This is a genomic window from Acinetobacter silvestris (assembly GCF_002135235.1).
Lineage (GTDB): Bacteria > Pseudomonadota > Gammaproteobacteria > Pseudomonadales > Moraxellaceae > Acinetobacter > Acinetobacter silvestris.
Genome location: NZ_NEGB01000013.1, coordinates 1 through 52,585, shown reverse-complemented (window position 1 = coordinate 52,585; position 52,585 = coordinate 1). Strand labels below are relative to the sequence as shown.

Annotated in this window: 47 protein-coding genes and 3 pseudogenes; 20 read left to right on the top strand and 30 right to left on the bottom strand. The window is 36.0% G+C overall.

Translation table 11 applies throughout. From position 1 onward, the window contains the following. Positions 1-856 precede the first annotated feature (856 nt). Positions 857-2,026, top strand: coding sequence for a replication initiation protein (locus B9T28_RS14550; protein ID WP_086204698.1), 1,170 nt, complete (start codon positions 857-859; stop codon positions 2,024-2,026). Between the two features lie 56 nt (positions 2,027-2,082). Here the strand turns inward: B9T28_RS14550 and B9T28_RS14545 are convergent. The 3 genes and pseudogenes from B9T28_RS14545 to B9T28_RS14535 form a co-directional block, all read right to left on the bottom strand. Next, positions 2,083-2,766, bottom strand: a pseudogene (locus tag B9T28_RS14545) (IS5 family transposase). A 265-nt stretch (positions 2,767-3,031) separates the two neighbouring features. Continuing rightward, on the bottom strand, positions 3,032-5,914 hold the full coding sequence (locus B9T28_RS14540) for a relaxase/mobilization nuclease domain-containing protein (protein ID WP_086204697.1): 2,883 nt from the start codon (positions 5,912-5,914) through the stop codon (positions 3,032-3,034). After that, entirely contained in the window at positions 5,911-6,234 is a 324-nt protein-coding gene (locus B9T28_RS14535) for a hypothetical protein (protein WP_086204696.1), read from the bottom strand. Before B9T28_RS14535 ends, B9T28_RS14540 begins: the two co-directional genes overlap by 4 nt. Positions 6,235-6,507: 273 nt before the next feature. On the opposite strand from B9T28_RS14535, the gene B9T28_RS14530 reads away from it, so the two are divergent. Further along, positions 6,508-6,882: a hypothetical protein gene (locus tag B9T28_RS14530; RefSeq protein WP_086204695.1), complete on the top strand. Its 375-nt coding sequence runs from the start codon at positions 6,508-6,510 to the stop codon at positions 6,880-6,882. A gap of 397 nt (positions 6,883-7,279) precedes the next feature. Further along, a pseudogene (locus B9T28_RS14525) lies at positions 7,280-7,472 on the top strand (IS3 family transposase); the annotation flags it as partial. A gap of 13 nt (positions 7,473-7,485) precedes the next feature. Here the strand turns inward: B9T28_RS14525 and B9T28_RS14520 are convergent. Together B9T28_RS14520 and B9T28_RS14510 are read right to left on the bottom strand one after the other, a co-directional pair. Beyond that, a complete protein-coding gene (locus B9T28_RS14520) occupies positions 7,486-7,875 on the bottom strand; it encodes a hypothetical protein (protein WP_086204700.1) in 390 nt (129 codons plus the stop codon). Positions 7,876-8,145: 270 nt separating this feature from the next. Next, a complete protein-coding gene (locus B9T28_RS14510; RefSeq protein ID WP_086204693.1) occupies positions 8,146-8,472 on the bottom strand; it encodes a hypothetical protein in 327 nt (108 codons plus the stop codon). A 306-nt stretch (positions 8,473-8,778) separates the two neighbouring features. Between B9T28_RS14510 and B9T28_RS14505 the strand changes: the two genes are divergently transcribed. Continuing rightward, positions 8,779-9,102 (top strand): helix-turn-helix domain-containing protein, encoded by a 324-nt coding sequence (locus tag B9T28_RS14505; RefSeq protein WP_086204692.1) that lies wholly within the window; start codon positions 8,779-8,781, stop codon positions 9,100-9,102. 246 nt (positions 9,103-9,348) lie between these two features. Here B9T28_RS14505 and B9T28_RS14500 read toward each other — a convergent pair whose 3' ends face one another. The 3 genes from B9T28_RS14500 to B9T28_RS14490 form a co-directional block, all read right to left on the bottom strand. Then, positions 9,349-9,609 carry a helix-turn-helix domain-containing protein gene (locus tag B9T28_RS14500; protein WP_086204691.1) on the bottom strand — a complete coding sequence of 87 codons (261 nt, stop codon included), beginning with the start codon at positions 9,607-9,609 and terminating at the stop codon, positions 9,349-9,351. Between the two features lie 287 nt (positions 9,610-9,896). Beyond that, positions 9,897-10,235, bottom strand: coding sequence for an antitoxin Xre/MbcA/ParS toxin-binding domain-containing protein (locus B9T28_RS14495; protein WP_434057142.1), 339 nt, complete (start codon positions 10,233-10,235; stop codon positions 9,897-9,899). A gap of 191 nt (positions 10,236-10,426) precedes the next feature. Next, positions 10,427-10,684, bottom strand: coding sequence for a helix-turn-helix domain-containing protein (locus tag B9T28_RS14490; protein ID WP_086204689.1), 258 nt, complete (start codon positions 10,682-10,684; stop codon positions 10,427-10,429). Between the two features lie 143 nt (positions 10,685-10,827). Here B9T28_RS14490 and B9T28_RS14485 point away from each other — a divergent pair, with 143 nt between their 5' ends. The 7 genes from B9T28_RS14485 to B9T28_RS14455 all read left to right on the top strand — a co-directional run bounded on the left by B9T28_RS14485 (position 10,828) and on the right by B9T28_RS14455 (position 17,475). Further along, the gene (locus tag B9T28_RS14485; protein WP_086204688.1) at positions 10,828-11,271 is read left to right on the top strand and encodes a hypothetical protein; all 444 of its coding nucleotides are present in this window, start codon (positions 10,828-10,830) and stop codon (positions 11,269-11,271) included. Positions 11,272-11,394: 123 nt separating this feature from the next. Further along, entirely contained in the window at positions 11,395-12,024 is a 630-nt protein-coding gene (locus tag B9T28_RS14480; RefSeq protein WP_086204687.1) for a hypothetical protein, read from the top strand. After that, positions 12,002-12,631, top strand: a complete 630-nt coding sequence (locus B9T28_RS14475; RefSeq protein WP_143222623.1) for a hypothetical protein — start codon at positions 12,002-12,004, stop codon at positions 12,629-12,631. The genes B9T28_RS14480 and B9T28_RS14475 overlap by 23 nt, the downstream gene beginning before the upstream one ends. 275 nt (positions 12,632-12,906) lie before the next feature. Continuing rightward, positions 12,907-13,092, top strand: coding sequence for a hypothetical protein (locus B9T28_RS14470; RefSeq protein WP_086204685.1), 186 nt, complete (start codon positions 12,907-12,909; stop codon positions 13,090-13,092). Positions 13,093-13,094: 2 nt separating this feature from the next. After that, the gene (locus B9T28_RS14465; protein WP_086204684.1) at positions 13,095-13,742 is read left to right on the top strand and encodes a Fic/DOC family protein; all 648 of its coding nucleotides are present in this window, start codon (positions 13,095-13,097) and stop codon (positions 13,740-13,742) included. A 609-nt stretch (positions 13,743-14,351) separates the two neighbouring features. Further along, positions 14,352-16,064 carry a hypothetical protein gene (locus B9T28_RS14460; RefSeq protein ID WP_086204683.1) on the top strand — a complete coding sequence of 571 codons (1,713 nt, stop codon included), beginning with the start codon at positions 14,352-14,354 and terminating at the stop codon, positions 16,062-16,064. 835 nt (positions 16,065-16,899) lie between these two features. Continuing rightward, positions 16,900-17,475: a recombinase family protein gene (locus B9T28_RS14455; RefSeq protein WP_213032980.1), complete on the top strand. Its 576-nt coding sequence runs from the start codon at positions 16,900-16,902 to the stop codon at positions 17,473-17,475. A gap of 217 nt (positions 17,476-17,692) precedes the next feature. Here the strand turns inward: B9T28_RS14455 and B9T28_RS14450 are convergent, their stop codons facing one another. The 6 genes from B9T28_RS14450 to mhpT form a co-directional block, all read right to left on the bottom strand. Beyond that, the gene (locus B9T28_RS14450; RefSeq protein WP_086204681.1) at positions 17,693-19,018 is read right to left on the bottom strand and encodes a flavin monoamine oxidase family protein; all 1,326 of its coding nucleotides are present in this window, start codon (positions 19,016-19,018) and stop codon (positions 17,693-17,695) included. Positions 19,019-19,125: 107 nt separating this feature from the next. Beyond that, entirely contained in the window at positions 19,126-20,877 is a 1,752-nt protein-coding gene (locus B9T28_RS14445) for an amidohydrolase (RefSeq protein WP_086204680.1), read from the bottom strand. An 83-nt stretch (positions 20,878-20,960) separates the two neighbouring features. Beyond that, positions 20,961-21,329, bottom strand: a complete 369-nt coding sequence (locus B9T28_RS14440; protein ID WP_086204679.1) for a YcgJ family protein — start codon at positions 21,327-21,329, stop codon at positions 20,961-20,963. 177 nt (positions 21,330-21,506) lie between these two features. Further along, positions 21,507-22,091, bottom strand: coding sequence for a TetR family transcriptional regulator (locus B9T28_RS14435; protein ID WP_086204678.1), 585 nt, complete (start codon positions 22,089-22,091; stop codon positions 21,507-21,509). Positions 22,092-22,350: 259 nt separating this feature from the next. Beyond that, positions 22,351-22,797, bottom strand: a complete 447-nt coding sequence (locus B9T28_RS14430) for a MarR family winged helix-turn-helix transcriptional regulator (protein ID WP_086204677.1) — start codon at positions 22,795-22,797, stop codon at positions 22,351-22,353. 61 nt (positions 22,798-22,858) lie between these two features. Beyond that, complete coding sequence (gene mhpT, locus B9T28_RS14425) at positions 22,859-24,079, bottom strand: 3-(3-hydroxy-phenyl)propionate transporter MhpT (RefSeq protein WP_086204676.1); 1,221 nt, start codon at positions 24,077-24,079, stop codon at positions 22,859-22,861. Positions 24,080-24,343: 264 nt separating this feature from the next. Here mhpT and B9T28_RS14420 point away from each other — a divergent pair, with 264 nt between their 5' ends. The 6 genes from B9T28_RS14420 (at position 24,344) to B9T28_RS14395 (ending at position 31,616) form a co-directional block, all read left to right on the top strand. Beyond that, positions 24,344-25,177: a p-hydroxycinnamoyl CoA hydratase/lyase gene (locus B9T28_RS14420; protein WP_086204675.1), complete on the top strand. Its 834-nt coding sequence runs from the start codon at positions 24,344-24,346 to the stop codon at positions 25,175-25,177. 36 nt (positions 25,178-25,213) lie between these two features. Next, entirely contained in the window at positions 25,214-26,665 is a 1,452-nt protein-coding gene (locus tag B9T28_RS14415; RefSeq protein WP_086204674.1) for an aldehyde dehydrogenase, read from the top strand. An 84-nt stretch (positions 26,666-26,749) separates the two neighbouring features. Continuing rightward, complete coding sequence (locus tag B9T28_RS14410) at positions 26,750-28,633, top strand: feruloyl-CoA synthase (protein ID WP_171263535.1); 1,884 nt, start codon at positions 26,750-26,752, stop codon at positions 28,631-28,633. Positions 28,634-28,722: 89 nt separating this feature from the next. Beyond that, the gene (locus tag B9T28_RS14405) at positions 28,723-29,862 is read left to right on the top strand and encodes an acyl-CoA dehydrogenase family protein (RefSeq protein ID WP_086204673.1); all 1,140 of its coding nucleotides are present in this window, start codon (positions 28,723-28,725) and stop codon (positions 29,860-29,862) included. Positions 29,863-29,930: 68 nt separating this feature from the next. Continuing rightward, positions 29,931-31,181, top strand: a complete 1,251-nt coding sequence (locus B9T28_RS14400; RefSeq protein WP_086204672.1) for an OprD family outer membrane porin — start codon at positions 29,931-29,933, stop codon at positions 31,179-31,181. 54 nt (positions 31,182-31,235) lie between these two features. After that, positions 31,236-31,616, top strand: coding sequence for a PaaI family thioesterase (locus B9T28_RS14395; protein WP_086204671.1), 381 nt, complete (start codon positions 31,236-31,238; stop codon positions 31,614-31,616). 165 nt (positions 31,617-31,781) lie between these two features. On the opposite strand, the gene B9T28_RS14390 is transcribed toward B9T28_RS14395, so the two are convergent. Next, on the bottom strand, positions 31,782-32,375 hold the full coding sequence (locus B9T28_RS14390; protein WP_086204670.1) for a TetR family transcriptional regulator: 594 nt from the start codon (positions 32,373-32,375) through the stop codon (positions 31,782-31,784). Between the two features lie 117 nt (positions 32,376-32,492). Here B9T28_RS14390 and B9T28_RS14385 point away from each other — a divergent pair, with 117 nt between their 5' ends. Further along, positions 32,493-33,977 (top strand): SmvA family efflux MFS transporter, encoded by a 1,485-nt coding sequence (locus B9T28_RS14385; protein WP_086204669.1) that lies wholly within the window; start codon positions 32,493-32,495, stop codon positions 33,975-33,977. Positions 33,978-34,071: 94 nt separating this feature from the next. Here B9T28_RS14385 and B9T28_RS14380 read toward each other — a convergent pair whose 3' ends face one another. The 3 genes from B9T28_RS14380 to pobA form a co-directional block, all read right to left on the bottom strand. Beyond that, on the bottom strand, positions 34,072-35,823 hold the full coding sequence (locus B9T28_RS14380; RefSeq protein WP_434057143.1) for an amidohydrolase: 1,752 nt from the start codon (positions 35,821-35,823) through the stop codon (positions 34,072-34,074). Between the two features lie 62 nt (positions 35,824-35,885). Then, on the bottom strand, positions 35,886-36,776 hold the full coding sequence (locus B9T28_RS14375; RefSeq protein WP_143222622.1) for a hypothetical protein: 891 nt from the start codon (positions 36,774-36,776) through the stop codon (positions 35,886-35,888). Between the two features lie 109 nt (positions 36,777-36,885). Beyond that, on the bottom strand, positions 36,886-38,091 hold the full coding sequence (gene pobA / locus B9T28_RS14370) for a 4-hydroxybenzoate 3-monooxygenase (protein WP_086204666.1): 1,206 nt from the start codon (positions 38,089-38,091) through the stop codon (positions 36,886-36,888). A gap of 135 nt (positions 38,092-38,226) precedes the next feature. Here pobA and B9T28_RS14365 point away from each other — a divergent pair, with 135 nt between their 5' ends. Next, on the top strand, positions 38,227-39,033 hold the full coding sequence (locus B9T28_RS14365) for an IclR family transcriptional regulator domain-containing protein (RefSeq protein WP_086204665.1): 807 nt from the start codon (positions 38,227-38,229) through the stop codon (positions 39,031-39,033). Between the two features lie 346 nt (positions 39,034-39,379). On the opposite strand, the gene pcaG is transcribed toward B9T28_RS14365, so the two are convergent. The 9 genes from pcaG to B9T28_RS14320 form a co-directional block, all read right to left on the bottom strand. Further along, a complete protein-coding gene (gene pcaG, locus B9T28_RS14360; RefSeq protein ID WP_086204664.1) occupies positions 39,380-40,009 on the bottom strand; it encodes a protocatechuate 3,4-dioxygenase subunit alpha in 630 nt (209 codons plus the stop codon). Between the two features lie 17 nt (positions 40,010-40,026). Then, a complete protein-coding gene (gene pcaH, locus B9T28_RS14355) occupies positions 40,027-40,752 on the bottom strand; it encodes a protocatechuate 3,4-dioxygenase subunit beta (RefSeq protein ID WP_086204663.1) in 726 nt (241 codons plus the stop codon). 21 nt (positions 40,753-40,773) lie between these two features. After that, positions 40,774-41,181 (bottom strand): 4-carboxymuconolactone decarboxylase, encoded by a 408-nt coding sequence (gene pcaC / locus B9T28_RS14350; protein ID WP_086204662.1) that lies wholly within the window; start codon positions 41,179-41,181, stop codon positions 40,774-40,776. Between the two features lie 12 nt (positions 41,182-41,193). After that, positions 41,194-42,549 carry a 4-hydroxybenzoate transporter PcaK gene (gene pcaK, locus B9T28_RS14345; RefSeq protein WP_086204661.1) on the bottom strand — a complete coding sequence of 452 codons (1,356 nt, stop codon included), beginning with the start codon at positions 42,547-42,549 and terminating at the stop codon, positions 41,194-41,196. 42 nt (positions 42,550-42,591) lie between these two features. Beyond that, positions 42,592-43,380, bottom strand: coding sequence for a 3-oxoadipate enol-lactonase (gene pcaD / locus B9T28_RS14340; protein WP_086204660.1), 789 nt, complete (start codon positions 43,378-43,380; stop codon positions 42,592-42,594). Beyond that, complete coding sequence (gene pcaB, locus B9T28_RS14335; protein ID WP_086204659.1) at positions 43,377-44,732, bottom strand: 3-carboxy-cis,cis-muconate cycloisomerase; 1,356 nt, start codon at positions 44,730-44,732, stop codon at positions 43,377-43,379. Before pcaB ends, pcaD begins: the two co-directional genes overlap by 4 nt. 16 nt (positions 44,733-44,748) lie before the next feature. After that, entirely contained in the window at positions 44,749-45,951 is a 1,203-nt protein-coding gene (gene pcaF / locus B9T28_RS14330) for a 3-oxoadipyl-CoA thiolase (protein WP_086204658.1), read from the bottom strand. Between the two features lie 135 nt (positions 45,952-46,086). Continuing rightward, positions 46,087-46,737, bottom strand: coding sequence for a 3-oxoacid CoA-transferase subunit B (locus B9T28_RS14325; protein ID WP_086202735.1), 651 nt, complete (start codon positions 46,735-46,737; stop codon positions 46,087-46,089). Positions 46,738-46,753: 16 nt separating this feature from the next. Beyond that, complete coding sequence (locus B9T28_RS14320; protein ID WP_086204657.1) at positions 46,754-47,440, bottom strand: 3-oxoacid CoA-transferase subunit A; 687 nt, start codon at positions 47,438-47,440, stop codon at positions 46,754-46,756. A gap of 291 nt (positions 47,441-47,731) precedes the next feature. On the opposite strand from B9T28_RS14320, the gene pcaU reads away from it, so the two are divergent. Further along, on the top strand, positions 47,732-48,556 hold the full coding sequence (gene pcaU / locus B9T28_RS14315) for an IclR family transcriptional regulator PcaU (protein ID WP_086204656.1): 825 nt from the start codon (positions 47,732-47,734) through the stop codon (positions 48,554-48,556). 458 nt (positions 48,557-49,014) lie between these two features. Here the strand turns inward: pcaU and B9T28_RS14310 are convergent. From B9T28_RS14310 to B9T28_RS14300, 3 genes and pseudogenes are all read right to left on the bottom strand, one after another. Next, positions 49,015-50,204: pseudogene (locus B9T28_RS14310) on the bottom strand (DUF1302 domain-containing protein); the annotation flags it as partial. Between the two features lie 403 nt (positions 50,205-50,607). Beyond that, the gene (locus tag B9T28_RS14305; RefSeq protein ID WP_086204655.1) at positions 50,608-51,522 is read right to left on the bottom strand and encodes a ParB/RepB/Spo0J family partition protein; all 915 of its coding nucleotides are present in this window, start codon (positions 51,520-51,522) and stop codon (positions 50,608-50,610) included. A 16-nt stretch (positions 51,523-51,538) separates the two neighbouring features. Beyond that, positions 51,539-52,324 (bottom strand): ParA family protein, encoded by a 786-nt coding sequence (locus B9T28_RS14300; protein ID WP_086204654.1) that lies wholly within the window; start codon positions 52,322-52,324, stop codon positions 51,539-51,541. Positions 52,325-52,585 lie beyond the last annotated feature (261 nt).

Below are 52,585 nucleotides of genomic sequence, written 5' to 3'. Positions count from 1 at the left end.
AAGTTGCTACACTTTATTTGATTTATATTTAAATTTCTATATAAAGGTCGGTTATAAACAAATTTTATCTTTATTTTAAAATATAGCTAGCTAATTTATAATTAGTATTAATTAATATAATTAAGTAATTATAATTAAGACACTATTTTATTTATAAAAATCAATAAATTATAATTTTAAAAGTGGAAGATCTGTCACTGAAAAGTGGAAGGTCTGTCACTGAAAAGTGGAAGGTCTGTCACTGAAAAGTGGAGGGTCTGTCACTGAAAAGTGGAAGGTCTGTCACTGAAAAGTGGAAGGTCTGTCACTATGGTGGAAGCTTTGTCATTCAGTTTTAAATATACTCTTATAAATCAATAAATATATATATATAACAATATTTTATGTTGTTAGTAAGTCTTGGTTTAAATGAAATAAGGTGGAAGCTTTGTCACTATATAATTATTAACTGTGGATAATACATAGCTTTTCATTATAAATTACTAAAAAATGTCTCTTTTTGCACTTGATGATCATTAAAGGTGGAAGATTTGTCACTGAAAAGTGGAAAAAATGATAAATTTTTCACTTATAACAGTGTTTTTTGGCCACAAAAAATAAAATGGGCTCAAGCTTCGCAAGCTAAAGCACATAAAAGTGGAAGGTTTGTCATCAAAAGGTGGAGGAGTATTTTTTAATTCCACTTATTGGGTGAATAACAAACTAAAATGGAAAAGATGATGACATGCTTTCCACTCTTAGTTTTGAGTTAAGTCACGCATGGGCTAATGCTATTTAGATATTGTTAAAGTGTAGTTCTTGAAAAAAATTCCACTTTTGTGTATAAAATGTAGAAAATCACTTTTATTTTTCACTTATGGATAGTTTGAACGAAAAAGAGGAGATCGATTATCTACCATATTGTATTGGTAATATTCGACAAAATGGAGTGGTTAGCACAAGTAACCGTTTAATTCGACCAATTGAATTGTCATCAAATGAATATAAAGCATTACTCTATGCGATGGCAGTTGCAAATTATGGTGAAAAAAATAACCAAGATCATGAAATAACTGAGCAAACTTATATTTATTTGCATAAAGATGATTTAGGCGAATTGTTAGGTTTAGATAAAAAAAATTCTATTAATGTCGCGATTGATCGTATTTATAAAGAATTATCGTCTAGAGTTGCTCACTTTGTGATTGAAGAGCCTTTAGAAGATGGAAAACGAAAAGTAAAGAAAGTACATTCAGTAGTTCCAATTATTCGCGAACTGCGCTGGGAAGATGATGCGAAGAATGCTTTACAGATCCGTTTTACTAGTGAAGTACTTCCGTATTTTACACGCCTAGCAAATGGTAATTTTACTACTTATCAATTAAAGGATTTATTTGCTTTAGACTCAGTCACCAGTATGAGTCTGTATTCCTACATTATTAAAAATGAGTTTAAGTATGTGAATCAGGATTCATATGAAGTCGAACTGTCTTTAGAAAATATAAAAGCTTTAATTGACATAGGTGACAAAAAGTATGATCGATGGGTCGATTTTAGACGGTATGTGTTAGATAAAATTATTGAAGAAATTAATGGGAAAACTAGTCTAAAGTTAGAATATGAAACGCTTAAGAAAGGCCGTCCTGTTGTAGGTATCCGATTTAAAATAACCAATGGGAAAATCGAGCCAGTTTCCCTAGCTGTTAACGAAAGGGATCAAATTTATCTAGATGTATACTTTGATGATAATGCCATAGTGAAGGAACTGGGGGCAAAATTCGATATGACCGTACGTTCTTGGTATACCTATGCAACTGACCCGAATTATCAGCAATTAACTAAATGGTTAAAGCCAGAAGGTTGTTTGACCGACTCTCAAGCTAATGTCATTGTGAACGATATTATGTTCCAAATGGATTTTGCTACAGTGGGTTCTTCTATGAATGACTTCAAAAAGGAAATGAAGTTCAAGTTAAAAAGCAATGCCAGTTTTGTTCAAGAGAATCGTGATCGGTTGAATGAAATATTTGGCAAAGAGATTATTTAAAAGTGTAGTAACTTGCTACATTATTTTAAATAAAATGCCTTAATTAGGGCGTGTCCTCATTTGGCTTTGCACCAAATAAATACGCAGGCTATACGAATCATAGACTGATAATTGCGTGCTAGTTTATTAAATCGAGTTGCAATAGCACGGAAACGTTTCAATCTCGCAAAGGAATTTTCAACTAAATGTCTTAATTTATATAGATATTTATCAAATTCCTTATTCGACCTTTTACTATTTGATCTCATTGGAATAATGGGGATCATATTCTTGTTCTTGGCATTATGATATGTTCAGCATCATACCCCTTATCAGCAATAAGATAGGTTGCCTCGCCTACAGCATCAATTAGTTGTTTTGCAACTTGACTGTCGTGGACGTCACCCCTAGTGATTTTAAAATCAATCGATAATCCATTCGCGTCGGTTGAAGATGTATTTTTGTTGTTCGTCTATCGCGTGATTGTCCAATTTTTCGTTCAAAAACATGCCGAGCTCTACTTGCATGCTGATACGCGCGTATGTACTTCAATCAATGAATACCCATTCCTGACCCAGAAAACGCCTCGTAATCTAAAAGAAATTATCCCATAAGCCCTTACTTGCAAGCGATTGTAAGCAGTTTACAAGGGGGCAGTTATTGAAGATATCACGCCATGTTGCACCTATGCGTAGTATCCATAAGATGGCTTCCATGATATTTCTACTATTTTTTGAACAGTAACAACAGTGTAACTGCATAGTATCTTGAATTTACTGCCAGATATCATTGGTGAGAAGAGTGCGTGTCATTGAAAAATATAGAAATGAAAATAGCTTGAAGGAGGATTTTAATCGAATTACTCAAATGAAGATGCTCCCTAGTAATACAAAATGTTGATCTACTTAAAATTGATTTTCTGAAACCTTTTCTTAAATATTTTTATGAGTTAGCCTAAGCATAATTCTTAGGCTATTTTTATAAACCATAATTCAAATTACATAAAAATTTGATTAAGAAAATTTCTTAAAAACCTGATCTGTAATCGTAACTATTTTTTGGCGTAGACGCTTTACGACTGCTACTTGCTGTCACAGATTGATTGTTATAGAAATTATCAGCTTTTCCTTCATTATTTACTATATTAGGATCCTTAGGTTCCAAATTTAATTCTTTCGTTGGCGATTTTGGTTCAGCCCTGTCATTTTTAGTAGCCGAATCACCCACTGGATTATTTTCAATTGAATCATTCACTCTTTGTTGAAGGGGCGTGTCAAATATAATTTTGATATTTTCTTTATGAGCAATTTCTTGGACTTGTCTTTTAAACTCATCTGTTCCGTCAACTAAAACAACACCAAATTTATCTCTCGCAAGCAATAAAGCATCACGGATATGCTCATGTTGATGACTAACAACTACAATTTCTGATGTATTTTTCGTTTCAAAAAAAGCAATTTTTTTCTGGTCTAGATAAAATTTTTGTCCAAACTTATATTCGACAGTATATTTTTCTCTTGGGAAACACATTTTTCGATTTTGTTGAGAGGGCATTGAAATTTGTTTTTCAGATTTGAAAGTATTTAAAAGTTCTGCTTCTTGTTTCTTTTTTAACTGGATTCTTCGACTATATTCAAAATATTGCTGCATTTGTAAAAAATCAAGTTCAGCTAAATTTTCAGCGTGTTGAAAAGTTTTATTGGCTTCATTTTTGGGGATAAGTGTCAGTTCCGATAAGGAAATGGAGGATACCGTTTCACTACGATATTTTTGCTTTTCATCAAGAATAGGCGGGGCTGTCTGCAAACTAAAATACAATTGCCAGGTCTGTTCAATTTCAGTTGAGTTGAAATATTGTTTATTCAATTTTATGGGCTGGATATAGACAAGATTGCGAACTCTTTGTAGCAGAATAGTCTGATTTTCTACACTTAAATCTAGTATGTCATTTTGATCAACACAATTTCTTAATATTGATTGCAGTTGATTCATATGTACACCACAGCAATTGAGCAACAAACATGTTTTTATTAGAGCAGTACTTTGCACGTTGCTTGTCGATCTAAATTGTTCAAACAAAAATGTAAAACAAGATTCGATCTCTTGTTGAGATAACTTTGTAAAACTTGGTAATACTCTCTCTTGGTTCGTATCGACAATGTTTTTGTTTTCTTTTAAATCACTTAAAGTGGTGTAGCATAATGCTTTAAATTCAGATGAGCCGCGTAGAGATGCTTTTTCACTCACACCGAGCACTTTGATGCATTGTTGTAGTCGACTGATTGAATAATTGCTAAAGACCAAGACCCCATATTGATTCTGTATTGCGATCGGCTCATTCGGTTGATGTTGATCGAAGAGGATTCTTGCTGTTTTAATATTAGGGTTATATTGTCGAATAAAATTTTTAGATTGACGTTGATCAAATAAAAATTGTTGTTGCATCAGTAAGTGATTCAACACTGGAATATGCTTTAAAAAATCTGCATAAGAGGTGATTTTCGATGAATCAAAGCTTGAAGAATATGGAACGTTTTTTTGCAGTGTTTGAGATGTTTTTTGACTTAAGTTTGCATGTTGAGCGTTATAGTTTTTTCTTTGCAATACTCTGGAATTCATTTGATCAGCGTGATGCTGGTAATGCAGCAGGGTGAAAATGACATCAGATGATTGTTCTGGAAATTGTTGTTGTAAATTTTTTAAAAAATGCTGTTTATTGTGTTTATAGATTTCATTTTCAAAAGAAACTTCTAGGTATTCATCTCTACGTTTTGTACTGATAGAGTCCTTCTCTGATTTCATCTCTAGATAAATATCATGCAGATCTTTAACTAAAAAATCTTCATTTTTAAATAAATGATAAGAATGTACAGTGGTTTCTGCTGATTGAGCGTGCTGAACAGTGTCGCTTAATTTGATCAGAGGAATTATTTTGTGATCGACATCATGATGAGTAAAATCCCCCCATTGTTTTTCTAAGTTTTTCAGAGTGACTTGTTTATTACAAAATAAAGAGGCTTTAAAGGTGAGTGTTTGTTTTTCACTTGTCTGAATTTTAAAAATACTACCACTGCGTTTTTTCTCATAAAGAATGCCATGTTGAGCTAATCCTTGGTGCCAACTTCCCCAATTTTCAGCACTGCTCATTACTTGCTGAATATCACGTTCAATATAGTATTGATAGTTTATTTCCTCTGAAATTTCATGACTCATTCGACTTTTTTGCTGATGTCGATGTTCTAGATCTCGAATTTTTGAATCAATTTTTTCAGCATCGGGCTGAGGTACATAATCTGGATTTTTTTCACACTGTCCAGTCTCATGCTTATAGATAAACAGTGGATTAGGCTCTGATACCCATCTCTGTTTCGCTTCAATTTCTGCTACTGCCCGATGAACTGCGTTAAGAATCCAACCACCTCCTAGATCGATGACCTTATTTTCATTGTGCTTATTTTTTTTGAATGGATGAACTTTATTGATGATCAAATGAAAGTGCACATTGTCTGTATCCAGGTGCATTGCATATTGCATTTGCAACTCTTCTGCACCGAGATGTTTTGCTAAAATATCAATTTGTTCTTCAAGCTGTTCAGTGGTTGGAACTTCAAATTTTTTAAAACTTCCGACCATGTGTACGATTGGGTCAATCACGCGAGAGTTCAAACTGGCCGTTTGTGACATTTCAATTTTTTGATAATGCGGATCATCATCTAAAAAGTTTCTAGAGTTTGAATAGACACATTTTTCAGAGAGTAAGTCTTGATCAAAACTAGGATGAAGCTGATGAATATAGTCAGATAAATGTTGAGAACGTGTTTGCTTTGGATGGTGAATATAATCAGATAGTCCAGTGACGCGATCTTCTACTGAAGACCCGATCGTGTTGGGAATGACTTTAATAATCATGATTTATCCAATTCATCATTGAGTCTGCGCACAGTTAATTTGATCTCTGTGATGAGCTGATTTATTTCTCTCACGTCATGATCAATAATTTGCGTATCTTTCAGTTGTTCAAAGATTTTTGTGAGCATGAATCCTAAGAGGCGAACATTATGAATATCGTTTGACGGTATAAAACTTAAGGCTGATGTACTTAAAAGCTTATGTCTGAGGTAATCCGATTGCTTCATTGATGCCTGTTTACAAGCGGTCTGAATTTGATTGAATTCATCCTTAGTAAGATGAATCAGCATTTGTTTATCAAGAGAATCTTTTTTATTCATTTTTTTCTACTGTATGCAAATTGAGACCGAGCATAGCGAGCTCGATATTTGTACTTTGGACAAAAGATATCTTTTGTCCCATCCTGTATTTTTTGAAAATGATCTAATTGTCTAAATATGATAGAGATCATGTTATTTTTTTCACTTTTTTATTATCGCAAAAGATTACATTTTTCAGTCATTTAAAAATCAAAAAAGGGTCATGTTTTGCCATTTCTATCAGCATAGATATTTCGAATAATGATCTTGTAAATTTATTTTTAAGGAAGGTATATGATGCAAGATCAGAATGTTTTAGCACTTGATATTGAAAAGTCTGATGATAAAAATCTTAAAAGCTCAACAGATCATTCTTTTGACGCTGCCCCAGAAAATGATTCTAAGGACTCAAAGTTTGTTGAAAAAAATCAAAAAATATATAGCGAAAATGATTCTAAAAAATTTGAAGACATTCTTCTTCGTCATATTCAAAAAATGAATGAAACAACGATCACGCGAAATCAATTACTTACTCAGCATAGGCAAACTTTACTCCAGCTTTTTGGTCTTGGTGCAACGGTACAAGAAATATTGCATTTTCTAGAAGAAAACAATTTTACTGGAATTACTGCAGAAAATTTAACAGCTTTTTTAAAGAAGAAAAAATAAATTATGGTGTGAAGTTCTTAGGAACTGTTGATATTTTCTGTGCAAAAAAATAGCGAGAAAATAAAATTTAATCGCCAAACCAAATTCACTTCTCGCTATAACCAGCACGAGTAATCTTTAAAACCCTGCACATCGTTTTAATCTTAAATTGATGACTGTATTTAAGGATAATACTGATACTTTACTCGGGCAAGCTGGCAAATACCTTGCTGTCCCATAGTTTGATTTAAATAAAAAAAGCCTGAGTCTAAAGTAGTTAAAATATAAGTGCGAACCAAGAGAAAGAGACATATTAAAAAAAGCCGCGGTGTACTTCGCAAGCCAGTCCAGGTGAGGTATGCCTTTATTCAGGACAATCAGCGTATATGGCCGATCCATCGTTTGTGTTCAACTTTGGATGAGTCGCAGAGGAAATTGTCATGATAATGATGTTGCTGAGAGCTTCTTTCAGTTGTTAAAGCGAGAAAGAATCAAGAAGAAAATATATACATCAAGAACTGAAGCCAAGGTCTGATATCTTTGAATATATTGAGATGTTCTATAATTCAAAACGCAGACATGGTTCCAATGGTCAGCGTTCTCCTTTAGATTAGAAAAGGCCCATCAAAAGATGGTTATTCTAGAATTTTGGTGGCTATTTAGAGATTCTACAGTCTTGAGTACGGAAAGCAGCCCACTCATACTTTCCAGTTGTTCTATAGGAATTCCACTTGTTAATAGATTAGGAGAGTTGAGAAAATGGTGCATCCACTCGATATCACCACCATTCAGATTATAGATAGCCTTGTAAATCCGAATGATGATTAATGCTATTTCTCCTTGTTTAGAATTAGGATCTAGAATTAGGGTTGCTTCAGATAAATTCATATCAACGCATTCAAGATGCAGAATTTTTAAAAATTGCTCTGGCTTTAGTCCAAGATGTTCAGCAGCTTTCCATGAAGCTTTGGCCAAAACTCTAGATTGATTTATAGATTGTGAAAGTGGACTCATAAGCATGCCCTTAATAATGGATAAACAAGCAATTGATCAAAAAAAATATCAAAAATACAATGGTTGCTCTCCTGATAATTATCTTGGAATACAAGTAATAGAAATAATTAAAGTGATGGTTTTTGCAGATGTCCGCAAGACTGAGTCTGGGTTTTTGCTAAGTTTCTCATTTTCTTGCAGCCTTCGTTGCTATAGAACATCATTTATAACCATGAATTAAGTCCGCACTAATTTTGATGTAAGGACTTAATTATGATTAAGATCTTTCTGTTACATAGGAGGATAGTAAGGCGTGTTCGTCAGATTCTTATAGAAATTCGTTAAAAGTTGATCATATATATTCTGTAAACTAATTAAAGATACTTGTTGAAACCCATATTCTTCAAAAAATTGATGATCAACAAAATATGCTACTGCTTCATGTGTCGTGAGATGGTGAGCAACATTAAGTTGTTTGCAAAAGCCTGGTTCAAATAGTAATTGTAGGTCCGTCGTTTCGATAATTTTAGAAGCAACTATTTTTGAGATGGTACGTACATTAAGATTACGGATTTCAGATCTAATTGATTTAAGAACGACATGAGAGGAATTATTCATAGTTAAGCCTTTAAGTGAATAGATTTTTCTTAAAAGAAAAATTTACTTAAATTATTTGTTATGAAAGAATGCAAAGGTAAAACGTCGAAATTTTACAATCTTTCATTTCCTTGATTTGGAATGAAAAGCATGAGTGGCCTATTGTCTAGATAAGTCACTCATGCATATACAATATTGATCATCTAATTTTCCTTCTGAGTTTTTAAAAGATGTTTTTTGTCGAAATAGACAATAAAATGTTATCAATATTTATACATAAACTTGTCTATTTGGTCAAGTTATTATTGTCGACTATGGTTTTTTATTATGATGCTTGAAATGGATGCGGATTTGTTTTGTCTAAGACTAAAAGAAATCCGAAAAATGAGAAAAATGACACAGCAAGAAGTGGCTGAAAAATCAGGCATTCCATCTACATCAATTGCACATATTGAGGCAGGTTCTCGTAAACCATCATTAGAAAATTTTTATAAGTTAGTTGTTGTACTGAATATATCTGCTGATTATTTATTGGGATGTATGGATCAACACACTCATTCAGGAAGTGATCCAATTACGAGGTCTATTCAAGCATTACCTGAATCAGAAAGACTGATGATTGAAAAATTTATCTTATCGTTGCAAAACTAAAATTTTATATCAAAGCTATGTCGCCCGACCTCTTCTTAAGATCAACATGACAATGGTCAGGGTGGGTAATTCCTACTATCCTTAGAAATGTAGTAGTATTTGGTGGTTTTAGCTTCAAACCAGTCATGCTATGAACCATAATTTGAATCAGCTGAGCGAAGCACTCACGGATGTAGAGAGGCTGATTATATTATGTATACGTTATGGGTTGGTCGATAGCAAAAGTGAATATATAACTCATGTTTTTTACTCTTCATCTTCTGCAAATAGTGCTTTAATTTCATCCCAATGTGGGAATACAAGCCTTTTCTTATGAACTTCGAATTGTAAGCCAACACCATCAATAATACGTTCGAATATGTCAAATGAGCCTGTGAATCGACCATTTTCCATCTCAGAGATTGTCGTTTTATTAACAGTTGTCTTTTCTGAAAGTGTCTTCTGTGTATAGCCCAGAGATTTTCTTGCTAAACGTATCTCTATACCTATTTCTCTTCTAGAAGCCATATGAGTTTGTAGTTCCTAAAATTTGTTAGCTATATAGCAAATATTTAGCTTATTTTACCTAATGTTAGCTATATAGCAAACTTTTTATTATGATTCTTGAATAGCAATTGAAGTTATAACATTCAATTTTTCTCTAACCAGCTTAAAAGAATTTATATCTATGGCTGTTTTCAATAAATTTACAGAATTAGGTAGGCCATATACTTTAAGAAGATGCATTTTTATATCTTGAATTATTTGACGAAGCTATAACTTTTAATTTTTTGTGCAATAAAGCCTTATACATATTAGTGTTTAGTTTGAAGACCTTCTACAAATTGTAAAACAGTGGCTAATCCCTGAATATTTTGAATCTGTTCGACCGGAATGCCACCAGTTACTTTATTTGGCGATTTCATAAAATGTTGCGTCATTGAAGTATCACCACCTGAAAGGGCATCTAGGGAAACTGTGATGCGTATGAGCATTAGAGCAATTTCTTTTTGTAGTGAAGAAAACTTACAGTCATCTAGATGGGTTATCGTCAAATCTAGATCAAGAAGCACAGCAAGTTGATCCGATGTAAGACCAAGATGCTCCGCTGCAGATAAAACAGCTTTTGTTAATACAGTTTCGGTTTTAGTCATTTGTTCTATTGTCCGAATTATAAAGTGCGCTTTAGGTTCTACTTTATATCATTTGCACTGATGGTGCTGAACCTGACTTTGAGCATGGTATTCGTGTCTGACAATATCAAAAGGTTGCTAAAATCAGTACAGGAATTGTTCCCTCAATGATCAATTATAGAGGGGCCGTCCACAAGTTTAATAAATGAATTTTAAATTTTATTTCTTAATGATCTTAGCTGGGTGACGACTTGATTTACATCCAGTTCTAAAGCTTCACAATAATGTATAAATTCAAAAATATCTAATTTTCGATCCCCTGTTTCAACTTTTCCAATAAAAGAATAAATAACCCCTAAGCGCTCTGCAAGTGCCCTTTGAGAAAGTCCAAGCTGGTTCCTCTTCTGAATAAATAATTGGCGTAGCCACACATACTCATTAGAGTGAATAGATAAAGTAATGTTTTTCATTGCACCTATAATAGGTGCATGCTACCATGCACCTGTTTTGGGTGCGGTGCTTGATAATATACTGATAATTTGATGTTTTTACATTTAAATCGTGTTGATTGAAGGCAAGGGGATACTCAAAATTAAAAAAATAGAGGGTTTTAATGAAATTTTATAAGTTGATATTAGCGGTTTCGGTTCCTTTCATTCTATCTGCATGTGAGTCGATACCAAATAATGTGCAGACATTGGGTATAACACTGAATAATGGTATTAAAAGTATCAATGAAGTGCTTGGCGCTACAGGGTCAACAAGCAACACATCTACAGGACAAACTAAAACAGCAAGCCAGTCAGCAATGTTAACCAAAGAACAATGCCAAAATTCAAAAGGCAAGACCAAAGTTCAAATCGAAAAAATGGCTCATGAGACACTGACAGATGCGCGGGCAGATATGCTTAACTCAATTGCAGTGACTTATAACTTTCAGATTAGTGATCAAGTTAGCCGTTATGGTTTTGATTCCAGATTTAAAGCGATTTGTTCACTTACTTTTGAGGGCAACCAATCATCTTCTAAAGTATTACATTGGAGTATTGTGGGCTAATTTTGATTTTAGACCCATCCATTCTAAGTAATCATCCAAATCAAAGAATGATGAATATATTTTTAATAAAAAATGACGGAATAGAACAAAGTCTACTCTTAACCAAATTATGTAGAGGTAAAAATGGGGTTTAAGAATTTATTACTTATACCTGGTGTAGCTATGGCGCTATATTTCAGTGGTATCGCTTATGCGGGAATAGCGCCTGAAGTAAAGCCTAGTAAAAACAAGAACAGTAGTTTGAAAAAAATGGTGTCTAAAAAGTGTTTAGATAAGCTAATGATCAGTGATGATGGGAATATGAGCCTCCCTCCTGAGTGCAATTTTTCGTTCAGTGAGTTATATGCTCATGACCAACTCTTCAGGGATAGAGTCGCCAAAGCATTTAAAGCTTCTCCATTTGATGGACGTTTCTTTGATATAGAATCTTCCGCTGAGATCTCTGAACCACCAGGCGACAATGATGATCTTTGGTCTGTTCTACTTGAAACTGTATCTAGAGAAAAGGATATACAAGCACTCGTATTTGCCGTTCCTTACTATAATGAACTTACTGTAATAATTATGGATAGAGGGCTTGGTAATAAGAAATGCAGTTATGGTGTGTATGGAGATACGACGAAGAAAATAAACCAAAGTTTAGACTTAGCTCATCTACATATTTTAAATTATAGAGGAGCATTTAAGGGTTGTAAATTAGTGACCAAAATACCAAATCTTTCAGGCTATGATGGCCTTGCCAATCAATCGTAAATTTCTTTACTACTTTAACAATTTTTTAAAAGTTTATGTTATGTCTTGTGTAAAAAAAACGGTTTTAATAAAGCAGCCTTGGTCTACTATGCAGTGTTTACTTGGCTATTTTATATTTTTTCTGATTACGTTATTTACTTTCAAAATTTATACTGGAATGAAGGCGGATATCTTATTTTATTTTTTGGCTTTCCTCTATTTAATCATTTCATTTTTAATTTATTATCCATTTCGAAGGATATATATCAGTAATATACTGCCTAAAAAACTACACAAGCAAAAATTAAGCTATTTGCAGGCAGAAGGGTTTAATGAAAGCTATTCAGCGACAGGCGTAGTGATTGATACCGTACAGCGAAAAATTGCTTTCACAACCCAAACTTTAGCAGATATTATAATTTTTGATCTTAGCGATATCCGAAGCTGGAATATTGAAACGCAAAAAAATACAATTCGGCGTTCTGATGGTAGTGAGATTTCACGTGATCACTATTCTATCGTAGTGAATACGAATAATGCTGATCAGCCAATGTTTAAGTTCTTTGCATCGAATTCTCATGATGCGCAAGCATGGATATCAAGGTTTAGTGCGATTATTAATGGATGAAAAAGGGACCAATTGATTTAACTTTTTATGTTATTTGAAATTATTTTCCAAGCCGTAGATTATCGGATAAGTCGGCCCTAATCCTTGTTTATGGCCTACCAGTCCTGTTGCTAGTAGGACACTTTTACTTTGGAGAAACCGGACATTTCTATTTGGGGCTTACAAAGCTATTTCGGTATAAGAGATTTTATGTTAAATAAAGGTATCTACTTTCTTTTTTAAAGAAAAATGTTATATCCTTAAAGATAGCCTGATTTATCTGAAGTGAGAGTTTTATGAAAAAAGTTATTGGTATGCAAAACAGCCGTACTCAAGCTTTTCAAACCGTAAAAGCTTCATTTGCAGTGGATAATTTAGTTGTAGAAAATAAAGGCTTACAACCAATAAAAGAATATGTTAATGGTTCTAAGACATTTGAACAGGCTAGAAATACATTAGTTGAACTGTACCGTGTCCGATAGAAATGTTCTTTAATGATGAGCTGCATTATTATTTAACAGAAGAAGATTTTTATGATGATCCATTTTGTGATGAAAATGGAGTACTGATAAACAATCTAGGTATTTCCAATACAAAAGATCTGAATGAGGCAGAGAAAGCTTTAAGTGCCTTACAAAATACTAGGTTACAAGAAGACATACATATTTTTCTAGGTGATTTTGACTTAGAACATTTAAAAAATATACATCATCAATTATTTATAGATATTTATCCATGGGCAGGCCAATTAAGACTCGTGAATACCTATAAAGGTGAATGTATCTTTCTCCGATACAGCAATATAGCTCCTTTATCTGAGCTACTATTTTCATGCTTAAATTATAATTTTGAATATTTAATTGATAATAAAGAAAATATAGATTTAATTTGTAGTTTTTTGGCCAGATTTTTTGTCGTTTTGAACTACATTCATTCATTTAGAGAAGGTAATGGCCGTTCACAACGTTTCATGTTAGGTCAGATATTATTTAAGTTAGGTTATAGAATTGATTGGACTACTGTTAGTTCGGATGCTATGAATCAAGCCGTTATTTCTGGATGGAAGGAAGGTAATTTCAAATTAACTGAAAAAATGATTAAACTAAATATTGAAAAATTAGAATCGAATTGAACAATATATATTTGCTATATAGTTTAACCATATTTCAAGCATACAATATCAGCATTAGCTATGTAATTTATTCTTGATGGTCTACTTGGAACAGGAATGACTGGTAGGCTGCGAATAGGTGGCGGAATTATCCAGTAATTTTCAGTCAGGATTCCTGAGCTTTGTCTTATGCGTGTTCATTCAGCTTTTTCTTTAGCACATTTATTTATTGATTACTTCTCTACAAATTTTTTAGCATTATTGATAAATTTCCTTCACTTTTCTAAAGCTCCTTTTGGAGCAGTAACGTCACGCGACACATAAGTTGTCATGCACCTTTTCATAAATTCAAAGGCTTAGCAATTTTTGCGACACATAATGACATTGTATCGCGACACAACTAGTGACATTTTAAAAGAAAAACGACACATCTCGTGTTATTTTGATAAAAGATACTTCAAGTATATTTATATACTAGAGGTTAAATTAACTTGAGGTTTCAAGAGTATCCTTATATTTCTAATATTGTGCATTGATAGCTGTTCTTGTATTTCGTTCTGCTAAAGAAAAAATTTATGTGGTATCTTAAAGTCGTTATATTTAGCTGATAGTTAGTATAAAAGGTTTTTAATGTTACAGATTTGTTCTGGGAAATTATTCAGTAAAGGCGTGAAGTATCGAAATAATCTTAAAGGTGTTATTTATACAAATTTAAGAATAACTAGAGACAAAAGACTAGATACTGCTGTAGGTTCTTTATGGATGACAAATAACGCAAACTACTCGAATGCAATTTTATTTGAATTTGAAGAGCTAATTGAAGACATACATGGTGAGCCTAATAAAAAACTTTCTGGTGAAATGATATCTCATGGAATTGATAACCTGATACTTGATTTTTCATCAATTTTATCTTTTTTCATGAATTGCACTGCATCACCCAGCCATTCTATTACAGAGAGGTTGCTTAGTGATCAAATTGGAGTTTCAACTCACAAAATACCTAAACAAGTTATAAACAGAGTATTTGATCAAGCAATTTACTGCCAAGAGAATGACGAGGAGCTTTTTAAAGCTTTTGTTAAGCAATTGATTGGACTGAAAAGAAAAACGTTCTTGGCTGTAATGCGTGCTATTCAAACTTATGTTACAGGCATGCAGCGTGTAGCGGATGATTTGGAATTATCTTATACCCTAATAGTTGCGTCTCTCGAATCGCTTGCTCAAAATTTTGATGGCTATAAATCGACTTGGGATCACTATGATTCAAAAAAGAAAAAGGCTATTGATGAAGCTCTATGCGATGCAGATGAGGAAGTATCAAACAAGGTTAAGAATGCAGTTTTAGAAGGCGAACATACAGCATTAGGAAGCCGATTTAGAAGATTTACAATTGAAAATATTGCACCTTCTTATTTTAGGGAAGAAGCCAAATCCGTTAAAAGTCCAATATCAAGATTTGATTTGGATGTAGCTCTTAAAAATGCATATTTAGCAAGATCCAAATATGTTCATCAATTAAATAAATTACCAAAAAGACTAACCTTCGGAGGGTTTTCTAACGAAACTTGTTTTATAGATAATAAAGCATGGTTCACCTTACAAGGATTATCAAGACTTGCAAGGCATGTGATTATTCAATTTATAATGAAGCAGGATACAGTTGAAAATGAGCCATACGATTACACAGATGAGCAACCTAATAAGATAACACTACCAATGAGTCCAGTATATTTTCTTCATCTTATTAACTTAAGTGATGGGATGGCAGGAAAAATATTTGAAGGCCTTCTTCTTCAATTTGAGCAAGGTCTTATGCGAACTCCTAATATAGAAATTTCTAACTTGAGTCACATAATTGAGCATTTACAGAAAGGTTTTAATAATTTAAATAAGAAAGACAGAGAAATTTATTTAGCTATTTTTATTATGTACACTTCGATAGATCCAGAATCTGTCAATCGCGAAGATTTTATACATAAATACTCTAGCATTATTGAAAAGCCAAGTTCAGCTTCATTAGTCATTCATTGTTTATGTATAATGTCGCCAAATTGGAGCTTGTCAACACATTATGAATGTCTGCTGAATTACTTTAAAGAAAGAGATCACAAAACAAACTTCCGTGCGCCTAAATCTATTGAGTCGCTTATTATATTGCAGTTGGCTGAACTGTATCGTCAATCCAATGATAATGCTAAAGTATTGCAACTGCTTGAGATGGCGGTGGAGAATTACCCAGATTATGAAAATCTTCAGCAATTTGAAATTAACTATAAAGCGGAAGCTTGCAAAATAAATAACTTTGAAATTTTATTTCCAGAGAAAGATAATACACCTTAATGATAAATTGGCTAGCGTTTAATAGATTCACATGATGAATAGTCACTAATTCTTTAGAAATCTTTTAAATTTTATCTGTAGATAAAAAACCGACATTAATAGCAGTTTTTTTATGGCCTTTTTATGAATCTCGACAAAATACTGAAATGTGAGCATAGTTTTCCGATTGAATGGCTAGGGGAGTTGTAATGTGATTTTCTGGTTGTTGGCTATGGCTTCGTCTATTGCCCTTTTTCGCCTGTAGTCGAGTTCCTTTTTTGGTGTTCATCCTGAGCTGTTTAGCTATATTGAAAGTACATTTAAGCATTATATTTTTTAGCTCCAAATATACGTTTATCTGCTGTTATTTTCTGGCAATCATATAGAGATAACTTTTGGTCTGAAGAAATCAAATTAAAATCTCAAAAATTAGAAGAAGAACGAAAGGAGAAATTTCAAAAGGTTTCATTGAAGACAAAAGTTGAATCTCCTGTTGCTACTTCTTATTTTGACACATAACTTTATTTAATTAGTGGTTTAATCGCCTGAATAATTGTTACTCAGCATACATTAACTTGAAGTGATTGTTTTCTAATTCTAATTTTTGCAAAAGCTGAAGCACATCTTCAGTGACGCTGAAATGCTTATTTTTCGACAAACAATATGTCGAATGTAATCAATAAAATCCTTGACTCTAATTATGTAATTTTAGAGTACACCCTAAAGTTACCTTCTGAAAGCTCATGAAATTATGTATCATTTAAATGGTTTTTAATCATAAGTAACATGTAACTTTAGTATTAAAGGTTTATAATTTACGAAATTGTTCATTTTTATCCAATTGGGGCGTGAAAAAGTGAAAGGCCAAAAAGTAGGGTATGTCCGAGTCAGTTCTGTCGAGCAAAACACTGGACGTCAACTTGAGGGAATTGAAGTCGACCGGATTTTTGTTGACCGTGCTTCAGGTAAAAATACTGACCGACCGAAATTTCAGGAAATGTTGAACTATGTCCGGGAAGGGGACAGGGTGATTGTCCATTCCATGGATCGTTTTGCACGAAGCCTAAAAGATTTGGTCACTGAAGTGGATAAACTTGTCAAACGAGGGATCGCCATCCAGTTTATAAAAGAAAATATTACTTTTACGGCCGAATCCACCCCGATGGATAATTTGATGCTGCAATTGATGGGTGCTTTTGCACAATTCGAACGTGAGATTATTTTAGAGCGGCAAAAGGAAGGAATTAAACTCGCCTCTGCTCAAGGGAAGTACAAAGGTCGGGTACATAAATTGAAGCCTGAACAGGCTGAAGCTTTACGACAAGCATGGAAAGAGGGGACGTATCCTTCAAAGATGGCATTAGGCAAGGCATTTGGAATTAGTCGTCAGGCGGTATACCGTTATTTAAAAGCCGGTGAAAAACTCAATTAAAATTGGCGACTATATTTAGTTTAACTTATCAAAATCGTGAAAAATTGTTTAAGTTTTAAACGTGGAACACGACTATTCACGTAAAAAGCCCAATCGGGGTGGATTGGGCTTTTACAGATACGATAACACTATGAATTAAAAAGAATAAATTCAAGCATTTCATATAAGGTGTATTATGTTAATTTTAGAAAATCTTAACTATAAGTAAGGTATAAAATTACAACATAAGTTTCACAGCATCTAAACCTGATGTATAAGCGCCATGCACAGTACCAGCACCAAATTGCGCTAAATGTTCACCTGCAAAAAAGATCCGATCGAAGATAGGCTGTTTTAAAATTTCAATATCATCATTAGTTTGTCCAATCGCTTGATAACTAAATGAGCCTTCAGCAAAACAATCCTTACTCCATTCAGTTTTCAACATCTGACTAGGTTGGGGAATGTCATCAAAAATAAGTTTCAGTGATGGTTCAATCTGCTGCCAAATTTCCTGATAACTCAAATCTTCCATCCATGTTGCAGATTTTCCACCAAATAAAAATAATAATGTGGGGCGTTGATAAACCTGACTCATATCCAAAAAGTTCAACCAACGCTGACCATTATGCAGATTGATATTATTGTTAAATTTTTCCTGCTTTGATTGCCAGAAAGCATGATCAAAATGCACAAATAATTTATTAAACACCCCATAACCGATTTTTTGGATGGCCTGCTTTTTTTGGGTAGGTAAGTCGGGGATAAACTGAATATGCTGCTTTTTCAGCACACCCAATGGCACCGCAATAACGATTTGGCTGGCTAAAAAACATTCACCTTTTTCTGTGAAAACTTGGATCAGTTCCTGAGTAGAGTCAATAGATTGCACCACTTGATTGGTCAGGATAGTGATATCTTGGGATAAGGTTTCAACCACTTGAACATAGCCTTGTGGAAAGACCACTTCATCTCCAGCAAAAAATCCTTCATTTTTCCAAAACTCAGCAGATAAATCTGTTAAATCACTCGCACAGGGGTCTTCAGCCAGTAATTTGAAAAAATCGAATAGGATTTTTTTAAGCTTCAATTGTTCAGTTGGATTTAATTGCAACTGGCTGTGCATAAATTCTTGGAACGCTGCCGCATGAAGCCATGTTTCTAAGGCTGCTAAAGCATGCGAATAATGCTCAGTCGGATTGATCGTTTTAAATTGAGTGAATAAGTAATCTAAACTTTGTTCAAAAATATTCTGTTCTTTTGAGCTAAATCGTTGCCCATTTTCATGATAATAAATCGCTTCATTATAATTAAATACAGTGGTTTCTATCTGATTGTGCTGCACAATTGACCAGATCGGATTGTTTTCAATCCCATGAATCCATGATGCCCCTAAATCATAAACATGTTGTCCTACTTTTTGACTGAAAATACGACCACCGAGTCGGTCTCGTGCCTCAAGCACAATAACTTTTTTACCTGCCTTTTGTAATTCACTAGCAGCAGCTAAACCGGCTATACCCGCGCCAATGACAACAATAGGTGCTTCTTTATTTTGATTCATAGTCATAACTTATAGATATTTAAAAGATAAGAAGTAAAAATAGAATATTTAAATTAAGACGCGGATTTTAAAATCATCCGCGCTTATACAGTTTTAAATTGAATGATCTAACGTTGATATATTTTTTTACCGTTAAAGATTGTCCATACCACTTTTGTTTCTGCTAATTGCTCAGGTGGTACGGTAAAAATATCCCGATCAAGTACGATCATGTCCGCTTTTTTACCAGCTTCCAATGTACCAATCTCTTTTTCTCGTCCTAAAGCCTTAGCTGCATTAATTGTATAGGCTTTAAAAGCAGTCTCACGATCAATTGCTTCACTTGGATTTAAATAACTGCCACCTTCAGCAGTACGTGTCATACCAATAGCCATTGCAATAAATGGATTAGGCGTTGATACAGGAGCATCACTCGCTCCTGCAAGTATTGCTCCATGCTTGACCAATGAGCCCGCTGGGTACATTCCCTCATAAGAAGTTTGACTGATATATGGTTTAACTAAAGTTTTATTAAATCCATCTTCATAAGCCCATGCCAATTGCATAGAAGCAATCACATCATTTTGTTTAAATCGACCATAATCCTTTGGGTCGACCAATTGAAGATGAGTAATCGTATGAGCAACATGGCTCTGACGTTTAGACCGTGCATATTCAATAGCATTCAATGACTCATTCACTGCTTTATCGCCAATTGCATGAATATGAACGAGCATATTTCGTTGATCGGCTTCGTCAACTAATATTTTAAATACTTGAGGGTCAAACAATAATTGACCACTTTTTTTACTATTGGAATACTGTCCTATCAAAGCAGCTGATTGTGCAGGATATTCCAAAATCCCATCTGCAAATACTTTCATACCAGTTAACTTAAAGTTTTCAATATTATTATATTTCTGGTTAATGACTTGCAGTGTATCCAATACTTTTGCAGTACTTTTTGAGTTAATGATATGCAACCCCGAAACACGTGCAGTCAACTCTCCTTTTTCAGAAAGCTCTTTATACATCGGAATAACACCAACGGTATTTTCAGTATTTTTAATATTAAAAATACCCTGTAAAGGACTTGCATTAGAAGCAATGTCTAACCAGCCTGTAATACCTAGCTGATTCAATTCCTGTACTGCTTTTTTAGATCCTTTATACATTAAATCATGTGGTACGGAAGGAATTTTTTCACTGACAATATCCCAGCCTGAGTCAACTAAAAATCCAGTCGGTTCAAATTTTTGATTATGTCGAATATTTTGTTGATCTTCTGCTGTTAATTGACGAACAAATTTTTTGTCTACACCAGCCTTCTTCAGTAAGGCTTTATTTGCCCATGCTGTATGGTGATCACTCCCAACCAATGCTACAGGCTGATTTTTCCATTCGTTGTGATTAAAAACTGCTGACAATTGCTCTTCTAGTTCCCAATACTCAGAAGACAAACCATTTAAAACCAATACATCGCCATATACGGCAGTGCCGTCTTTTTGTGTGACTTTTAATTTTTCTACTACAGCAGGAACACTGATTTCTCCTTCATCCATAGTTGCCATTACTGACTCAACACCTGAAATCAAAGCATGAATATGCGTATCAATTAAGCCCGGCATTAACACTTTTTGTTGTAGATCGACTATCTGTGTATCTGCATCGGCGAGTTTTCTGATTTCGGCATTATTTCCTACTTTTAGGATCGTACCATCATCCGAAACCGCAATTGCTTGTTGTAAAGAAGCATTATCTTTAGCCGTATAAATTTTACCATTTACATAAATGCTTTCGACTCCATTTTTTGCCCAAGAGGTACTAACTAAAAAGGGGCACAGACTTGCTACTAAAAGCGTATTTTTAAAATTAAACATAACTTAAATATCCTTTACTAATTCAACATCACAAAATTTCACAACAAATCGGTGAATAAATAATGCAATGATCTATTGATTTTTTACTGGCCAAATAATGCTTTTGTATAGTTTTCTGCAACATCACTACGTTTACCATCACCATTAAAATAACGATCTACATGGCATTTTCGAGTTTGAGTGTCACAAAAAATACCATTGGCAAAGGTAAATTGAGTATGATCAAACTCACCTTGTGAGAACACTTTATCTACTTGAACCTGCCCGAGATATTTTTGGGTGAGTTCTTTAGAAATTCCTTCAGCATTTGCACAAACATACTGATCACAAAGAACCTGTGGTGTTGGCTGTTTCAAATCAATACCTTGTATAGGTTGCTTTGAGCTTATCTCTGTCGCTTGGCAACCCATTAAAAATATGGGCATAAACAATAAATAAGCTATTTTTTTCATTGTTTTCTCCGAATATAAACTATGAGTTTTTAAAGATAATAATTGAGAATAAATTAACTAAAATTCAGATTTTATCTGTTTTTTGACAGAAAAATCTTAAATCCCAATTTCATAAAGTTGGCATTTATCAAAAGAATACCTTAATTTGAACATGTGTTCAAATTAATTCTAAAAAAATTAAATTCCTAATTCCTGTTGAATTGCTAATATAATTTGATGATGAAAGAATTCAAACTGTACACCCTCCACTTCAAGATTGGATAAGAATTCCAGTCCTACGGCTAAAGAAATCAATCTCAAAGCAATTTCATTTATTCGATCTAATTGAATAATAAATTCTTTTTTTTCCAAACCTATACGTAGTACATCAATGATTGAATTTTGCCAAATTTTGATTGCCTGTGCATAGACTTGCTTAAATGTAGGATGACTGTACACATTACTTTCTGCATCATTCCAAACTCGAATATAAGGTGTTTCGGAAGTTGTTGCTTCTGAACCTAATAAATAGATTAACTTTTCTTTGGTAGTGGCGTTATCTGGCAATCGATTCAGATTTAAATTTTCATGGACTAATGCTAAAAAAACTTGTGATTTTAAATCATGAATAGAATCAAAATGATGATGTACTTGACCAACCGAAAATTCTGCTTTTTCTGCTAGTTTTCTTACTGTTAATGTATTTAAACCTTCAGATAAAACAAATTTTTTTGCTGAATCAATAATTTGTTGTTTTCTTTCACTTTTGCTTAAATATGCCATTTTTAAATACCTCTATAAGACTTACTTTAACTGCGTTGAATCTATAAGCCTTAGTTAATAAGTCATTGTGTTTTACAATCATGATTATGAAAGTTCAGCTTTATTGCCAAATTTTTTCTAAGGGCATATCCAACTTTATAACTTTGCAATGCCCAAAACTACACCTGAAGCCAATCGACGCCAACATTACATATTCTGACAGAACTAGATTTATTTAGAGGAATTTAAAAAATAAAGTTATAGAATCTTTTAGTGCTGATTACTTTAGATTGGTAACCATAATTTCTAAATTATTTCGCATCAATAAGGCTAAATTGATGTCGATACCCTTCAGCATCTGCTGTTCCAATTGGTCTACAACCAAATTACATTCGGCAATTTTACTCTGTCCACTTGCAGTCAGCTGAATTAAAATTCTTCGACCATGCGTTGGGTCAGAATGCTTTTCAATCCAACCCAAATTTAATAAATCCTGCAAAATTTTATTGGCTGATTGAGGCTTAATAAACGAACGCTCCGCCAGTTTAGCATTAGACAAACTCCTCTTTGCTGCAAGTACAGATAAAGCGGTGTACTGAGGTAAAGTGATGTTGAGCTGTTTGAGCTGTTCGATTAATAATTTACTAATGACCCTATCGACCCGAGCAATCATATAGCTCAACCTAGGTGATTGATTTTCAATTAATTTGTTTAAATTGTTAGACATATCTATTCTAGACTAAATATGATGAAGTATAATCTAATAGATCATACTTCAAATCAAATAATTAAGTGGAACTGCTTAATAATTGCGTTTGTTGCTTAGGTTTACTTACCAGCATTAACGCAGCTATTGCAGCAATTAAAATCATTGGAATACTCGCTCCAATCACCATTCCAGCGCTTGAACCAAAGGACAATAGCATTCCTGCCAATAATGGCCCTGCAAATGAACCAATGCGACCCACGGCTACAGCAGCACCAACACCAGTTCCACGCATTTCTGTTGGATAAAATCTAGCAGCTAAACCATAAAGTGCAGATTGCCCGCCAACAATAAATAATCCACAACCAATGGCTGATAGTGAAAGTAATGCAACTGTTGGAGAAATAGCGAGACAGCATAATGCAAGCAAAATACCAGTGTAAATCAGTTTAATCACAAAACTCATACGTAGCTTATCTAACAAGAACCCCATGAGAATTGACCCAAATATTCCACCAATGTTGTAGCCAATTTGCACATAGTTGGCTTCATTTTTTGATAGCCCCTGTGCGCCCATCAATAGTGGCAACCAATTCAACAATAAATATAAAACAACCAAGGTACAAAAGAAACTGATCCAGAGTTGGATGGTAGAGAAGCGTCGTTCTTTAGCAAAAAGTACTTGCATAAAAGGCACAGTAGATTGAGTATTTTTCACTAAATATGCATTCGATTCAGGTAAAAACTTAAGTAATAACGGAATCATCAACACCGGTGCCAAACCACCAATATAGAAAATATGGCGCCACTCACTATCACCAGCTAAGGCCATTGCAACAAATGATGTCAACATACCGCCAAAAGGAATACCGCTATACATAATACTGACAGCAGTTCCTTTATATTTATCAGACACAGCTTCTGAAGCCAAAGTAATCATAATTGGTAAAGCTCCCCCCATACCTAATCCAGTTAAGAAACGAATTAGAATGAGTAAGCTATATTGACTTGCAAAAGCAGTTAAAACCGACATAACGCCAAAAAGTAAAATACTAAACATCAATACTTTTTTTCGTCCAATTTTATCTGCCAAACGACCACCTAATAAAGCTCCGGGTAATGTCCCCAAAGTTGCGGCACTAAATGCCCACGCCATCTGAGCATTATCTAAGCCAAATTCTGCTCGCATACGCGGTGCTGCTACGCCCATTGATTGCAGGTCAAAACCTTCAAAAATTGCGATGGCAAAACACAAAGCAAGCGTTAATGTGGCCTTTCCTGAATGGCTTACACTTTTTTCCATTCGTATTATCCTTGTCTTCAATTTTAATTAATAAACATCCTGTATAGTTATTTTTTTTGCTAAAAATAACGCTTAAAATATCACCTAAACTTATATAAAAAACAACAATTATTTTTTAAAATTTATTAAAAATAAAAATTAATATATAAAATACATATATTTGAAAAATAAATTCAAAATAATTCAAAAAAGACTTGAATGTAAGTTTAACTGATATTAAATTAAAAACCATAAAGCAGACCTAGTCATCACGGAGAAACAATAATGACTTATGAAAATCGTTGGAAAACAGTGGATGTAAAAGTTGAATCTGGTATTGCTTGGGTAACGTTAAACCGCCCAGAAAAGAAAAATGCAATGAGCCCTACGCTCAATAAAGAAATGATCGATGTTTTAGAAACTTTAGAATTAGATCAAGAAGCAGGTGTAGTCGTACTTACTGGTGCAGGTGATTCTTGGACTGCAGGAATGGACTTAAAAGAATACTTCCGTGAGGTCGATTCACAACCTGAAATTTATAACGAACGTATTCGTCGTGATTCATGTCGCTGGCAGTGGCAATTGCTTCGTATGTACTCAAAACCAACCATCGCGATGGTCAATGGCTGGTGTTTTGGCGGCGGTTTTTCACCTTTAGTGGCTTGCGACTTAGCGATTGCTGCAGATGAAGCAACCTTTGGTTTATCTGAAATTAACTGGGGTATTCCACCGGGCAATTTAGTCAGTAAAGCGATGGCAGACACTGTTGGTCATCGTACTTCACTTTACTACATCATGACGGGCAAAACTTTTAGCGGTCAAGAAGCTGAAAAAATGGGCTTAGTGAATAAAAGCGTTCCACTTGAGCAATTAAAAGCTGAAGTTACCGAACTGGCGAATACGCTACTTGAGAAAAATCCTGTTGTACTGCGTACTGCAAAAAATGGTTTTAAACGTTGCCGTGAACTCACTTGGGATCAAAATGAAGATTACTTATACGCAAAATTAGATCAATGTCTTCACCGTGATACTGAAGGTGGTCGCCAAGAAGGTTTAAAACAATTCCTTGATGAAAAAGCCATTAAACCAGGTTTACAAAGCTACAAACGTACAGGCTAATTTATTCATTAATGGACATGTAAGGAAACATCCCCCATGAAAAATGTACAGTTACTTATTCACGGACAATCTGTAAATTCAAGTTCAGGACAAACTTTTGAACGTATTAGTCCTATTGATGGAAGTGTCGCGTCAACAGCTGCGGCTGCAACGATTGAAGATGTAGATCACGCTATTGAATCTGCACATCAGGCATTTGCAATCTGGTCTACATTATCGCCAACAGAACGTCGCTTAAGACTACTGAAAGCTGCGGATTTAATGGATCAAAAAACTGAACAGTTTATACAAACTGGAATGCGCGAAACAGGTTCAACTGCAACATGGTATGGGTTTAATGTTCACCTTGCAGCCAATATGCTACGAGAAGCTGCTGGCATGACGACGCAAATCGATGGCAGTATTATTCCATCTGACGTGCCTGGTAATATGGCAATGGGTATTCGAACCCCATGTGGCGTCATTGTTGGCATGGCACCTTGGAATGCCCCTGTCATTCTGGCAACACGTGCACTCGCAATGCCTTTAGCCTGTGGAAATACTGTGGTATTAAAAGCTTCGGAAGCCTGCCCTGCAACTCATCGCTTGATTGCTGAGGTATTACTTGAAGCAGGGCTTGGTGAAGGCGTTGTCAATGTCATTACCCATGCTGCAGCAGATGCACCTAAAATTGTCGAAAGACTCATTTCACATCCACTGACAAAACGTATTAACTTTACCGGCTCAACCCATGTCGGAAAAATTATTGCAGAAACTGCAGCAAAATATTTAAAACCCGTATTACTTGAACTTGGTGGTAAGGCACCTGTACTAGTACTTGATAAAGCCAATATCGAAGATGCTGTGAATGCCATTGCTTTTGGTGCTTTCTTTAATCAGGGACAAATTTGCATGTCAACCGAACGTGTATTGGTTGATGATAAAATTGCAGATCAATTTATTGAAAAACTTGTAGAAAAAACCAAATCCATTCATGCTGGCAATCCGATGAATGAAAACTACCCCTTGGGTGTTTTAGAAAGCGAACATGCTGCAAATCGTCTGCAAGGCTTACTAAAAGATGCGCAAGACAAAGGTGCAAGTTTACCTCTCGGAATCAATATTCAGGGAACAATTATGCAACCGACAGTCATTATTGATGTGACTAAAGACATGAAGATTTATAGTGAAGAATCTTTTGCTCCTGTCTGTACTATTCAACGCTTTAAAACAGAAGCCGAAGCAATTCAACTTGCAAATGACAGTGAATTTGGTTTGTCTTCAGCTGTTTTTAGTCAGGACATTGTACAAGCCTTAGCTGTAGCCAAACAAATTGAATCAGGCATTTGCCACATCAACGGTGCAACCGTGCATGATGAAGCGCAAATGCCATTTGGTGGTGTAAAACAAAGTGGATATGGTCATTTTGGTAGTAAAGTATCAGTTGCAGAATTTACTGAACTTCGCTGGATCACCATTCAAATGACACCGCGACACTATCCTATTTAAATATATAGAAGGATAAAGTATAGCAATGCTCTTTATCCTTCTATTATGAAAAACAGCAATAAAAAATTTACATGGAGTAAGGCAATGGCGCAAATGAATGCTGCCCCACGGAACTATCCTGAGCGTTTAGTAAAACTTGGTGGGCATGAAATTAGTTTTCATTATGACAATGAAATGCTCTATATCTCTCCAAAAGAACAATTGAAAAACTATCCACAAAAACTGACAGATCGATTATTACAATATGCTGCGTCTCATCCAGATCGTACTTTTGCCGCCAAAAGAGATCAACACGGTGAATGGATCAAGCTCAGTTATGCTGAAACGGTTAAACGCGCATGGAATATTGCGCAAGCCCTACATAATCGCCCAGAACTTTCTGCTAAACGTCCTCTCGTGATTCTTTCTGGCAATGATCTTGAGCATTTAACACTTTCTATGGCGGCAATGCTGGCAGGTGTGCCTTTTTCAGCGATTTCCCCTGCATACTCACTTATCTCAAAAGACTTTGCCAAACTTAAGCATATATTCGACGTATTAACACCAGGCATGGTCTTTGCTCATGATGGCAATGCCTTTGCTCAAGCAATTCAAACTTGTGCGAAAGATGATGTCGAAATTGTGACTTATTCTGGAAAAGTGGCTGATCAAAACTGTACTTCATTTCAAAGCTTACTAGAGACAAGCAAACAGAATATAGAACAGCATTATGCAACCTTGGATGAACAGCAAATTGCTAAGTTTTTGTTCACCTCAGGTTCAACAAAACTACCGAAAGCAGTGCCAACGACACATTTAATGCTGTGTGTAAATCAGCAAATGCTGTTACAAACCTTCCCTGAATTTGAAGAAACCCCACCCATCTTATTAGACTGGTTATCTTGGCACCACACTTTTGGGGGCAGTCATAATGTCGGAATTGCCTTATATAACGGTGGCACAATTTACATTGATGATGGCAAACCTGTTTCAGGTAAGTTCGATGAAACCATCCGAAACTTAAAAGAAATTTCACCCACGGTATATTTAAATGTGCCAAAAGGCTGGGAAGAACTCACCGAAGCTTTGGAAAATGATCAAGTGCTCAGAGATTCATTTTTCAGTAACGTCAAAATACTCTTTTTTGCAGGTGCGGCGCTTTCCGAAGCAGGCTGGAATCGACTCGACCATATTGCACAACAACATTGTGGCGAACGGATTCGTATCATGTGTGGTTTAGGTATGACTGAAACAGCACCCTCTTGCACCTTCTCTACAGGCCCACATGTCATGGCAGGCTTTGTCGGTTTCCCTGCACCTGGCTGTGAAATTAAACTTGTACCGAGCAACGATAAACTCGAGTTCTGTGTTCGTGGGTCACATGTCATGCAAGGTTATTGGCGTTTAACTGAAGAGCAAAAATCTGAAGTTTTTGATGATGAAGGTTTTTATCATACAGGCGATGCCGTTCGTTTAGTCGATGTCTCTGATCCAAGCCAAGGCTTAATGTACGACGGACGAATTGCGGAAGATTTTAAATTAAATACAGGAACTTTTGTCAATGTAGGCACACTTCGCAATAAAGTACTCATTCAAGGTAATCAACTCATTCATGATGTTTGCATCACAGGTTCAAATTTAAATGCCATTGGCTTTTTGATTTTCCCAAAATTAGAATCTTGTGCAACGTATGCAGGTTTATCCATTTCTCAACACTCTGCGCAAGATATTTTACAACATCCCAAAATTCAGCAATGGTTTAAACAATTTTTAATTGAATTTAATAAAGATTCGACAGGAAGTTCAAATCGAGTGTCGATGATCTATCTAATGCAGGAAGCTCCACAATTAGATGTCGGTGAAATTACAGATAAAGGCAACTTGAATCAGAGCAGTATTTTAAAAAATCGTGCAGATTTAGTCGATGCCTTATATAACAAAGTGAACGACCATCCCCTGCTGATTAGAGTTCCAACGTTAAATAACTAAACGCTAACACCCCCAAATCTTAAATTTAAACAACTCTTTTTAGAGTTGTTCCTTTTTCTCGACTCCATTTTTATTCCAAAGGTAAAACGATGCCATTCGATAGCGAATTTGAACTTTTTAGAGATAATTTTCGACGCTTTTTAAATGAATATGTTGCTCCATACTACGAACAATGGGAAGAACAGGGTTTAATGCCACGCAAAATTTGGAATAAGCTTGGTGAAAATGGCTTCCTTTGCGTAGATGTACCTGAACAGTATGGCGGATATGGTGCACCCATTGCCTATTCACTGATGTTGGTTCAGGAAACGGCACAAGCGGGTTTTACTTCCCTTGCTGTCGCGATTGGTGGTCAAAGTGAATTGGTTTCACCCTATATTCAAAATATAGGCTCTGAACAACAAAAAAAATATTGGTTGCCTAAAATGGTCAGTGGTGAAGTCGTGAGCGCGATTGCCATGACCGAAGCCAATGCTGGTTCAGATTTACAAGCCATTCGAACGCAAGCGATTTTTCAAGAAGATCACTATTTAGTCGATGGCTCTAAAACATTTATCTCCAATGGTCATCATGCCGATCTGATTGTATTGGTGGCAAAAACCGACCCTCAAGCTCGCGCGAAAGGTATTTCAATTTTATTGGTCGATGCCCATCTTGAAGGCGTAAAAAAAGGGCGTGCTCTTAAAAAAATTGGCTTACATGCACAAGACACTGCCGAACTTTTTTTTGATCAAGTTCAGGTTCCAGCTCATCAGCTGCTAGGTGAAACAGGCAAAGGTTTTAGTTACTTGATGCAAGAATTACCACGTGAAAGATTAAGCATTTCCATGATGGCACTGGGTTCTATTTTAGGCGCAATTGAACTGACTAAAAGCTATGTACAAGAACGTAAAGCTTTTGGTCAAGCGCTAAGTCAATTTCAAAATACCCGATTCGTCCTTGCTCAGGCTCAAATCAAAGCACAAGCGGCACAGGCTTTTGTTAATCAATGCGCTGAATCATATCGTCGTGATGAATTAACTGTGACTGATGTCGCCGCATTGAAATGCTTTATTACTGATACGCAATGCGAAATTATAGATCAATTACTGCAGTTATTCGGAGGGTATGGCTACATGCAGGAATACCATATTTCACGCTTTTTTGTCGATGCACGCGTACAAAAAATCTACGGAGGAACTAACGAAATTATGAAAGAAATCGTTGCTCGTGAACTCTTAGGAAAATAGCAATAAAACATTCGAATTCAAGTCGTATTACTTTTAAAACAAGAACATCATTTCAGGAAGAAAATGCTATGCGTAACATTTGGATCGTGTCATCAATACTTTTATCTACCCCCGTCTTTGCAAGTGATTTTATTGACAACAGTAATGTAGAACTCACTACTCGTAATTTTTATTTTGATCGAGATTTTCAAGAACAATCCGCTTATCCTGCTGCAAAAGATTGGACGCAAGGTTTTATCTTTAAAGCAAATTCTGGCTATACCGAAGGAATGGTTGGTCTTGGTTTAGATATTTTAGCAACGACAGGATTCAAACTCGATGCAGATGCTGAACATGCTGGCACTGGCAACCTCCTTCGTGATACCCGAACCAATGAACCAACTAGCAGCTATGGCGAAATTGGGGTAACAGCGAAAGCCAAAATGAGTCAGACCGAAATCAAAATTGGGACACTCATGCCAATGAATCCAGTTTTAGTGGCTTCCCCTGCACGCTTATTACCCCAAACCTATCGGGGTATTTCCATTCAGTCAAAGGACATTCAGCATTTAGATCTACAGGCGGCTTATCTGAATGAAGTCAATCATCGAGATTCGACCAATTATGAAAAGATTAGAATTTCTGGGGTGAATAAACGTTTTAATCCTGCAGAAACGGATGGTCTATATTACCTAGGTGGTTATTATGATTTAAATCCATCTTTTAAACTGACTACTTTTTATATGGATGTAAATGATCTATATCATCAAACTATGCTTGGATTACAGCATAAGTATTTATTTGATGAAAGAACAAATTTGACCTCACAATTACGTTACTACAACAGCCGTGATGAAGGGAAAGCCGAAGCAGGTTTAGTCGATAATGACTTATTCCACGCACATTTTGAATTAAAACATGACAGCCATAAATTGATGTTCAGTACATTCCAACATCATGGTGAAACGGCATTTCCTTATCTGTCTGGCGGTGAAACAGGCTTGCTGATTGATACATGGCCTGGCGACTTTTTAAATGCCAAAGAAAGAGTCTATAGCTTTCGTTACGAATATGATTTCAAAAAACAAGTTCCTGGTCTTCGTTTTATGATGCGTTATACAACTGGCCATAATATTAATGCGCCACACTTAGGTGGGACAGACTTAAAAGAAGATGAACTAGACTTCGACCTAGGTTATGCCCTCCAAACGGGTTTACTTAAAAATTTAGCTTTACGTGCACGTTATGCGATTTACGATAACAACATGCTACCGACAGCCAATATTAAACCCAACAATGAAACACGTATTAATATCGATTACACATGGAAATTTAAGTAATGATTTTAATCAGCCCTTTTTAACGACGGGTTGATTATTTTTAAGGGAATCAAAATGTTCGATTTAAAAAATTTACCACCGATTCATCATTTGTTAAATGGTCATGATCTACACTGGGATAAAGATTTAGCCCAAATACATGTGAAATATATTGCCTTAGAAAGTTTTACCAATCCCAGAGGTACAATTGAAGGTGGAATGATTTGTGCCATGCTGGATGATGCTATGGGTCTACTTGCCACATTAAATCAATCTGGGCGACCTTCAACAACGATTAATTTAAGCATGGATTTTTTCAGACCTTGTCATGTTGGTATTGTTGAAACAAAAGCCTATTTCATTAAAGAAGGTAATAAAATCCTCAATATTGAAAGTGAAGCGTGGCAGAACAATAAATTAGTTGCTAAAAGTTGTGCTGCATTTATGGTTTTATAATTATTTTTCAAAAATTTAGCATAAGTAATTTATCATCTACGCATCTATCAAATTTTCAGATCAGCGTACTGCTACATCACTAAACAATGGTCACTCTATACATCTACAGTGACCATTCCCTACCTTAAAGCAGAATGTGCTCACAGTTTCCCAAAATATGAGAAATTAAACATTATTAAATAACTCCAAACGAATCATCATTTCCGTATGCTGTTTAAACATATCTTCAGTAAGCCCTTTTGAACCAAGCTGAAAAATCCCCTCCAAACCACATACAAAGGCGATTAAACGCCATGCAACATCCTGACAATTCGTGGTAGTTAAAATTTTAAATTCATTTTGAGCAAGGCCTTTCTCAATCAAGCTCACAATCATCTGATGCCATCTTTCCATCGTGATGTTATAGGCTTTTTTTATTTCTTCATCTTGCTGAATCAAGACTTCTGCTTCGTTCCATAAACGTAAATAGGGTTGTACTTGCTCAATATTTTCACAACCTAGCAATAGTGAAATTCGCTCATACCAAGTCGTGGTAACGACTTCATTTTCGATAGCATTCAATTGATCCATCAACTGAACAAATACTTCTGCTTTTAGATGTGATGATGAAGCAAAATGATGATGCACTTGCCCTGTCGATACATTTGCTTCAGTCGCAATACGCCGAACTGTCATGGCATTAAAGCCTTCATTTAATGCGAGCTGTTTCGCCACATTTAAAATCATCTCTCGACGCTCTTCCCGATTTAGATAGTGCATAAACCATTATTGCCAAACTCTACGAAGACATAGTCTATGTAAACTTGGACATCCGTTCAAGTTAAGTTATACTCCCGCTAAATTGAACAACCGTCCAAGTTTAAAATCAGGTGAAATATGTACCGTAAATGGATGATTCTCGCAATCATCGTATTGATTTATCTGCCCGTCTCTATTGATGCCACAGTGTTGCATGTTGCCATTCCCTCGTTGAATGATGCGTTGTCATTGTCAGGCAATGAATTACTGTGGGTCATGGATATTTATTCCCTGATTATGGCGGGTTTAATTTTACCTATGGGTGCTTTGGGTGATCGGATTGGTTTTAAGCGACTCATGCTCATAGGGGCGACTATTTTCGGTATAGCCTCTCTTGCAGCTGCATTTTCTTCATCTGCTGCAATGCTGATTGCTGCTCGTGCATTTCTAGGTGTCGGTGCTGCCATGATTTTGCCAGCAACATTAGCTGGCCTCAGAAATACTTTTCTGGATAAAAAAGAACGAAATTACGCTTTAGGTGTATGGGGAACTGTGGGTGGTGGTGGTGCAGCCTTTGGTCCACTTCTCGGAGGATTCATTCTTGAACACTTCCAATGGGGCATGATATTCCTAATTAACGTGCCTATTATTATTTTAGTGTTGCTCTTAACCACATTCGTTGTTCCTAAACAAAAAGGTGAAAAAACACAGCCTTTAAATCTTATGCAAGCATTGGTTCTTGTCACTGCAATTTTAATGATTATCTATACAGTAAAAACCAGTATGCATCAATTTAACAGCATGTTATTGCTGATATTGGCTATTGGTTTAAGTTTATTGGTCTTTTTTGTTCGTCAACAATTGGCTTCACGCACACCCATGATCGATTTTTCCTTATTAAAACATCCTGTCATTTCCACCAGTATCGTCATGGCTATTGTGGCGATGATTGCATTGGTTGGTTTTGAACTTCTACTCTCACAGGAATTACAATTTGTATATGGGTATTCGCCACTTGAAGCAGGTTTATTCATTCTGCCATTTATGATTGCCATCAGTATAGGTGGACCATTTGCCAGTTTATTGATGAACAAATATCAGTTGCGTCCTGTAGCAACCGTCGGAATGCTGATGTGCGCAGCCAGTTTCTGGGGGCTAGCCATGACCAATTTTGATACACAGCACATTCAAGCATGGGCATGGATGGTTATTATGGGAATTAGTGTTGAAATTGCTCTCTTATCTTCAACTGCTGCCATCATGTCATCTGTTCCAGCGAATAAAGCTACAGCTGCTGGTGCAATTGAAGGTATGGCTTATGAACTTGGTGCTGGTTTGGGAATCACCATCTTCGGATTAATGCTTTCTTTCTTTTATACACAAGCGATAGTCCTTCCCACCACACTTCCAGTCGAAATAAGTGTTGCTGCCAGTGCTTCAATTGGTGAAGCAATGCAAGTTGCTCAGCAATTAGATCCATCTCTGATGCATAGTTTAAAAAATGCAGCAGCCCAAGCTTTTACACAGTCACATAGCCAAGTACTTGGAATTGCTGGTGGGCTGTTCTTTATTCTGTCTCTATTTATCTATTGGGCCTTATCGAAGCAAGCCCATAAACAATGAGCCAATAAACACGATATTAACAATTTTAAAAGCCCATTATTGAATTCAATAATGGGCTTTTTTATGGGTGAAATATTATCGTTACAATGGAAAATTATTGCTGATATACCTTTTTACCATCAAACATCGTCCATAGCACTTTTGTTTCAGCCAATTTTTCTGGCGAAACAGTAAAAATATCTCGATCGACTAAAATCATATCGGCTTTTTTCCCAGCTTCAAGCGTCCCTATTTGTTGATCTAAAGAAAGCGCTTTTGCAGCATTAATCGTATACGCTTTAAATACTGAATCACGATCTATTGCCTCGTTTGTATTTAAATATCCTCCATCCTCACCAATTCGTGTAATTGCCGTAGCCATTGCGATAAAAGGATTGGCTGTTGAAACAGGGGCATCGCTCGCTCCAGCAATAATTGCTCCATTTTTTAATAATGAATGCGCAGGATACATACCTTTATAAGTTGTCTCACTAATATAAGGTTTCACAAGCTCTTTATTAAGACCATCTTCATACGCCCATGCCAACTGCATAGATGCGATAATATTATTCTGCTTAAAGCGGCTATAGTCTGAAGGATCTACCAGTTGTAGATGTGTAATAGAGTGCGGTATATGACTTTGACGTTTGGATCTTGCATATTCAAAAGCATTTAAAGATTCACGTACAGCTTTATCTCCAATCGCATGGATATGTACCAACATATTTCGACGATCGGCTTCATCTACAACTGTTTTAAAAATTTGTGGATCAAACAACAAATTTCCACTCTTTTTAGTATTTGAATATTGTCCCAATAATGCAGCAGATTGCGCAGGATATTCCAACACACCGTCCGCAAATACTTTCACACCAATTAAATTAAAATTATTAATATTTTTATACTTACTATTAATGCCATCAAGCGTATCAAAAACCTTCGGGGTACTTTTTGAATTAATAACGTGTAATCCTGAAACACGAGCGCTTAACTTGCCTTTTTCAGACAGTTCTTTATACATTGGAATCATCCCCAATGTGTTTTCGGTATTTTTAATATTAAAAATACCCTGAAGAGGACTTGCATTTGCAGCAATATCTAACCAAGCAGTCAGTCCTAGACTATTATAATAGCTTACAGCTTCTTTTGACCCCTTATACATTAAATCATGCGATAGCGGAGGGATCTTTTCACTGACAATATCCCAACCTGAATCCACTAAAAAGCCTGTAGGTTCGAACTTCTTATTATGCGTAATATTTTGTATATTTTCTGCTGAAAGACTTTTAACAAAATTTGAATTAACTCCAGCTTTTTTTAGTAATGCTTGATTTGCCCAAGCCGTATGATGATCACTACCAATCAATGCAATAGGTAAATTCTTCCATTCATTTTGATTAAACACCTCAGATAACTGATCCGTTAATTTCCAGTATTCAGAAGATAAACCATTTAGAATTAAGACATCCCCAGCCATACCCGTACCATCTTGCTGAGCTTGTCTAAGCTGTTTTTCTACAGCTTTTATATCTATTTCACCTTCATCATCAAGTGTAGCCAATACCATTTCTACACCTGTAGCCAAAGCATGGATGTGGCTATCAATGAGTCCAGGCATTAATATTTTATTCCCTAGATCATAAACTTTCGTATCTGAATCAGCTATTTTTTTAATTTCTGTATTACTGCCTACACTGACAATTTTTCCATCGCTAGAAATTGCAATCGCTTGCTGTAAAGGCACATTGTCTTTTGCAGTATAAATTTTTCCATTTAAATAAATACTATCAATACCATTTTTCGCCCAAGCTGTGCTTGTTAATAATGCACTTATACTGAGTGCCAAAATACCACTTTTAAAATTCAACATCATGACCAAATTCCTTCATCATCTACTTATAAATACACAAAAAATTAAATAAATTTGAACTAAAAATTATAACTTAACCCTGCTACTACCATATTCTTTTGACTGTCGCTAAAACGATCTTTCCCTCCAATAATATATTGCATCCAGCCAAAAAACTGCTCTTTTTCATCTAAGGAGTGAGCAATCTCTATAGTCGCATGTTTAAATACAAAATCTTCTGTTGAATCCTTTACATATTTTCCATCTTCTTTAAAATATGAAAATCCAGCATATAAATTCAAATAATAACTTGGCGCCAAAATATTTTCATAATTAAACTCCATATATGTATCACCCTTATTCATATAATAAACATCATTTAAATAGGTCTCAACGCTGATCCCCATCCTATCCTTATCTTCTCTAATTGGATATTTAAGCGATAAGCCAGCTTCCACACCACCAGTATGATCAGCTTCTGAATAATATAAGTATTTTAAATTTAGATCATAATTCAGTTTTTTATAATTATTTTCATAACCAAAAATAAAATCATTCTCATAATAGCTAAATGTAGATGCTTTTTTTGAGTTTAAAGACAATTTTTTATATTCACTTTCCAGCGCTTTCAAATATTCTTCTTCAGAAATATTCGGATTGATATTGCTATTAATATTACTTTCAGCCAATAAGTATAATTTTTCATTATTTTGAATTTCACTAAATGAATATCCAAGTTTTGAATTAAAATATACAAAGTAAAAGTTTTTATAATCAAACTTTAAAGTCGTCTGAATAGTTGCATTATCATTTTCTGGATCACTGGTCGCTCCTCGATTAATATAAGCGGATACGGCTGATATATTTCCAGAAACTTTAAAGCCATTATTTTCTTCCTCATTAGCAAAGCAACTCATAGATACTATACATAGTGCTAGCTTAGATAATGTTTTTAAATACTTTACATCCATGTTTTAAACGTCCTTGTTTTATAAATTAAATTTCTTGGGTTTTATGACAAAATAGCTGTAATAAAACCCGTCTACACATCAAAACTATGATTTACTTTCTTTTTTTGTATTAACTCGCTTCTTTTAAACTCTTGATTTCATAAGGTAGACCGACATAGTTTTCTGCTAACGTCGTTTGACCAGCTTCTGAACCTAATACATAGGCAAGCTCTGCTTGTTTAATTTTTAGATCAAAATCACTGTCAGATTCAAAGCGATGTAATAAATGCGTCATCCACCAAGAGAAACGTTCTGCTTTCCATACACGTTTTAAACATTTCTCTGAATATTGATTAATGCCTTCTTCAGAATTGCTCAAGTAGAATTCAATTAAGGCTTCTGAAAGATAGGCAATATCAGAAGCGGCTAGATTTAAACCTTTAGCTCCAGTTGGAGGAACGATATGTGCTGCATCACCCGCTAAAAATAACTTACCGAATCTCATAGGTTCAGTGACGAAACTTCGAAGTGGTGCAATACTTTTTTCAATTGACGGACCCGTCACTAAATTATTTTTACTTTCTTCATCTAAACGATTTTTTAACTCATCCCAAAATTTTTCATCTGACCATTCTTCAACTTTGTCAGTGACTGGAACTTGAAGATAATAACGGCTTCGCGTCGTTGAACGCATACTGCATAATGCAAACCCTCGATCTGACTGAACATAGATCAACTCATCAGACACAGGTGGAACATCTGCCAGTACACCTAGCCATCCAAACGGATAAACTTTTTCAAAGGTTTTAATATTTTCTTTTGGAATACTTGCACGACAAATCCCATGATAGCCATCGCATCCAGCAATAAAGTCGCAATTGACCTGATAGAGCTTTCCATCTTTATTAAAAGTAACATAAGGCTTTTCATAAAAATCATGTACTTTTACATCATTGGCTTCATAAAATGATGTTAATTCAGCTTCTTCTCGGGCTTGCATCAAGTCTTTTGTCACTTCAGTTTGTCCATAAACTGTGACTTGTTTACCTTGCGTTAAACTCGATAAATCAATACGGTGTTTACAACCATCAACCAGTATTTCAATGCCTGTATGCGGTAAGCCAAATTCTTTTAATTGTTTATCTACGCCAGCTTTTTCAAGTAAATCAACAGAAACCTGTTCTAGAATTCCTGCTCGAATGCGTGCAGCTACATAATCTGCACTGCGCTGTTCAATAATGATGTGGTCTATCCCTGCTTTATATAAAAGTTGCCCAAGTAATAAACCTGCAGGTCCAGAACCAACAATTACAACTTTCGTATTTAAAACTTCCATAAATTAACCTCCATATACTGATGGTTAAGTTAGTTTTTTTACTCATGCCAAGCTATAAGCCAGATGTGAAATGTACCGAAATGTGTTACTTTTGACCGCAAAGCGGACAAAAATATATCAAGCAGGAAGTCTTTGATGAATAGCTATTTAAAAAGTATGGATACAAATGAATTGATTAAAGAAGATGACTACATCATTTCATTTGCCAAAGGATTAAGCTTATTAGAGGCTTTTGGAGTTGAACGCCAAAAACTGAATGTGACTCAAATTGCAGAAAAAACCCAATTAAGTCGCACCGCGGCTCGAAGGTATCTAAGAACTTTAAAATTTTTAGGTTATCTTGATAGTGATGAACATTTTTATTGGCTTACGCATAAGGTTTTACGCTTTTCAAGTGCCTTTCTAAATTCCTCTCATCTTTCAAAAATTGCACAACCCATTTTAAATTTATTATGTGTACAAACCACATTAACTTTTTCATTAGTGATATTGGATGAAAGCGAAGTTGTTCCTATTGCACGAAGTTATTTACCGCAACAAGAAAACTTACGAATCAGCCCTTACGGCATGCATTTAGGCAATCGCCTTCCAGCACATGCAACGTCGACTGGAAAAGTATTATTAGCATCATTAAGTGAACTGGAACAAATCAACTGGTTAGAACGATACGGATTAAAACGACTCACCTCTTATACAACGACAGATAAAGTTATTTTTTTAGATCTTTTAAAACAGATTTCACTACAAGATTATTGCCTCTCGAGTGACGAACATGAATTAGGAATTATGGCGCTTGCTGTGCCTGTTATAAATTCAAAAGGAGAACATATTGCGGCATTAAATTGTATTGTTCAAAAAAATAAAGCTTCAACCGAATACTTAACGAACCAAATTTTACCTTTATTACAAAATACAGCATCTGAAATGAGAGCGATGTTATAGTTTAAATGAGCTTTTAAGCTCTTATATTTCGATGTCATTACCCAAACTAAAACTAGTAACCATACATATCAAACCTTTCCCACCTGCGGATTGATTAATATATTCGTCTGAGCATGGTAACTGGAGGTTATTAGTAGATGATATTGTGATCGTTATATTTTCAGTGAAATCGAATAAATAAATACTAAATGTAACTATATCTGCATTTACTAAAACCAAAGTAATTAAAAAAGATGCTACTCAGCATCCTTTTTTGTAAATTGATTGAGATTTACCGTTATTCTTCCCTGTAATTCGGCAGTGCTAAAAACACGACTGCCGAATATCTTAAATTGATTTTTCTGAATCAGATGTCTAAGAAAACAGTTTCTTTGTCACCTTGAATATAAATATCAAAACGGTAAACCACTTCACCATCACGTTCTTCACGTTTGGCAATTAAGGTTTGACGACGTGGTTCCCATTCAATGCTGTTGATTACTGGGTCTTTAGCATTCGCCTCACTTTCATCTTCAAAGTAAACACGAGTATTTAAACCCGTGTTAATTCCGCGAGCAAAAATGATCAAATTAATATGCGGTGCTTGAACTGATGCATTACGACCTGGGACACTACCTGGTTTAATGGTGTCAAAATGCCAAATACCGGTTTTAAAGTCTGCACCCGCACGCCCCCAACCATGGAAATTAACATCCGCTACTTTGTTTTGGAAATCTGCTTGGCTTGGATAAACGCCATTGGCATCTGCCTGCCAAATTTCCACCAAAACATCACGTAAAGGTACGCCAATGCCATCAAAGACTTGACCTTCTAAACGAATGCGCTGACCTTGCGGATTATTTTCAACCAGATCGTTATTAAAGTTATGATCAAATACTTCAATGCCTGCCTGTTTAGGCAATAAGCCAATATGGACGTATGGGCCACCTGTTTGAGATGGGGTTTCACGTAATTCTTCAAAATTCCAACCTTTCATTTTTTATACTCCATCCCTTAATGTAGTTCGTTTTCGAAGTAAGTCGCGCGACGACCGCGTAGCGTGATGTCAAAACGGTAACAACGACTATCTGCTTCAATAAAGTTACTCTTGTCTTCAAGGGCAATTAAGGCACGTCGTTGTTCTTCTGAAGGAATAGTTCTCAAAATTGGACATGAATCGATCAGCGTATCACCTTCAAAATAGAATTGTGAAATCAGGCGCTGTGCCCAACCATCCGCAATCAATGAAAAGTGAATATGTGCTGGACGCCATTCATTAATGCGGTTACGCCAAGGATATGGACCTGGTTTAATGGTACGGAAAATAAAGAAGCCATTTTCATCGGTCATCATACGACCACAACCACCAAAGTTAGGGTCTAAAGAACCAATATATTGATCATTGGGATGGCGATAACGACCTGAAGCATTGGCTTGCCAAACTTCAAGTAGTGCATTTTTTACTGGTCGACCAAATTGATCACGTACATAGCCATGCACGATCACACGCTCACCAACAGGTAAGCCTTGTTTGGCACAGTTTAAAATCAAGTCATTGTCTTTTGGTCCAAACTGATCTGCCGAAAAATGTGGTGCAGTCACTTCCGAAATGGTTTCACCAATCGAAATGAGTGCACATTTAGGTGAACGCATCACACTGGTTTTATAGCCTGGTGCATGCGCTGGCGGATGGTCTTCGCTATTACGCTGTGCGTAAGCTCCCCAAATAATTTGAGACATTTGATTTCTCCCTTAAATATCTTATTGGTCTTCCACAATTTTCTTAGGTGCAATACCCATTTCTTCAAAAATTTCTTCAGCCATATGCATCGCTGCATTGGCAGCAGGTAAACCTGCATATAAAGAAGAATGCATAAAAAGTTCTTTTAAATCTTCTTTGGTCACGCCATTGTTGAAACACGCACGAATATGCATACGTAATTCATCATTTCTGCCGAGTGCCAATAGGATGGCAATCGTCACTAAACTACGGGTATGACGTGGCATACCTGGGCGTGACCACACTTCCCCCCAAGCAAAACGACTAATAAAATTTTGAAAATCTTCATTAAAATCATTTAAATTTTCTAAAGATCGCCCGACATGCTTTTCGCCTAATACTTCAGTACGAACTTGTATACCTTGTGTATAACGTTCTTCGTCATTCATAATGAATACCCCTTAAGTTGCATCTGTATGAGCAACGAATGATTTAATAAGAATGGCAAGTGCAGCAGCCGTTGCAGGAATCAGTAATAAACTTAAAATCGAACTGAACGACCAATGGTTGCCAAGCAATACAGCACCAATCCACGCACCAAAGACAGCACCGAAACGACCAATTCCCGACATCCATGCCACACCTGTTGCACGACATTGCGTTGGATAGAAGCGTGCACTCAGTACTGGCATTGCAGTCTGAGCACCATTCGCTGCCATACCTGCACATAAAACAAAAATGGCAAGCAATGTTGAATTTCCTAAACTTTGCCCAACAATGCAAGCAAAAATACCGGCTAAAAAATAGAAGCTGGCAATAACACGATTTGGATTAAATCGATCCATTGCCCAGCCAATAAATAAGGCACTAACGACACCACCAAGCTGGAATAAGCCACCAATAAATGCCGCACGCTCCATCGTGGCACCACTTTCACGCATCAACGTTGGTAACCAACTGGTAAGCAAATAAATAATAATGAGACCCATAAAGTATGTGAACCACAATAAAACCGTACCTTTGACATATGATTTTGAAAACAATATGCTCAGTACTGATTTTTTATTTGCAGTTTCATTTTTTTCTTCAGGTACATGAAATTCTGTAATATGCTGAACTTGCAATGGTGCAATATGAGTTAATATTTTTTTGACTTTATCGTTGCTCTGACCTTTAACAATCAAATAACGATACGACTCAGGCAAACAGAAAATGACCAACAACATCAGAATTAATGGTGCCCAACCACCCACTAAAAATAAACTTTGCCAACCAAAAGTTGGAATTAACCAGCTACTTAAAAAGCCACCAATTGCCATTCCTAAGTTATAGCCACAGAACATACAGGTCACAAGTAATGAACGTTTCCGTGCAGGGCAATATTCTGAAAATAACGTCGCTGCATTGGGCATTGCTGCACCCAGACCAATACCAGTTAAAAGTCTAAAAATAACCAAATGATCGAGTGAACTAGCGTAAGCGCAAGCCAATGTAAAACCACCAAAAACAAGCATCGAAATTGCTAAAACGATTTTCCGTCCAAAACGGTCAGCCATTGGCCCTGAAAATAACGCACCAAAAATCATGCCCCCGAGTGCTGCACTCATCACTGGACCTAATTGAGATTTTTCAACACCCCAATCTTGAGCCAATGCTGGCGCAATAAAACCCATCGCCGCAGTATCAATACCATCCACAAAAACAATTAAAAAACAGATAATTGCAATCATCCATTGATACATTGAAAATGGTGCGTTATTAATTAATGCTTGGGCATCGATACCTTTTTTTAAGGTATAACTATCCTGAGATGCCATTGTTGCCTCCTTAAGGCCAAATCCATTTAATTTTTTACTAATCTACTGATTTTTATAAACAAATATCTCTAATTCCTGACTAAATATATCCGGACATTCAATATTTGATAAGTGCGAAGCTTCTATAACGACAAGCTCAGAATTTTGTAGCTGACCACGAATAAACTCACCATCTTCAATCGTAGTCACTGGATCTTGAGCTCCACATATTAATAATGTTGGAATTTTCAATTCAGGCAATTCAGCTCGAACATCAGCATAAGCCAAAGCACGACAGGAATTTGCATAACCCTTTGCAGGTGTCAAAGCTAAACTGCGAATAGTTTGCTGTGCTAATGCATTGTGCTGATAGTCAAATTGATCGCTAAACCAACGGCTATGTGTGGTGTTAACTAAATCAGCTACACCATTTTTTTCAACGGTATCCGCACGGCTTATCCATGCATCTAGCTGACCAATTTTTGCAGCGGAATTGGCAACTGTAATCGTCTTGAAACGATCAGGTGCATTTAATCCAAGCCACAGTGCAGTAAGACCACCCATGGAAATACCACAAAAATGTGCTTGTTGAATATTTAAGGCATCCATAATATCAATCACATCTTCGCCTAAATTGGCTAAGGTTGTGTCATCAATGACATCGCTTTTGCCATGACCACGCGTGTCATAACGCACCACTGTATATTTATCTTTAAAATATACGGCTTGTGGATCCCACATGCCTTTATCAGTGCCTAAAGAATTCGAGAAAATCAGTACAGGTGCATTATCTAAACCTTCAATTTGAATAGATAAGGTTTTTCCTTGTCGATTGGTGATGGTGTTATTCACTTTACCTCTCCTTTTGCTTCCTGCAATACCGCATCTATTTGTTCTTGAATATTGCCCAAATACGATTCAGGTTTAAAAATCAGTGCTAATTCATCAGCGCTAAAATACTGTTTGACTTCTGCAAATGAACTCACGATATCTTGCAAATGACCTTGCTCAGCAACGGCTTGCTGACAAGCTTTTTCGACTAAATAATGCGCATTTAAACGCCCCATTTTCGGTGCGATTGCCATCATGACCGCTTCAGCCATAATCAAACCATGTGTGGTTTCTATATTGCGCTGCATATTTTTACTATTGACTTCTAAACCTTGCAGCACTTCAACGGTACGTTCTAATGCACCCGCACAAAGCTGAAAAATTTCAGGTAAAGCCAACCATTCTGCATGCCAAGAACCTAAGCTACGTTCATGTTCTTGCACCATACTTTGATAGATACTCGACATGAGTGCAGGTACGCGATTGGCTGCAGCTAATACGGATGCTGCGGCAACAGGATTACGCTTGTGTGGCATGGTCGATGAACCACCACGCCCTTTTGCTGTAGGTTCAAATACTTCTGCAATTTCAGTTTGCATCATCAATGACCAATCACGCGCCATTTTTCCCGTATTCCCCACCACTATGGCTAAAAACCCTGCCATTTCAACAATACGATCTCGTTCACCATGCCAAGTACAGCTTGGAACACTCAGATTAAGTTGCGCTGCATAGGCTTCAACCACCGTTGAACCTTGATCCAGTAACGATGCCAATGAACCCACTGCACCACCAAGTTGAGCTGTCAGTACACGCGCTTTCATTTGCTCTAAGCGGTCTAAATCACGTTTAAAACTACTTGCCCAACGTGCAGCTTTATGCCCAAAAGTAATCGGTAAAGCTTGTTGTAACCAAGTTCGTCCAATCATCACTTCAGCACGATATTTTTCTGCAAGTTCAAGCGATGCTGCATATGCATGTTGTAGTTGACGTTCCACAACGTATAAAGCATCACGAGCTTGTAAAATACATGCCGTATCCAGAATATCTTGACTGGTTGCCCCCCAATGCACATAGCGGGAAGCATCTTCATCCACGGCTTTTACCGCTGCGGTAAACTGCTTTACAAAGGGAATCGCAATATTGCCAGAGAGTCCTGTCGCTATTGCAAGGTTATTGAAATCAATATCCTTTAGAGCAGTTTGTGCTACTTGTTCAATACTACTTGCAGCAGCTTTAGGAATAACATCAACCTGAGCCTGAGCCTTTGCCAATGCCACTTCGGCTTTAATCATATAAGTGACCAAAGCATGGTCACTAAAAATTTCAGTCACATCCTTTTGGTAAAACAGGCTGGCATATAGTTGGCTCATTATCGTTATTCCTTTATTAGATTCGTTGAATAATCAGCGCGATCCCTTGACCCACGCCAATACACATTGAACATAGGGCATAGGTTCCACCTGTGGCTTCCAACTGATTCAAGGCCGTTGTGACCAAACGCGCACCCGAAGCACCCAGTGGATGACCCAAGGCAATAGCGCCACCATTTGGATTGACATGTTCAGCGCCATCCGCCAAACCAAGGTCACGTGTCACTGCTAAAGCTTGCGCTGCAAAGGCTTCATTCAGTTCAATCACGTCCATTTGCTCTAAAGTTAAACCAGTTTGAGCCAATAGTTTTTTGATCGCAGGTGCAGGTGCAAAGCCCATGATGCGGGGTTCTACACCCACAGTGGTTGCGCCAATAATTTTGGCACGCGCTTTCAAGCCGTATTGTGCAATGGCATCATCCGAAGCAATTAACAGGGCTGCTGCACCATCATTAATACCTGAAGCGTTGCCTGCCGTTACAGAACCTTCGGCTTTCACTACAGGTTTAAGTTTGGTTAAGACTTCAAGGGTGGTGGCACGTGGATGTTCATCTTGAGAGATGATTACAGGCTCACCTTTACGCTGAGGAATGCTCACAGGTACAATTTCTTGCTCGAAGAAACCACGTGCTTGGGCATCTGCGGTACGTTGTTGGCTAATAAGCGCAAACTGATCTTGATCGGCACGGTGAATATTGAACTGTGTGGCCACGTTTTCAGCAGTTTGTGGCATGGTTTCTACGCCATACAGCTCTTTCAATTTAGGGTTGATAAAACGCCAACCCATGGTGGTGTCTTCTAGTTTTTGAGCACGACCAAAAGCAGTGTCAGATTTACCCATCACCAAAGGCGCACGGCTCATGCTTTCTACACCGCCAGCAATAATCAAATCTGCTTCACCAGCTTTAATGGCACGTGCTGCCATGGCGATTGCATCCAGTGATGAACCGCATAGACGATTCACGGTCGTTGCAGGGACTTGATAAGGCACACCCGCAAGGAGTGCTGACATACGACCGACATTACGGTTGTCTTCACCCGCTTGGTTGGCACAGCCATAAATCACGTCATCAACCAATTCCCAATTCACCGATGGATTACGTTGCATCAATGCTTGAATTGGAATAGCACCCAAGTCATCGGCACGAATAGCAGCGAGACCACCTGCATAACGACCGAATGGAGTACGAATCGCATCGATAATATAAGCGTTTTTCATTTTTAATTAGCTCAAAATTTATTTAGAGAAAGCTCCTCCCTTTCTTAAAGGGAGGTTGGGAGGGATTCTAAAAAGTTGATTTATTCCAAAAATCCCCCTAAATCCCCCTTTATAAAGGGGGACTTTCTTTTTTATTTATACAGTTGCATCAATCAGTTTGGCACCGGTCATTGCCTGTAATTCAGCAAAGGTTAGACCTTCCACTTTCTCAATGACTTTCATGCCTTCAGCCGTAACATCAATCACACACAGGTCAGTGTAGATACGATCGACACATTTTAAACCTGTCGCAGGATAAGACAGTTCAGCAACAATCTTCGGTTCGCCTTTTTTAGTCACATGATCGGTGGTGATAAAGACTTTTTTCGCACCGACCGCCAAATCCATTGCACCGCCGACTGCAGGAATCGCATCGGGTGCACCGGTATGCCAGTTGGCCAAGTCACCATTTTCAGCCACTTGGAAAGCACCCAACACCGCAATATCAAGGTGACCACCACGCATCATGGCAAAAGAATCACCATGATGAAAATAAGCACCGCCTTCAAGTAAAGTCACAAATTCTTTACCGGCATTAATCAGCTCAGGGTCTTCTTCACCTTTGGCTGGTGGTGGGCCAAAAGCCAATAAACCATTTTCAGAATGTAAGAAAACGTCTTTGTCGGAAGGTAAATAATTGGAAATCTTGGTCGGTAAACCAATGCCTAAATTGACATAAGCACCATCTGGAATATCTTGCGCCACACGTTCTGCAATTTGATCGCGGGAGAGTTTGCTATAGCTCATGGTTTAATCCTCAGGTCTAGGCCGATTGTTCAAGTTGTTTTTTGCCAATAGCAACCACGTGCTGGACAAAAATACCCGCAGTGATGATGTGCTCAGGATCTAAAGCACCGAGTTCAACCACTTCAGACACTTGCGCAATGGTGACCTCTGCAGCCATCGCCATGATCGGGCCAAAGTTACGGGCCGATTTGTTATAAACCAAGTTACCCCAACGGTCGCCTTGATGGGCTTTAATGAGAGCAAAATCCGCTTTGATTGGATTTTCCAAAACAAAGTCTTTGCCGTCGTAGTTTAAAGTCGGTTTACCTTCAGCCAGTAAAGTCCCAAACCCTGTTGGGGTATAAATAGGACCTAAACCCATGCCTGCCGCTTGAATACGACAAGCCAAGTTGCCTTGTGGAACTAATTCCAATTCAATTTTGCCAGCACGGAACAATTCATCAAACACCCAAGAGTCGGATTGACGTGGGAAAGAGCAAATGATTTTACGTACTGCACCTGTTTTAAGTAGCTTGGCCAAACCATAATCACCATTACCAGCGTTATTGTTAATGATGACTAAGTCTTTGACGCCTAATTCAATTAACCCGTCAATGAGTTCAGCGGATTGGCCAGCCGTTCCGAAGCCACCAATCATGATGGTCGAGCCATCCTTAATTTGGGAGAGTACTTCTGTTAAAGATGATGTGCTTTTATCAATCATTAGATGACTCCGTCTGTGCTATGCATAAATAAAGTTGGAAACAAATGCTGAGAATATGTTTTAAGATGACAAACTAGAATTACCCAATCCCGAGTGTTTTCATTAGATTTCCTATTATTTATTCTTAATTTTTTTGAGCCTCACAGCTAGCATAAAAAAATTATTTTGCGCGATAATTGTCTTTATATTTCAATAATCGAACATTTTTTATGGTTTTTGGTTATATTAGTCAAAGATTCAATTACTCTAAATTGTAATCGAATATCTAAAAATAGAAATAAAGGTTCAAAAATGCATGATGTTCAATTAGAAAATAAGAAAATTTTGCAAAATCCTGATAATCAGAAAATCATCCGACATGAGGACTTTATTGCAGGTATCAGCAAAGGCTTGTCTATTTTGGACTGTTTTGGTCCTGAGCGTCATCGCTTAAATATCACCATCGCTGCAGAAAAAACAGGGATGACCCGTGCAGCAGCACGTAGGCATTTACTGACGCTTGAATATCTTGGATATGTAGAGTTCGATGGACATTATTATTATTTAGCTCCCAAAATATTAAAATTTTCAGGGGCTTATTTAAGTGGTGCACAACTTCCAAAAATTTGTCAGCCCTTATTAAATCTACTCACCACACAAACCTCTCTGGTTTATTCCGTCATGGTTTTAGATGGTTACGAAGCCATTACTATTGCTCGAAGTACAGTACATCATCCAACGGATCGAATTCATCCTTATGGCTTACATTTAGGCAATCGTTTACCTGCACATGTAACTTCAGCAGGCAAAATTTTATTGGCACACTTGGATCTTACTGAGCAACAACACTGGTTAGAAAAATATCCATTAAAGCGTTTAACTAAATATAGCTGTACAAACAATAATGGTTTTATTCAAATCCTTGAGGAAATTAAGGAACAAGATTGGTGCTACTCGTCAGAAGAACATGAACTCGGTGTGCATGCACTTGCTGTACCTATTTATGCTCCTAAAGGCAATATCGTTGCAGCGCTAAATATTGTTTCGCCCACGACCAAAACCACAAAAGAATATTTAATCCAGCAAATTATGCCTTTACTTCAAGAAACAGCACGTGAGTTAAGACATGTTATTTAAACACTCCTTATAATCCTCTTGTAATTCGACCAATCAACAAAAAATTTACTGAATAAGACAAAAATATCAATATTTGATGAGGGGTAAAACCAAAGTAAAGAGAAATGACCGCAATAACAAGGGCTTAATTCAATATTTGCGGAAGCGGTGGTAATTCAACTGATGGCTCTCGTTCTTCTATTTTTCAAGTCAATTTTTTATCCAAGATTCACGGTAAAATACTATCTGACTCTGCAATGGAACCCTGAGCAAATTACTTCACATGTTACTTTCAGTGTGCATTCGCTTTACCGTTATATTCATCAAAATAGAGATCAGTCTCAAGATGAATAATCTCGCGTCCTTAAGCAGGATTAGGGTTAACTTAGGGAAGTTAAATATTAATAAAATGATCCAATTTAACTTCCTAAAATTTTAAAGTTAAGTAAAAAACATCTTATGACAGAGGTCTATTTGAATTAAAAATTAGCTTTAAACACTAAAGATGCAAAATCACGATCATCAATAACGCTAAATTCATTTGATCCAAAAAAGTTAGTATAAGCAACTTTTGCTGTATATTTTTTCTGATATGTTGCCGATAGTGCAATACTGGCACTCATTTGACCTTCTTGAAAGTTTTGACTAAAACCATGTACATCATGTCGGAAAGTCAAACTTGGGGTAATCACAGTTGTAGGAAAAATATCATGATAACTTAGTGCACCACGTATTCTATAACCTAACGACCATTCGCTAAAAAAGCCATCCTTATTACAAAAGCGCTTATTTAAATCATCTATAACTTCATTAGATAAATTTGCGGTACCATATGCTGTACATTTAAATTCACCAGTTTCAGAATTGTATGCGCCTGTTGAAAGCTCACTACGACTAAAAGCACTGCTTCGACCAATACGATTATTACCTATATCCGCTATATGATTTGCTGCAAATTCGGCAGTCCATGTCAAAGAATTCGCTCTTAAAATATTAGGAATACTATTTGTCGCTCCAATCGAAAACTGTGTTACTGGTAATCGGACATAGCCTTGAATATACTCATCCAATTCAGGCGAGACTCCAGAAGAGGTAAATGGTGTGGCTGGGTCTAAGATCTGGTAATATACCAAATCTGGACCATTTAATTGCAAGGGTTGGTTGGGTTTAAAGTTTAACTCACTATAAATAGATGTGGTGCCTAATTTCCCTGCAAGACTTAATCCAAACATTTCAATATTTTCAGGATAAACTGCAAAAAATGCTGCGGTATTAAAATTTTCAGCACCTATGGCTTTCACAGTGGTTGCATCAAAGTTCGCAATTCGATTATGGTAGTTGGCATAATAAATGCCAAGTTCAGTATTGTTTAAGCTCGGTATCGTTTGCTTTAATGCTATACCATATTGCCCACTATCCTTAGGTTTTCTATCCTCTGTACGTGGAATATAACTGTGTGCTTGTAATGCTGTCTCAGATAATTTGTCTTTCAAACCAGCTAGTAGCATCGGTCCACAATTGGCAGGCATAACATCAGAAACTTCAAAAATGTCCCGCACCCATCAATAACAGAAGGTCTGAATTTAAATTGATAAAAACCTTCGACCTTAAGATGATCATTAATTCCGGCAACAAATGAAAACATTTCAACAGGGATAATCCTTTCACGGATGACCTGTTGAGAATTACCGAGAGTTAATTGCGCTAAAAGATAAATCATAACGGCAAAAATTGAATCTATTTTGTCGCTATGTATGGCAATACATTTGAATTTTTTCAATTTACAAAAGTAATTTTCAATTAGATGCGACCATTTATACATGCACTGATCAAATATATGCTGAACCTTATGATTAGGTTATGGTACCGAATCTGTTTGATTGTCGATTTACTATGGTTAAACCAAAAGAATGTTTTTCTCTGAAAATGCCGACCATGGAAGGGATTCATATATAATGAACATTTAGCTAAAAAACTATCTAGCTTATCATCAATGGCTATTTACAACAGTGCCCTCATACTACCCAAAAATAGTTTTGAGTCCCCTAATAAAAAAGAAGTGTAGCAAATTGCTACACTTCTTTTTTTGATTTAACTAGCATATTCTTTAATAATTTTTCTAGTTCTTGTAAATCTTCATCTGCAAACTCACTCATTTTTAATGAAATTTTCAAAGTGTTTTGATCAAATTTAATATTACCAGCAACTTTTCCATCATATTCAATTTTATGTACAATTGAAGTTAGAACGGTTTCCTTTGTATCTTTTTGTTTTAGAATTTTGTCTGCAAGCATGGCTAATTTCGTTTGTTCAACGTCTTTGGTCAATAGCTTTTTCCATGCATCTAATAATGCTTTTTTTGCATTCTGATTATTGTCTTCATTGTCTGATAAAAACTTTTTAATCGCTGTAGCTGCAGTACGTGCTAAAAGGTTTGGCTTTTGTTCTAAATCTTGAATAATCTCGATTGGCAATTTTTCAAAAGATAAATATTTATACATATCTTCACGATTCATACCCAATGATTTTGCTAATTTTTGTTTATTCTTTTTTAATTTATCATTTAATGATTTTAGTCCAACATATATTTCATAATCAGTTAGATCTTCTCTCTTTAAGTTTTCTGCTAATGTTAATAATGCAACATCTTCGTCAGAAGCATCTATAACAATTACTTCAATTGTATTTTTATTAAGAAATTGATGCGCTTTTAATCTTCTTTCACCAGCAATCAATTCATACTTATCTTGTACTCGGCGGACTGCAATGGGTTGTAATAATCCAATTTCTTCAATTGATGTAGCTAAATCTTCAATATCTTGTTGATCAAATATTTTTCGTGGCTGATTAGGACTTGGCTGAATATCTATAATTTGTACATTACGTCGTAGTTCTTTTACATCATTGACATGCTCTTTTTGAGCTTGTTTGTGTTTTTGAGTGTTTTGCTGAAGACGTTGAGCCAATAATTCTTTTGTACTTACCATAGTATTCTCATAGTATTTATTTAACACGTTTTACAATTTCTTTCGCTAAATCTTGAAAAGCTTTACGAACTTTAGAGTTTTTATCAACCCTTAATAAAGACTGTTGTAAAATAGCAGCTTGATTCACTTTAGTACTTATTGGAATTGTAGTATTTAATAATTCCCCGACTTGGTTTAGAGCTTCATTTTTAATTAATTTACAAACATTTTGACGTTCATCATGTTTAATTAATAAAGCACCTAAAAGTTTGAGTTCAGGATTAACTCGTCTTATTTTACTTAAATGGTTTGTTAAATCTGTTACACCATACAATCCATATTGTGATCCTGATTCAATAGGAATAATGACATGAGTAGATGCGGCTAATGCATTACTTGTAAGTAGTTTTAAGCTTGGTGGACAATCAATAAGGATAAAGTCATATAATCCTTTTAATAATTCTAATTTGTTAGATAACTCTTCTGATGGTCTTGGAGCATCATCTTTAAGTTGATCTTCAGTCTTACCTAAATTTAAAGAACCATAAATTAAAGAAACATTTTTAAAATTAGTTTCGTCTTCTATCGCTTCTGATATTAAATTTAAATCACCGACTAGTAGTTCAGCAGATGTAATTTCTATTTCACTTGGGTGTCTTGATCCAATATGTAAGCTTGCATTTGCTTGAGGATCTAAATCAATTACTAATACATTAGTACCCAAATCTGCTAATTCTGATGCTAAATGAACTACGGTTGTTGTTTTTCCACAACCACCTTTGTGATTTGCTACAGCTATGATTTTAGTTGATTTACTTGTCATAATAGATCTCGTTCAAGTTATTTTAATATAATGAAATTTGTAGCAAGTTGCTACACTTTATTTGATTTATATTTAAATTTCTATATAAAGGTCGGTTATAAACAAATTTTATCTTTATTTTAAAATATAGCTAGCTAATTTATAATTAGTATTAATTAATATAATTAAGTAATTATAATTAAGACACTATTTTATTTATAAAAATCAATAAATTATAATTTTAAAAGTGGAAGATCTGTCACTGAAAAGTGGAAGGTCTGT

Coding starts and splice junctions, on each gene's coding strand:
- B9T28_RS14550 (WP_086204698.1), top strand. CDS start 857: ATGGATAGTTTGAACGAAAAAGAGGAGATCGATTATCTACCATATTGT.
- B9T28_RS14540 (WP_086204697.1), bottom strand. CDS start 5,914: ATGATTATTAAAGTCATTCCCAACACGATCGGGTCTTCAGTAGAAGAT.
- B9T28_RS14535 (WP_086204696.1), bottom strand. CDS start 6,234: ATGAATAAAAAAGATTCTCTTGATAAACAAATGCTGATTCATCTTACT.
- B9T28_RS14530 (WP_086204695.1), top strand. CDS start 6,508: ATGATGCAAGATCAGAATGTTTTAGCACTTGATATTGAAAAGTCTGAT.
- B9T28_RS14520 (WP_086204700.1), bottom strand. CDS start 7,875: ATGAGTCCACTTTCACAATCTATAAATCAATCTAGAGTTTTGGCCAAA.
- B9T28_RS14510 (WP_086204693.1), bottom strand. CDS start 8,472: ATGAATAATTCCTCTCATGTCGTTCTTAAATCAATTAGATCTGAAATC.
- B9T28_RS14505 (WP_086204692.1), top strand. CDS start 8,779: ATGATGCTTGAAATGGATGCGGATTTGTTTTGTCTAAGACTAAAAGAA.
- B9T28_RS14500 (WP_086204691.1), bottom strand. CDS start 9,609: ATGGCTTCTAGAAGAGAAATAGGTATAGAGATACGTTTAGCAAGAAAA.
- B9T28_RS14495 (WP_434057142.1), bottom strand. CDS start 10,235: ATGACTAAAACCGAAACTGTATTAACAAAAGCTGTTTTATCTGCAGCG.
- B9T28_RS14490 (WP_086204689.1), bottom strand. CDS start 10,684: ATGAAAAACATTACTTTATCTATTCACTCTAATGAGTATGTGTGGCTA.
- B9T28_RS14485 (WP_086204688.1), top strand. CDS start 10,828: ATGAAATTTTATAAGTTGATATTAGCGGTTTCGGTTCCTTTCATTCTA.
- B9T28_RS14480 (WP_086204687.1), top strand. CDS start 11,395: ATGGGGTTTAAGAATTTATTACTTATACCTGGTGTAGCTATGGCGCTA.
- B9T28_RS14475 (WP_143222623.1), top strand. CDS start 12,002: ATGGCCTTGCCAATCAATCGTAAATTTCTTTACTACTTTAACAATTTT.
- B9T28_RS14470 (WP_086204685.1), top strand. CDS start 12,907: ATGAAAAAAGTTATTGGTATGCAAAACAGCCGTACTCAAGCTTTTCAA.
- B9T28_RS14465 (WP_086204684.1), top strand. CDS start 13,095: ATGTTCTTTAATGATGAGCTGCATTATTATTTAACAGAAGAAGATTTT.
- B9T28_RS14460 (WP_086204683.1), top strand. CDS start 14,352: ATGTTACAGATTTGTTCTGGGAAATTATTCAGTAAAGGCGTGAAGTAT.
- B9T28_RS14450 (WP_086204681.1), bottom strand. CDS start 19,018: ATGAATCAAAATAAAGAAGCACCTATTGTTGTCATTGGCGCGGGTATA.
- B9T28_RS14445 (WP_086204680.1), bottom strand. CDS start 20,877: ATGTTTAATTTTAAAAATACGCTTTTAGTAGCAAGTCTGTGCCCCTTT.
- B9T28_RS14440 (WP_086204679.1), bottom strand. CDS start 21,329: ATGAAAAAAATAGCTTATTTATTGTTTATGCCCATATTTTTAATGGGT.
- B9T28_RS14435 (WP_086204678.1), bottom strand. CDS start 22,091: ATGGCATATTTAAGCAAAAGTGAAAGAAAACAACAAATTATTGATTCA.
- B9T28_RS14430 (WP_086204677.1), bottom strand. CDS start 22,797: ATGTCTAACAATTTAAACAAATTAATTGAAAATCAATCACCTAGGTTG.
- mhpT (WP_086204676.1), bottom strand. CDS start 24,079: ATGGAAAAAAGTGTAAGCCATTCAGGAAAGGCCACATTAACGCTTGCT.
- B9T28_RS14420 (WP_086204675.1), top strand. CDS start 24,344: ATGACTTATGAAAATCGTTGGAAAACAGTGGATGTAAAAGTTGAATCT.
- B9T28_RS14415 (WP_086204674.1), top strand. CDS start 25,214: ATGAAAAATGTACAGTTACTTATTCACGGACAATCTGTAAATTCAAGT.
- B9T28_RS14410 (WP_171263535.1), top strand. CDS start 26,750: ATGGCGCAAATGAATGCTGCCCCACGGAACTATCCTGAGCGTTTAGTA.
- B9T28_RS14405 (WP_086204673.1), top strand. CDS start 28,723: ATGCCATTCGATAGCGAATTTGAACTTTTTAGAGATAATTTTCGACGC.
- B9T28_RS14400 (WP_086204672.1), top strand. CDS start 29,931: ATGCGTAACATTTGGATCGTGTCATCAATACTTTTATCTACCCCCGTC.
- B9T28_RS14395 (WP_086204671.1), top strand. CDS start 31,236: ATGTTCGATTTAAAAAATTTACCACCGATTCATCATTTGTTAAATGGT.
- B9T28_RS14390 (WP_086204670.1), bottom strand. CDS start 32,375: ATGCACTATCTAAATCGGGAAGAGCGTCGAGAGATGATTTTAAATGTG.
- B9T28_RS14385 (WP_086204669.1), top strand. CDS start 32,493: ATGTACCGTAAATGGATGATTCTCGCAATCATCGTATTGATTTATCTG.
- B9T28_RS14375 (WP_143222622.1), bottom strand. CDS start 36,776: ATGGATGTAAAGTATTTAAAAACATTATCTAAGCTAGCACTATGTATA.
- pobA (WP_086204666.1), bottom strand. CDS start 38,091: ATGGAAGTTTTAAATACGAAAGTTGTAATTGTTGGTTCTGGACCTGCA.
- B9T28_RS14365 (WP_086204665.1), top strand. CDS start 38,227: ATGAATAGCTATTTAAAAAGTATGGATACAAATGAATTGATTAAAGAA.
- pcaG (WP_086204664.1), bottom strand. CDS start 40,009: ATGAAAGGTTGGAATTTTGAAGAATTACGTGAAACCCCATCTCAAACA.
- pcaH (WP_086204663.1), bottom strand. CDS start 40,752: ATGTCTCAAATTATTTGGGGAGCTTACGCACAGCGTAATAGCGAAGAC.
- pcaC (WP_086204662.1), bottom strand. CDS start 41,181: ATGAATGACGAAGAACGTTATACACAAGGTATACAAGTTCGTACTGAA.
- pcaK (WP_086204661.1), bottom strand. CDS start 42,549: ATGGCATCTCAGGATAGTTATACCTTAAAAAAAGGTATCGATGCCCAA.
- pcaB (WP_086204659.1), bottom strand. CDS start 44,732: ATGAGCCAACTATATGCCAGCCTGTTTTACCAAAAGGATGTGACTGAA.
- pcaF (WP_086204658.1), bottom strand. CDS start 45,951: ATGAAAAACGCTTATATTATCGATGCGATTCGTACTCCATTCGGTCGT.
- B9T28_RS14325 (WP_086202735.1), bottom strand. CDS start 46,737: ATGAGCTATAGCAAACTCTCCCGCGATCAAATTGCAGAACGTGTGGCG.
- B9T28_RS14320 (WP_086204657.1), bottom strand. CDS start 47,440: ATGATTGATAAAAGCACATCATCTTTAACAGAAGTACTCTCCCAAATT.
- pcaU (WP_086204656.1), top strand. CDS start 47,732: ATGCATGATGTTCAATTAGAAAATAAGAAAATTTTGCAAAATCCTGAT.
- B9T28_RS14305 (WP_086204655.1), bottom strand. CDS start 51,522: ATGGTAAGTACAAAAGAATTATTGGCTCAACGTCTTCAGCAAAACACT.
- B9T28_RS14300 (WP_086204654.1), bottom strand. CDS start 52,324: ATGACAAGTAAATCAACTAAAATCATAGCTGTAGCAAATCACAAAGGT.